Here is a 57,671-nt window from a genome sequence, read left to right on the forward strand (position 1 = left end):
CCTGTGAATCGCATTTATGAACTTTTGCCTGGAGAATCACCATTGTAATTTTTATACGTAGTTGCTTGGTCGCTTACCGAGGTACAGAGACCTCGGCTCCCTCATCCAATCCACATTAAGTGGATTGGGTTGTCCTCCGGACAACTTCATTCAGTCATGCTCGGTCACCCCCGCCAGCGAGGGACATAAGAGATACTGGGCAAAAAGTGTGACAAATCCAAATTCATCACCATTCATCTTATCATTCAATTCAAATCAATCTTTGATTTTGAAAGAAACATGATTTTTGCTACCGATTTACTCGGTATTCTTTCCAACATTTTTATATCAATTTCATAGCACATCCACCTCCTGTAGATATTAACTGAAAAGTGTACCAGTGTATTAATTGAAAAGTGTACCACTAAGCTAAAAAAAATATTCTTGACTTTTGATTATTAATTTCCATAACAGCCATATTTTTCCCGCTATATTATGGCAGTGAATGTTCAAGTGTCACAGCCTGATTCTTTTGAAATAATGGCGCTAAGAAATCTTCAACATTTTAAATGTGCAACTACTCAGACTTATCCATTTTACCATGAAACTCTTTATTTTTTACAATAGGAAGCTGGTGTTTTCGTAGTTTACAAAATTATATAACTTAAGTTTTGTAGTTATTAAGATTATTTATAAATAATCTATAATTAGGGTTTTGTAGGGTATAAATTTTACGAGATCAATGATTTTTTTGTATCATTGGCAAGCGCTTGCATTTGTTGTCGCTAGGCGTTTTTGATTTTTAATTTTTTAAATTATTACTATGAGTTTAAACAGACGTTCTTTTTTAGAAGCCGTAAGTATGTTGGCTGCTGGTACCATGCTTACCGTTCCTGCGCAAGCCTTTGGTCTCAATCGAAAGCTTAGGGTTGTATTGGTAGGTACAGGGGTTAGAGGAACCAGCTTTTGGGGAAAACGATTGGTCGATCAATATCCCAATGTATTGGAATTTGTAGGTATGGCCGACCTCAATCCAGGTCGTTTGGAGTATGCCAAAAAATATATGAATGTAAATTGTGATGTGTATACCGATTTCGATAAAATGTTGGTTGAGAAAAAACCAGATCTTGTCATTGTCACTACCAAAGATTCCACACACCATGAGTTTATCATCAAAGGTCTCGATTTTGGATGTGATGTATTGACGGAAAAACCAATGTCTACTGATGAAGACAAGTGTCAAGAGATTTTGGACGCTGAACGTCGTTCTAATAAAAAACTTATCGTAGGATTTAATTATAGATGGAGTCCTTATACAACTAAAATAAAGGAAATGTTGGCCAACAATACCATCGGAAAAATCACTTCCGTTGATTTTCATTGGTATTTGAACAACTATCATGGAGCTTCTTATTTTAGACGTTGGCATGGACTCAAACAAGCTGGTGGTACGCTTTGGGTACACAAAGCAACTCACCACTTTGATTTGTTAAACTGGTGGTTGGATTCTGATCCTTATGAGGTGTTTGCCTATGGTGCACTAGAACACTACGGTGAAAATGGACCTTTCAGAGGAGAGAATTGTAGAACCTGCGATCACAAAAAAGAATGTAAGTATTTCTACGATATTACCAAGAGTGAAAGGGATATGAGATTGTATGTGGACAATGAAAAATACGATGGTTATGTTCGCGACAATTGTGTATTCCGTCCAGAAATAAATATTTATGATAAGATGTCGGCGCAGATAAAATATGCCAACGATGTCGTAGTCAATTATTCTTTGACTACTTACTCTCCTTATGAAGGATGGAAAATTGCCTTCAATGGAGAAGGTGGTCGAATAGAAGCTTGGCAGGATGTTCCATATTTTGATAACGAGTCATTAGATCAATCAGATCTTCATGCGGCAGAAATGAATCAGAGCGGTAAAGACGAATTGGAATATTCTCCTGTGATTGTACACAAAAACTTCGAGGATCACAAGGTGATTCAAGTGGGATATGAGCGAGGTGGACACGGAGGTGGAGACAAGAGATTGCACGACAAGATTTTTGTCAATCCCGATTCTCCTGATCCATTAAAGCACACAGCTGGAGTAAGAGACGGTGCCATGTCTATATTGATAGGGATAGCAGCGCGAAGAAGTATTGAATCCGGTGAGCCGATTAAGATTGGTGAGTTGACGGATTTAGTGCCACGTAAGAATAGATTGTAATAGTATACCGAATTGTTTTTCATAAATGGCTTCGCCTATTTTTCATATTTATATGGATTCTAGGCGAGGCTTTTTTATTTATCCTTTTTTAAGGGAAGATTGTCTAATATTTATTTGGGTCGGCAAGATGACTTCTAGATGGTCAAATGATTCTTTTTGGGATTGAGCGGTAATTTCTTTTATGATCATCTCGATGGCCATTTTTCCCATCTCTATACTCGGTTGTTTGATGGATGATATGCCTGGACGCATCAAAGCCGACGACGGTTCTTCACTAAATCCTATAATGCCCAAGTCTTCTGGAACCCGATACCCCTGGTCTATGGCATGAAAGACTGCACTAATGGCCATTAGATTGTTGGCGCAAAATATGGCGTTGGGAGGATTCTTTAAGTGTAATAATGCTTCAGTAGAATCCCTGCCTTCCTCATGTGACATGATTTTGTGGTATCGGATATATTCATCGCAAATGGGAAGATTGTATTCAGTCAATGCTTTTTTATAGCCCTCTAATCTTTCTGCAAAAATATGTAGTTCTGTTGGTCCTGCCAAATGAGCTATTTTTGTATAGCCCTGTTTGATTAAATGTACAGTGCCTTGATAAGCACTCTCGGCGTCTTCGATTAGTATAGTACTTACAGGAAATGCTACTTTGGGGATCCTGTCAAAGAATAATACTGGAGTACCCAATTCCCTGGCTCTTTCAAAATGACTCATATCCTTTGAGTCTACGGCTATCGAAGTAACGATGCCGTCTACGTTTAATGCTAGTAATGTTTCTACTTTTTCTTTTTCTCGAAGATAGGAGTCTGCAGATTGACAGATGATCAGAGAAAATCCCATTTGATTAGCTGTTTCTTCCATACTGTATATGATGGAAGAGAAAAAGGCTCTGTTGATCTGGGGAATCACTACTCCTATAATGTTTGTTCGGTTGGTCATAAGACCTGAGGCCAAAATATTTTTTTTAAACCCCATTTCTTTGGCGATCTTTTGGATGCGTTTTCTAGTAGCCAAACTAATCCTCGTATCGTTATTTAATGCTCTACTTACTGTAGATAGAGCGACGCCAGCGGATTGGGCGATATCTTCCATCCTTAGATTGGATCTCTTCTTCACTCGTTCAGAAATTGTATTTTATTATAAAAATGCTTGAAAATGGTATAACTCAGTAAGCTTTCATTTAATGGTAAGATAGTTAAAATAATTTTTTAATACCAATCACATTCAGTATTTACCTTATATAGTGAGATAAATATTCCGTTTTAAGTACAAGATTAGAGATTGTATTTAATTCGAAGGTAATATCCGAAATTATTGTTGTTGAGTATTATCGGGTGATCAGATTGAAGATAGAGTTGACTTACAAAATCCAAATCCCAGTCCCTAGCTAATTGATAGTTGATTTGGTTGGAAATAAAGAATTGATCAAAATCCAAGGGAGACCAAATCAGGGATGATTGTGCAGAAAGTAGGGGAGTGAAACTGTATTGAAAACCAGTCCAGAGACTATGTCTAAAGGGAAAGAGTTGAATGGGATTAATATTATAGCCTAAAAGTTGACCTTGACCAGCATGATTGACTCCAGATTCTGTGTATAAATATCCCAACTGAGTCAATAATCCATTGTTGAAATAATAGTTAAATTCTGTACTTAGATTTAATAATTTTTCATTCCGTTCTGGCCAGTTAACAAAAGTGTTGGCTTCCCCCTTCCAACCAAGGTTGCCCAAATATCCTGACCATCCTCCTCCAATAGTCCACTGATCTCTATACTTTCCAGTTAACATTTGAAGGTCAAACGAGCCGGCATTCCACCGGTAAAGAATAGCTGCTGTCGTCGATGACCAATCTTCGTTTATTTCTAGGACGGCTTCCAATTTGGATACGGCACCAGTGTATACGGTAGCCTTTATGGCATCTACACCTTGTCTTTCTTCGTAATCGAAATCGGTATAGTCGTAATTGTTAAATAAATCGTTGGGGTTCCACAAACTGGTAAATCCCCAATTTATTCGCTGTCTTCCTATGGTAAACTCTAATTTGTTTAAGGTGATTTCAGTGTACAATCGGTCTATATTGGTATTGATGAGTACATTTTCTTGACTTAACCAGTTGTGGGATAAATCAAAATATAGTTGATTACCTTGTTCTATTGAGGTCTCGAAACTCGGATTGTTTGTTATCGTTTGGCCATAAAACACTCTGGTTCTTACGCTGGAATTGATTCTGAAATGTTTATTATTTGGAAAAAATTGAAAATTTAATCGATTGTGGATTAAGCCATCTACTGCTGTTGTGTATGGAGTAGTCGCAATACTGACGGACTGCATTTGTTTTACATACCCCGTGATCTCTAAAAGAGATTGTTTGGTACTATCGGTTTCCTGAGCCTGCAACAATCCTGCCATGCCAATACTGTATAGTAATAGTGTCAAGATGTATTTCATGGTTTAAGGTAGTTGTTTTAGAGTAGGCTGTTTGATATTTCCGTTGGTATAGGAATCCTTTTCAATATTTCCATCGACGAGATGAATGATCCTTTCGGCTCTGTCCATTACTCTGGGATCGTGAGTTGAAAATATAAATGTGGTTTGTTCTAGTTGATTTAATTCCTGCATAATGTCGAGGAGATTGTTGGCAGATTGAGAATCGAGACTGGCCGTGGGTTCATCGGCAAGAATAAAGGCTGGCTTCGAAGCCAATGCTCGTGCTACGGCGACCCTTTGTTGTTGTCCTCCTGACAACTGATTGGGACGAGAGTGCAATTTGTCGCCAAGACCGACTGCATTTAACAATTCAATGGCTCGTTTGGAGCGCTTTGCTTTACTCGTGCCTTGTAACAACATGATAAATTCGATATTCTCAATAGCCGTCAACACGGGGATTAAATTAAAAGATTGAAATACAAATCCTATGTTGTTTTTTCTAAAATCAATTAAATCGGAATCTGATAAATTGGAAATGTCCTGTCCTCCGATTAATATTTTTCCACGACTGGCGTGATCCAATCCTCCGATTATATTGAGTAGGGTAGATTTGCCCGATCCCGAGGGGCCGACTATTGCCGTGAATTCTCCCTTGTGTATATCAATGGACACATCATCCAAAGCCTGAACCGGTACATGGCTGTGATTATAGGTCTTGTGAATGCCTAAGGCTTGTATGAGGGGCTGGTCAGTTTTCATTTATAATTTATTTATAGCATCTATGGGGTTAATATTAATGACTTTTCGGGCGGGGTATAGGGCGGCAACCAATGCTGTGATAAAGACAGAAACGGCGATGATGCCATAGATGGTCAGCGACAATTGGGGGTATAATACGCTGGTCATCCCAAATTCTTCTAACCCTTTGGCCCATCGATCGAGTTGAAGACCTTTTTGCTGATAGATATATATAGTGGTCGATCCCATCAATATCCCAATGGGTAGACCAACAATTGAAATAAATATAGTCTCTAAGACAATCATCAAAAATAGTTTAGTCTTATTCATCCCTACAGCCATGAGCATTCCCAGTTCATTGTAGCGTTCGAGTACTGCCATCAGCATCGTATTAATAATGCCAAATATGAGAGCCATCATAAATATGACCAACATCACTGTAAGCCCCAAATAGATTTGAATTCCCATTAAATTGATATCTGGAGCAATTTCTTTATAATTTTTAATGGATAATGAGGTAAATCTCTCTGAGAGTTGTTGTTGAAATTCGGAAATAAATTCTACGTCTTTCATAAGGATAGCCATTTCATTGACTTCTGTGTCTTCGAATCCCGTCAATGATCGCAGTCCATCTATAGGAGTGAGAATATTCATTTCTTGGCCATCGCCTTTGGCTACATTGAGTAAACCAATGACCCGAAATTTGGCCGCGACGATATCACCATCCTTGTTTTGAAAATTTCCGATTAATTTGGAGTGAAGTTTTACCTTCATTTTGTCGGCCAGATATTCGCTGATGAGGATGGGGTATTTAATCGACGAGTCGAAGGATTTTCCCTCTGTGATCTTTGACTTGTAAGGGTTGACACTATCCTCAGCTATAGAATCGATGCCGATTATGGTCGCTCCCAAGGTGGATTGTGATGCCAACATCATACTGTTGACTATTATTCTAGGACTATAGGATTGAACTTTATTGGATTGGTTTAGAAAATCTTCCACCGGTATCCCATTGTAGCAATGGGATATTTCATTATCGCGTTCAAATTGAAGACTGTGAACTTGGATATGGGCGGTACGATTCGATATGGCATTCGATATGTAGCCGTCTACCATGCCAGAGGACAGGCCGTTGATGAATATCAAAGCCCATACACCGATGACGATGGCCGCGATCAAAACCAAAGATCGAAGTGGATTTCTCCAAATATTTCTCCATGCGATTTTTATTAACATCATATTATACTATTGTCGCATTCCTTTTACCGGATCCAATTGGGTGATCTTAATATACGGATAAAATGAAATAAAGAGAACCATAATGAAGATTATGATACTCTGTTCAAAAAATATGGTTTGATCTATACTTGCTTTTATAAGAGGCACAATGTTAAATCGCGCATAAGCTTCCGTAATTTTTTCTCCCAATTCTATTGGGAAATTATAGAGGTATATCAGTATGGGAAATGCCAAGAGACTTCCACATATTAAGCCGATAAATCCTATAGAAAGGATTTCAATAAATATCATCCAAAACAATTGATATGATTTCATACCAATGGCTTTGAGGACACAGAATTCAAAATTTCTTTCATGCAACATCATGAGAACCGTTCCCAAAATTCCAAATCCTATAAGGATGTAGAGTATGGCTAGAATAATGCGACTACTGGCTTTATCTAATAGTTGAACTTCGATAAGAGAAGGAATCATTTCTTTGTAAGTGCGCACTTCATACATGGTTGAGTCTAGGGTCTGAGACAATGCATTGGCTACCTGGGGAACGTCATCTATGCTCTTGGTGGACAATACAATGGTGGAGTAAAGATTGTCGGCTGCATAGAAGGATTGAGCATGAGATAGGGGAGTGAGAATAATTTGACTATTGAAATCGGGATTCCCAAAGTCCAATATTCCACATACAATAAACTTCCCAACGGCATTGTTACCGTGGTATCCTTGACTGATTCCCAAAATGGTGTCATTGACATTTAACTGAAAATTACTTGCAATGTTTTTGCCGATGATTACATCGTTGGATTGAGATTGTAAGTATCTTCCTTCGATTAATTGAGCCTCAATTCCACTAAATTCGTTAGCTGCTTGGGGTTCAACCCCTACGATCATTACTCCTTTAGTTCGGTCTTTTGCTGAAATTAAGGCGAAATTTTCAAGACGAGTCATCGATTTGTCCACTTGGGGAATTTGGTCTATTCTCTTGATTAGTTCGATGTTGTTTTCCAGTAGTAAATCTATGGATTGATTTTCACTATATCCCAAAGCGTGGATCTGTATGTAACCAGTATAGTTGTGCAACATACTTTCAATGGTGTGCTGCCATGTCCCCTTTTGAATAGAGGTCATGGTAATAGCAAAAAAAGCGGCAAACATAATACTTGCCGTTGCAATTAAGGTCCTCCTCCTATTTCGCAGTAAGTTTCTACCAGCCATTTTTAGGAGAAGCCCCATATCATAATTGTTTTTTCATGTTTTGAATAGTGAAATAGGCAGCAGGTATTGGTTTGTCGAATTCCCAATGTAAATATTCAATAGTAGTTGAATTATCGGCCTTATTTTCTGGGATGATTTTAAGTACGGATGGAAGTGTTCGATTCCCAAATTTACGAATTTTAGACGCTGTCAAAGTATTGATTAACATCAGATCTTCATCGTAAAATTCGGTTTTTAACTGCATAAAATCCTTTTTACTTATCCAGATGATTAGTTCACCCCAAACTACAGCTGCATTTTCCTTGGGTTTAAGTCGCAGTTTGTAACAGTCGAAATTGTCAAAACTATCCTCGCCAATTATTTCATGTCGGTAATCCAACATAAGGCTAGAATGTTTTACTAAATCGTCATTGGTAAAATCCGAACCCATCCAAGATTGTGACATCATCGATGGGGGAAGTTTGATCGTTCTCTCAATTTTGGGCTGCCAATTCCATATTTCATCATCAAGTTTGAGATAGGAAATTCCACGATCTCTGGTAGGAGCTTCTATATATATTAGCGTTTGTTCCAACCCATCTGCCCAACATTTCAATTCAAGAGTTCTATTCCATTTGGGACGTATAATGGTCATTTTCATAGAGGCAAAACTGGTCCCTGCTCTTAGTTTTTCTTCAGATTTTTGGATGATATCGGTGGCAGAAAGAGATTGAGTACTTCCAGTTATGCAACAAATAAAGGATAATATAACAAATGTTAAGATTCTCACAGGTCTTATAATTTGGAGGGGTAACCAAAAATTTTGTAATTCTAATTTTTTTGAAGATCGTTGAAACCTTCCCTGCTATTGCAGACTAAAGTAAATAATAAGGCTAAATTAGCATTAATTTAAGCAAAAATTGGCTGTGATTTGTCTTATTTTTTAATTTAACGATATATATGTGAAATATATATTTTAATCAATTAAAAGTGTGGCTTTTTTGATATTTAGTGATGCTCTTTGTGAATTGTTTCGAATTAATACTTTGTTGGGGTTTGTATATTGTACTTGATTGACATTTTGTGATATTTTATATTTGCAATCATCTATATTGTTGTTGATAGTTTTGTATAGCGTAAGGTTTTTGTTTGGATTTTATATTTTTATTTGTAAAATTATGGTTGTAATAATGTGCAATATCAATGTTTTAATTTCATTGTGTTTTACATATGTAAATATTTTCCTCGTCCACAGAGGGTAATGATTATATTCTAATCTATTAATGAATTTTTTGAATGAGGAGGAAACTGCTGTACTTGGTCTTAAAAAATATGTGAAGTAGAATGGAGATAATTAATACTGGATAAAAAACCATCATCTAGATATGTCTATATCGTGAGCTGAATATCGACGTAATAGACATTGTATAGGGAGGATTTGGCGATGTTTTGGATGATTTATTACATTGGTATTTATTGTCCTTCTTGTACGTATCAATAAAAAACGATAATATGGTTATAGCCAAACTAAAATTATGACAAAATCATCCTCATTTCAATAGCGTACAAGTGTGGAAGTGTAAAAAATAAATCCAGTGATTCACATAGTTAGAAGTTTTGTCTATATAAATCGGGATAGTTTATTTAACTGTGCCTTTGTTTAAAAATAATAGTATTCTACCTCCCATTTTGGGGAAGTAAGGTTATGTTCTAAAAGGAGGCCGTAGCCGACTGAAAGAACCTAATCTTAATTTTGTTTTCAGATATACTCCGATATCCGATCTGAGTATTTTTCTAGTATACTACGCTGGATTTCTGCCCACCCGCTAGCCTTTTTAGCCCATGACTTTTTGTTGTGCATTAGTGATAAATACAGCTGTTTGGTTAGCGTCGTCTGGAAGGCCTAAGCTGCTTTGTACTTTATTAATTTCCTCATGATTCGATGTAGAGCCTCTACGGGATTGGTGGTATCTATCATCTTTTTCATGCCTGAATTGAAATTTATATGAGACTGTTCAAAAAAGTAGACACACTTATTTGAACAGTCCCGGCGTTGTAATTTAGTTGTGTCAACCCCGTATAAAACACTTTTAAATAAGTGAATTTTTTAAAGGTTGTTTTAATTTTTCTTCTTATGAAGAAAGAATTTAATGTAAATAGTGAGCCCCTTATTTAAGTCCTTATAAATAAGTTCATTGGTTACTTCATTTTTTCTATCACAATAGTTCAGTTCCTATTTTTTCCATTATTTCACTCCAATAAGCTTTCATTTAAGCTCTCTACTCAGCATTTATAAGTCTCTGTTGGTGGATAGCTTTGGTTGTCTTTATCTGATTTCCAATAACTCTATTTTGAACGGTTAACACATTTTACAAATGAGCAGGTTTCCAATTCAAGCGAATATGGGAATTTGCTTTAAAAAGACGGATATGTCCTGAGATACCATTTTCAGATTCGTATTCCTTTTTTATTTCATGTTCATTTTTCAAATTACCCAACCAAATAATTAGTCCATTTATGGGAAACAAGAAGTCCCAACCCTTTTCACACTAAACATGAAAACTCCTCCTAATTCCAAATTGAAATCCTGTGTCTTTGCTTTTTTCGACTTGAATTTCCATTTTCTTATTCTTCAGGTTTAAATGCTATCGCGTCAATTTCAAGTAAAATCTCTGGATTTGTTAGTCCTGCTACATATAAAACCTTAATGACGGGTGGGTTTATGTTTTGTCCTAAAAATTTCTGTAAAACTTGAAATGCACCGTAAGCATTCTGCCTTTGGACAATGTGAATGTTTAATTTCACTAAGTTTTCAAAATTTACTCCACTAGCATTAAGAGCAATTTTTAGGTTTTTCATTACTTGCTCCGTTGCTGTAAAATATCATTTTTCCTACAATTTCTCCATTTTCGTTTATTCCATTTTTGAACACTGATATAAATTGTCTTTCCGTTTTCTTCAGTAGTTATGATTTGAGAAAATGCAGAATTTCTTATTAATCCATTTGGATTCAAATGTTCAATTTTCTTCTCTATTGTTCGTTATTTTTTTCGCTTGTAATGCATCTGCACCAACCCCGTTTCAAATGTTTTTGCTTTCACAAATTCGAGTAGTTGTTCAGGTCTTCCGTCTTTAAATAATCTTGTTCCATTACCTAGTAATACAGGAACGACTGAGATAATAAACTCATCAATCAAGTCATGTTTTAATAGTTCATTAATTACTTCTGCACCACCATCACAATATATGTTTTTCCCGTTTTTAGATTTTAGCTGGGCTACCAAATCTGTCAATTTACCCGTGTGAAAATTGGTTTTGCCAACGCTTGGTCTTTGGGTCCTTGTTATAACATAAACATCTCTTTGTCCGTTGTCGTAATGAGATGAGCCAATTTCTTTAAGCACATAATCATAAGTTCTTCTACCAATAATTAAAGTGTCTATAGCATCTGTAAATGCTGCATAACCATAATCCTCGCCTTCTTTTTCTACGAGTTTTAAGAAACTCAAGTCGTCATTAGGTTTTGCAATATAGCCGTCTAAACTTGTAGCAATGAAAAGTGATATCTTTCGCATCTGTCTTAAATTTTAATGTTTTTACAAAATTAATTTTAAATAGCCGTATACACTTTGTAAAAATGCGACATTTTAAAGCAGCGATGGTGGAAGTCCTGTATTTCGCTTTATTTCATTAAATAGATGTGAATGGTCATAATAACCACACTCTTATGCAATTTCTTGTAAACTGCGTTTTTTACTTGAGTTTTTAATTATGTTCAGAGTATTTTGAAAACGAATAATGTTTGAATATTCTTTTGGTGAAAGCCCTATTTGCGATTTAAACTTTCTTTCTAATTGCCGCACAGTTATATGATTTAGCTTTGAAAGTTCTGAAATGCTCAATTTTCCATTTGAAGCGTGAATAGTGTTGATTATAGAATGTAGCTGAATCGGTTTAATCCTACCAATGCACATTGCTTACTTATACTTAATTTGGGATGCTCCTTGCTTACCATCTTATGCTTTTGTGATAAGGTTTTTATCGCAAGGCTTTTTTTAAAAAATCAACTTCCACTTTTAGTTCCCCTATGGTTCGAAGTAGTCTATCTCGATCTTGGTCATCGGTTTGCTTACTCTCTTGTGACTCAAATACACCTTCTGCATTTGATACAAATTCTCGTTTCCAAGTACTTATTTGCTGAGGTGTTAAATTATACTTTTGCGCTAGTTTCGATGTCGTCATGCGCTCTGATAAGGCGTCTAATACTACCTTAGTCTTGAATTTTGATGTGAATTTCCTTCTTGTCATAATTGTAAAGTTAAGATGTTTTTTTTTATCTTAATCTACTATCTGTTTTTTGGGGATAAGATCAATGATGAGTATTGGGCAAAAAAAAAGGCAATGCCCCGCATTACCTTTTATCCTGTGCTTATTGAGATGCTATATCCCAATACCCGATACAAATATACAATTGATATGTTAAGTACGGGTTGTGCTACGATTAACTAATGGTTAATCAGCATTGTTTTCAGTTTCTAACTTTTCTTTCTCCGCTTGTACTTTCTTCAATTTTTCCGCTTGAAGTTTTTTCTTATCTTCTTCTTCCATACCTTTCTGCAACTCATCCTCTAAAGAAGCACGTGCAGTGTTAAACTCTCTAATGCCTTTTCCAATTCCCTTCATTAACTCAGGTATTTTTCTACCTCCGAATAATAATAATATAGCAAAAAATATCAATATCATTTCTGGTCCGCCGGGCAAGCTAAATAAATTTACATTACTCATCATTTTTTATATCTGTTTATATTTTACAAAAGTATTGCTATTTAATGGCAAGTTATAGAAATAGTTCAATATTTCAATGAATTAAATAATTTTATAACTACCGCCACTGTCTATTGAGGGTTTAAATCTTCGTTGGAAAGTTGACATTGTTTTGACTATGACTATAAATCAGAAGTGGAAATCGCTAGCTGAGCTAGGACGTCTTTGTTGCCAAACACCTTCTGTCCTTTTTTTACCATGATATTGGCATCTAGGGGGAGAAACACATCTACACGTGAGCCAAACCGTATAAAGCCAATTTCTTCGCCAGACTCAACTTGTTGTTCTGGTTGGATATAGGCTATTATGCGTCGGGCTACCGCCCCTGCGATCTGCCTTACTAAAATCCGTTGTCCACTTTGATGATCAATTACAATGGTTGTTCTCTCATTATCCGTCGATGATTTGGGATGCCATGCAACGAGGAATTTTCCCTTGTGGTATTTAAAATAAGAGATAATACCTGAAATAGGAGATCGATTGACGTGGACATTTAAGGGAGACATAAAGATAGATATCTGCCACATTTCTTTGTTGAGTACCTCTGATTCAAAGGTTTTTTCTATTACAACGACTTCGCCATCTGCAGGACAATTGACTTGTGCTTTGTTTGGATCGGGAATGGGTCTGTCAGGGTTTCTAAAAAAATTTAAGCAAAACCCCATCCATAATCCACTAGTGATTAAAGCCAATATCAGATAGATATTGGTGAATAGAAAAGTGGCTATGGCCAATGCGATAAAGAGAATGACAGCATATACCGTCGTATTTTTACCGGCTTTATGTATAGATAGCATATTATAGTTTTAATATCGTAATGCAAATATAATATATAGGCAGTGCAAATATAATAGAATCCATTCTGTCGAGGATACCGCCGTGACCTGGAAAAAACCGGCCACTGTCCTTAATTTTGTTTTTGCGCTTGAGTTTGGATTCAAATAAATCCCCTAAGATACCAAATATAGAGACGAGTATACCCACTGAAAACCAAATGTTGGGGGTAGGAATATGTAGAATGAAGTCGGCTACCACCCATGCTACAATTCCTGAAAATACTACTCCAGTAATAGCGCCTTCCCATGTTTTACCGGGCGAAATCTTGGGAGCTAATTTGTTTTTACCATATAGTTTGCCCCCGATGTAGGCAAAGGTATCTCCACTCCATATAATGCTAAAGAGTAAGATAAGATACAGTGGTTTTATGGGTTGTCCCATTTGAAATAAAAAAGTATAGGCCGTCCACAAGTATAAAAATGCCCCTAAGACATAGGATTGTTTTTGTAATTTGGATTGATGTAGTAGCCCACAGAATAAATAAAATAAAATAGTGGCTATAAAACTTCCGTTTATCCATATCGGTCCTAAACCCTCTAATTCTGTAAAGAAGTTGAGATGGATAAAGCTGTAAATGGCAACCACAGTAATCATAATATTTGTGGTGTTTAAAGGTATGACTAACAATCGACTCCACTCAAAAAGTGCCACAGAGAAAAACAATAGGCATACCAAACCCCAATATGGTTGATGAAGATATAGACCTCCTAGCAATAGCAGGATGTATAAAGCGGCACCGGGAATTCTTAGTAATACGTCTTTCATCATTTCGTGCAAAAGTCATAATAATTAGTGAAAATATTCCATAGAATCTAAGAATAATTATGAAATTTGCAGTTTAGACTGAGTTCAATTCTGACATAGATTGTTGGTTATCGTAGTCATTATTAGATAAGTAGAAACCTACTCAGTCCAGTAAAACCATATAAAATGAAAACAAAATTAAGTGTAAATATCAATAAGGTGGCTTTAATTCGAAATGCAAGAGGGGAGGGGCGGCCTGATCTTTTGCAATTTGCTTTGGATTGTGAGACATTTGGTGCCGACGGAATCACCGTACATCCTCGTCCCGATGAACGCCATGTGAGATATGATGACATACCAGTGCTGAAATCAGCGGTAAAAACCGAGCTTAATATTGAGGGGAATCCCAATCAGCGTTTCTTAGATATGGTTTTGAAACATCGTCCCCATCAGTGTACGCTGGTGCCCGATGCAGCAGATGCCTTAACGAGTAATCAAGGATGGGATACCATTACATATGCTGGATTTTTAACCGATGTAATTACCGATCTCAAGAAGGCTGGAATAAGAGTGTCGATTTTTATCGATGACGATGCTGCAAAAATTGAAGGAGCGGCTAAAGTAGGAGCAGATCGAATAGAGTTTTACACCGGTCCCTATGCACAAAACTTTAAGAAAGATCGGTTTCAAGCGATATCTCCTTATGTACAAGCTGCTGAAGTAGTGAGATCTTTGGGCTTAGGTATGAATGCCGGTCACGATCTCGACCTCGAAAATCTATCTTTTTTGGTTCAGCAAATACCTGATATAGATGAAGTGTCCATTGGTCATGCTTTGATTTCAGATGCATTGTACTACGGTATTCACAACACCATTCAGATGTATCAAAATCAGTTGTAGAACAACTTTTTTTGTGAGTAAATAACCCCTCATTTGATTTATTTAATAATGAAGGATACATATCACCCCTCTTTTGAGAAGGACGATGATTGTGATTGCCCCATTCTCTTTATTGGTGTTTATCGGAAAATTTAGTATTCGATATAATCTTTCTGTTGCCATTCTATCTTGTTGACCATGAAGGCCGATCTAAAACCATGGTTTTTAAACAGTTTTATTTTACCATCGCTTAATGATTTTTCACCTTGCACATGGTGTTTGGTTTATACTTATATATATGAAAACCTCAATAGGTTGCATTCTGATCAAGGTCAGGTTTAGATACTGGAATTGATGTGAAAATTACCGTTGTTTACCTGTGGTTTGAAAAAAAAACAGAGAATTTATATGTTTTAAAATGGAAATTATTTGCATGAAATTGTAAATATGTCTATGTATTTTTTTGAATATGAAAATATAATTTCGAGAAAAATGACTAAAATCTAAATTTATTCATGTTTTTACCTTGTTATTTATGTTTAATTGGTGGTGTAATTTATATACATAATTATTTATTTTAAATGATTTTTGGTAATTTGTCAATACGTGTGGTTTTAAATTGTTTTTATCTTAAATTTTATAGATATTTTTTAATATGTTTGTTTAAAATGTTTGTTTATTGTTGAAAGTATAGATTGATTTTAATTTTATATAATTTTAATTTTTTACAATCAATTTTTATTTAGTTTGTAAGTTAATTTATTTCTTTTTAAGAAGCGTAAATGTAATCAAATTCGTTATATTTAGTATTTAGACTTAAGAATTGACAATTTAATTTTCTTGTTCTTAATCTGTGTTTAATATTGATATAATGTAGAAATCTTTAGTTGTCAATTCTATTTATTGTGAATTAGTTAAAATAGAATGATATGAAAAGATTTATATTCTTTATAGTACTGATGTTGTGTTGGTCCATAATATCATTTGCACAGAATTCAGTGAGCGGAACCGTAGTAGATGAAGAAGGGGATCCACTAATTGGAGCTAATGTTTTGGTGAAAGGAGGTTCTACTGGGAGTATTACAGATTTTGATGGAAAATATGTGGTTGAAATTCCTGAAGGTACGGAAGCTCTTATTTTTAGTTATACCGGATATGAGACTCAAGAGATAAGTATCGGTGGCAGAACGGTAATCGATGTCATCCTTGTTTCTGGTCAATTATTGCAAGAAATAGTTGTTACTTCATTGGGTGTGTCCAAGGAGAAAAAACAATTGGGATATGCAGTTTCTTCTGTGGACAATGAAAGTTTGAATCGTACCAGTGATGTTTCCCCTCTCGATGGATTAAAGGGGAAGGTGGCTGGATTAGAGATTTCACAGTCCAGTGGTCAGCCTGGAGCCTCGAGAAAGGTAAGGCTAAGAGGAGTAGGATCCATCAATGGATCGGCATCCCCATTGGTAGTAATCGATGGTGTACCTCAATTTGATAGTTTTACTGGCGCAACATCAAGTCTGGATCGCCAGACCGACTTTGGCAATGCCCTCAGTGATCTCAATGCCAATGATATAGCCAATGTCACTGTGCTCAAAGGCGCAGCGGCATCTGCATTGTACGGCAATCGAGCGGCATCTGGAGTGATTATGATTACTACGAAAAGCGGTGAGTACGGACCTCAAGGACTCAATGTGGAGTTCAGTACTGGTTTTACGACATCGGAAATAGCTCGTGTCCCTTTTACTCAAAGTGAATTTGGTAATGGATGGTCAGGAGTGCGAGATCTCAATGAAAATGGATCTTGGGGCCCTCGTCTCGACGGTGTAGAAAGAGTTTGGGGTAGGGTAGTCAATGATCAACAGAGGGTGAAAACCTATGTGGCCAGACATGAAGATTCCTACCGAGCAGCCTTCGATTTTGGGCAGGAGTATCAAAACTCCCTCGCTTTCTCAGGGGGCAATGATGTGAGTCGTTTTAGAGTGAGTTTTGCCAATGTCAACTCAGATGGTATTATACCGACGTCCAGCGATTATCTCAATAGAAATACATTGGCCTTTAATGGGGGATTGAAATTGGATAATTGGGAGATTTCAAGTTCCTTTAATTATATTAATAAAAATCAGCGATTAGTGCCAGGAGGACAGGGGGATAACGGTGGTTTTGGGTATGGTTATATCAATGAATTGCAACAGATTCCCGTTGATTTTTGGATCAATGATCTCGAAGATATAGACAATCCTTTCAATAATGCAGACAATTACTACACCTCTTTTGCCTCCAATCCATATCAAGTATTGAAGCAAAACAGAACTGCTTCGTTGCAGAATAGATTGTATGGAAATGTGTCGCTGAAATACAATATTATGGATAATCTGTCTTTGACCTCTAGGATCGGTGGCGATTATTCCAATAATGCCATAAGTGCCTACGGTGCTGTAGTTACCTATACCCCAGGCAGTCCCAATTATATTCTGGGAAGTGCGACCAATCCAGGTGCTGTTAACGAACAAAGCCTAAATAGAAGGCAGTGGAATATCGATATTTTTGCCAGTTACAACGAGGATCTACACGAGAAATTAAATATGAATCTAACCGCTGGTTGGAATGCCTGGGAATATTTTGCTAAAAGTGAATCTATAACTTCTAGAAATTTAACCTTACCTGGGTTTTACAATGTCAATAATACCCCGGATCCACCTTCTGTAGCAACAGCTACGTCAATGCAACGAAGTCATGGTTTGTATGGTCAGTTGGAATTTGCATGGGATTATTGGGTATATTTAACACTTTCTGGGCGGAATGATTTCTTTTCTACCATACCTTTAGAAAACAATAGTGGATTTTATCCATCGGCGAGTTTGAGTTTGGATTTAACCGATAAAGTTTTCTCCAATGTAGGTTTTGTCGATTTCTTGAAGCTGCGTGCAGGTTTTGCTCAAGTGGCTAGCGATGCAGCTCCTTACTTGACATCGGTCGGATATGCACCTGCAATAATTCGTTCTGGAGGATTTGGTTCATTGGAATTGCCCATTGGTGGAATTACCGGTTATGAAGTAGACGATGCTCTGGCAGACAATAATCTGATTCTTGAGGTAACGGATGAAATTGAATTCGGAATTGAGTCTACATTATTTGGCAACCGATTGCGATTGGATTTGACCTATTATGATAGAACAACGAATGATCAAATCGTTACCGCTGAAATACCTCCTTCTACGGGTTATACTGCACTGACTACGAATATCGGTTCCATTTCCAACAAAGGTTATGAGTTAAATGTGGGTATTACCCCTATCCGAAATGATAACTTTGAATGGAATATCAACTGGAATTTTACTCAGAATAAAAATAAAGTCATTGACCTTGGGGATGTAAATGAAGTGACCATCTTTGGATTTGCCGGGGGAATTGATATCAGGGCGGTGGAAGGATTGACGGCTTCTGAGTTTTATGGACCTTCCGTGAAGACCAATGCTGCGGGGCAGCTTATAGTCAATGCCAATACGGGTTTTGCAGTAGAAGGTGAGGATTTTGTCAGTTATGGTTCTGCATACCCCGATTTTATTATGGGACTGACAACTGGGCTGCGATTCAAAAACTTTAACCTCGATGCTACCTTGGATTATCGAAAAGGGGGGTTGATTTTTTCTGGTATGGCTGACATCAATTATTTTGTCGGCAATGCCCTAGAAACGGCTTATAACGATAGAAATCCATTTATTGTTCCCAACTCTGTAATAGACAATGGAGATGGAACTTATACACCGAATACTACACCTATAGCCTATAACGATATATGGTCTTATTGGAATGATTTTAGTGGCAATGATGCCTTTATTACCCGTAAGACGGTGGTGGATAGAACATATTTCAAATTGAGACAAGTGACTTTGTCATACACCTTACCCCCTACATTATTTAACGGTTTGATTGAGAGTGCAAAATTGGCTATTTACGGTAGGAATCTATTGTTGTGGACGCCTAAAGAGCAATACTTTATAGATCCTGAGATTTCTTCCTTTGGCACCGGTCAAGCCGGTGAATTTGGGGAATTGTACGGTACTCCAAGTACCAGAGATTACGGTGTGAAATTGAGTCTTACTTTTTAATTTAAAATTATAAAAGATGAAATTAATATATATAATATCAATGGTAATCTTGTCAACATGTCTTCTTTCATGTGATGATTGGTTGGACATAAACAATGATCCCGATAAGGCAGTGGATATTCCGGCTAGCTTAGCCATCCCCGCGATTGAGGGGCAGATTGCTGGTTCTCTTTCTGGAGAATACTCTATTTTTGGAGGGATTTGGTCTCAGCATTGGGCTCAGCACAATAACTCTTCTCAGTATAAGTCAGAAGATAGTTACAATATTACCAGTGCGGACTATAATAATGAATGGGATTTATTGTATTCAGACGCCTTGGTAGATGCCAAAATCGCAGCAGATAAAGCCAAAATAGAAGGCAATTGGAATGTCAATTTACAAGCTGTTGCACTCCAATCCTTCACTTTTCAAGTACTAGCTGACTTGTATGATATGGTTCCCTTTAGCCAATCTTTGTCTCCTGATGATTTTTCTCAGCCTACATTTGACAGTGGAGAAGCTGTATATGCAGGCTTGATTGCAAGATTGGATGAGGCTTTGGCTCAGGATTTTGATGCAGTAACCAATACTTTAAATCCCAATGATTTCTTATTTGGAGATGGAAGCTTGGCCAATCAAATTGGTCATTGGATTGCTTTTGCCAATACTTTAAAATTGAAACTGTATCTGCGACAGATGGAAGTTAATCCCTCTCTAGCCATGACTGGTATTTCGGCCATGATCAATGCGAATGTCCCATTTTTGACGACTGCTGATGCTGCCATTTCAGATTTTGAAGATGCAGATAGTAAGAGTTTTCCTTTGTATGAAAGCGATCGAAGGCAGTTGAATACTGGTAATAACCTAAGAGCATCTTATACTTTAGTACGATTTTTAGAAGAAAATGGAGATGTCAGAGCAAGTCATTTTTTCAATCCCGCTTCCGGTGGTAGTATTGTGGGCGTACTCAACGGCAGTTTTGATGTGCCTTCTGCGGATTTGGATCCTCTAAGTCATTCTCAGGTTAAATTGTCGCCCACGCAAAATTTTTATTTTTTCAGTGTTGAAGAAGTTCATTTTATGCTGGCAGAAGCCTATTTGAGGGTGATGAACAACGCAGCAGAGGCCAAGAAATACTACGATGCCGGAGTAATTGCGGCTTTTGATCGATATAGCGAAGATGGGTCGGCCTTGGTTGCTTCTGGTGGGGCCTATGAGTTTCCAGAAGGAGGGACTTTTGATGAGCAATTCAAAGCAATAATGATGCAAAAATGGGTGGCCTATGTGTATCGGGGATACGAGTCATTTTTTGAACAGAATAGGACAGGGTATCCAGAAGTGTCGACTATTACTAGTTATCCTTGCGATATTACCTACGGAGAGGCTATCTCTGGAACTACTTCTTGCGATACAAACTATAAAATCGGTGATTATATTATTTCATATGAAACCGTATTAAATCCGGGGCAATTGCCGAGAAGATTGGTTTTTCCCGATTCAGAACTCAATGTAAATCCCAATTCACCAGCTAAGGTTGCTGTAGATGTTCCCGTATGGTGGGATGTTAATTAACTAAAAATATAAACGATGAAATATATTACTTATATGATAATAATGTTGGGATTGGTCTTCTGGGGGTGTGAGGATGATGCATCACCTTCTTTTGTAACTACCTATCCTGTGATTTCTGTTTTGGGTGATGTTGTCTTACCTGTAGAGATGGGTACTGCTTTTGTGGATCCCGGTGCTGAGGCCATGGTGGGTGATATAGCTGTAGAAGTGGAGGTGATGTCAGATGTCAATACTTCAGAGCCTGGTTATTACAGTGTTACCTATTCATCGACCAATGAAGATGGATTTTCTCGATCTGAGTCTAGAATGGTTATTGTATATGAGGTGGGAGAGGTTGCTGGTTTGTATAGTGGTATACGCACAAATACTGGTACTGGAGGTCCCATTTTGATTTCTTCTCTCGGAGGCAATAGATATAGCGTCAGTGATGCGGCTGGAGGTTATTATGTATTTGCGCGTGGAGATGGGTTTGGAAATATTGCGCCCTTTACATTGACCTTGAACGATGACAATACTTTTGTAGCCGATCCAGCTTTTAACAATGGATTTGGATTGGCGGTAGAAGTCAGTAATGGTGTTCGATCGGCCGATGGACAGACCTGGAGCTGGGATTTACTTTTTCCAGCGGTTAATTTTGGCTTTAGTATAGTATTGACTAAAATATATTAAAATTGATAGAAGATGAAAATTGAATATTACCTATATATGACCTTGGTCGTTATGATGATGTTTTCCTGCGATTTAACCGATGAATTGGATCCCGGTGGAACAGCAGTTGAGAAATTAGCTGGAGATTGGTTTGTTAAAATCTATGAAAATGAAGTGGCAGATGGAAATCTCTTGTCCAATAGTTATTATACGGTGACCACTTATAATACATCGGCCAATATACCTACGGAGTTGTACTTGGATGACCATGAGACATGGCCGTATAAAGGTGTATTAAAAGTAAATGCAGCTGCGTTGACTTTTGATGCAGCAGCAGGCGGAGCCAATTTTTATAACGATACCATTTTTGCAGAGATTTTAGGTGGTCAGGTTTGGCTAGATGCCGTGCAACCTCCTAGTGGTACAACAACGGATTCGATTCAGATTCGGTTTAAATTTTCTGACTATGATAATGAAGTGATCTATTCGGGATATCGCAGGACGGGTTTTCTTGAAGATGAGCATTAGGTATAGGTGGTAAATATTTTGAGGTTAATGGACGGATTGTTTTCCTAGAAATGGTTATTTCTTTAATCCCAATTCATGTATTAATCCATGATTGCCCTGTAACTCGTAAGGTTTTTAGCCACTGGCTTCGGTGTGGTATTTTAATTTATTTTGAGTACGTAGAGACATGACTGAATGTAACTGAATGAAGTCACCATAGTGACCAAATACCCTCAATGGGTATTTGATGAAGGCACCAATGCCTCCGCGCATTGGGTGGGAGAGGAAAGTATCCAATCGACTAAATGTGACTGAATAAAGTGCATTATCGAACATAATACGAAGTATCATTGACCGTAAATCGGTCAATGGTGAGATAACCACAGCTACCATGCTGTGGGTGGGTGAGGAAAGGTCGCAAATCGACCTTTGATGAAGATGACCGAATGTAGTTGCTCTTTAGAGCAACTCGATGGACTAAATGTCCATCGGATGAGGGAACCGGAGCCACTGCGCTCCGGGTGGGTAGGCCACTGTGCCGAGGCGTGATTGCCCTGGAATTCCTAGTTAAGATACTACTACCAGTATAGCATTACGTCTTAATTCACAATATTTAAGCCATGACTGAATGAAGTAGTCTGAAAGACTACCAAATGCCCACTGAGGGCATTTGATGAAGGAACCGAAATCACTGTGTTTCGGGTGGGTTGGCCTTGCGTCTCCCAAAACCACCAATTTAAGACTTATTATTATGTTTTTGACATCAATAATTTAACTTACTATAATGATGCGTCGTCATGCCACAGGGGGCATGACTTCACTCATCTGGCTTACCCACCCAAAGCCAGTGGCTTTGGTGCCTTCGTCATTGGTAGATTGACTACCAATGGTCCTGCGGACCCTACTCAGTTAGATTTAATCCATCGGGTTGCTCAATAGAGCAACTACATTCGTATACCTCGGCACAGTGGCTCCGGTTCCCTCATCCAATCCATATTTAATGGATTGGGTACTTCGTACTGCATTCGGTCATATTTAGGACATCGGGTTGCCTTTTGGCAACTACATTCAGTCATTCGAAATCTTTTCCGTCATTATAAAATGTAATTCGTATAAATCATAGGGTTTCTCCCTATGCTATTTTATGTCGTCCTTTCAGGACTGCTTTTAGTTTTTTTGGCGTGATTGCTTTAAAATTCAGGTGGAAAATTCCATCGTGCCGAAGCATGATTTCCCTATAATTCGTCTATAATCTTCCCTAATTCATAGTTGTTTAAAAAAAATACTGGACCGTAATTTAAAGGACGGAATGGGCTTTTTATACAGTCTTAAGGGTGGATCCTAGCTATATAAATAGAATGGATACTGTATTTGGTTAACTATTTGATATGAGTTTTTAAGAAATATTGATAAAAACCAAAAATTATTGACTTTTTATAATGTGAAAAAAGTTTGTATTTATTTGTAATAATGTGGCGCATTTTTTTGACTTAATGTCAAATAATATATTTTTTATCATTTTAAGTTCGAAATTATATTCTTTAAGTTTTGCCATTTTGACTATGGAATTAAATTTATTAACGATTAATTAATAAATTATTAATAATGTCGTAATAATTGTGAAGTTATGGCAATAAATAATGGAAGTCTTTGTATTTCCTGTAAAATGCGTTAATATGATACTTAAAGGGATAATAATTGGTCATATTGATTTTATATTCTCGAAAATATTTCTATATCTTTACCTCCTGAAATTATTTTGACCTAATAAAGAAGCATTTATCATGTCAAAATCGTTTTGATTTATATTACTGACTTAAGGATTGATAATCGCGTATATTATTATCGCCATTTGTGTACAATGATGGTGTTATTCGCGTGTATGTGATTGTTTTTCCACTTTTAAAGATTGTTTAATAAAAAAGTAAGGCATGAAAAGATTTTTATTTTTTGTGGCTCTAGCATTGTGTTGGAGCATGACCTCATTTGCCCAAACTACTGTGACAGGAACAGTAGTAGATGAAGATGGGGATCCACTGATAGGCGCCAATGTTCTTGTAAGGGGAGCGTCCATTGGTAACATTACCGACTTCGATGGTAAGTATTCCATCGAAGTACCCGCAGGTGCAGAAGAATTGCTATTTAGTTACACTGGTTTTGAATCTCAGGATATTCCAATTAATGGACGCACTATGATAGACGTAGTCTTAGTGTCTGGTCAACTCTTGGAAGAGATAGTGGTAACTTCTACTGGTTTGGAACGAAACTCGCGTAGCGTGGTTTATGCCAACCAGACGGTTAAAGCAGAGGATTTGATGTCCTCCCCCAACAAGAATGCACTAGAAGCCCTTCGAGGAAAAACTGCAGGGGTCAAAATTAACACTGGTTCTGGTTCTGTAGGTGCATCCAGCCGAATTGTAATAAGAGGGGAGAGTTCCTTGACAGGAAACAACAATGCCCTTATTGTGATCGACGGTATACCTATTGATAACTCGACCAGTAGAGGAGGAGATGGGACCTCTAGTAATGGATATGCCGATTACGGTAATCGATTTAATGATTTAAATCCCGAAGACATTGAATCCATCACAGTATTAAAAGGACCTTCTGCAACTTCTCTCTATGGATCGAGAGGTGCTTCTGGTGTTTTAGTAGTAACGACAAAGAAAGGTGGAAATGGAAAAGACGGAAAAGTGGAGGTAGGAGTGAATTCTTCCTATTCGATTCAAGAAGCTTATGTGTTGTTGCAAAGACAAGATCAGTTTGGTCAAGGGTATGATAATGCTCACTTCGATACTGGAGAGAACTAGTCTTGGGGCCCTAGGTTTGATGGAGTAGAAAGACCGTGGACCAGTCCGATTGATGCCGATGGCGACGGTGCTTTGGAAGCATTGGTAAGACCCTATAGCGCGGTTCCCAATCAAATCCAAGACTTCTTTAGACAGGGAAGTAATCTAAACAATAGTGTATATCTATCTGGTGCCAAAGGAGGATTTACATATTACGCGTCCTACTCCAATGTGGCTCAAGAAGGTACAATGGATAATACGAGTTATGATCGAAACAATTTTAATCTAAAGGCCAGTGCAAAATTGACCGATCGACTGTCTACAGATTTTGGAGTAAATTACTCAATATTAGAATTGAATACAGCTACTGAGGGCTACCGACCTTTTGAAGGTTTGAATGCTTATGCAAATGCCATTCAGGCTCCGGTTAATATTCCCTATAGTGAAATTAGAGATTATACCAGCCCTTTCCATGATTTAAATGGTTTTTACGGAAGTTATTCTATTAATCCGTATTACATCTTAAATGAATATAAATCAGAGGGTAAATTTAATAACCTATTGGCCAATGCCAGTGTGAAATATAATATCCTAGAAGGCTTGGATTTGGTAGGTAGAATTGGTCTAAACTCTGTTAGTAGAAATGTAAATGAATCAATTCCTAGATACGCCTATGCAGATCAATTGGTTTGGGGTGATGATTTTGAATTGGTTTCCAGAGGTGGTCGTCACAATTCACCGGGAGAATATTCAAACTTAGAAGGTTCTAATTTGAATATTGATGGCTCTGCCTTATTAAATTATGCTAGAAATTTAACCTCTAATGGTCGATGGACTATGGACGCAACTGTGGGGTACAATATTTTTAATCGAACCACAAGATTTGTGGAGGGAGAGACCGTTGGTGGACTTGTTGTTCCTGGTTGGTATCACCTCAGCAATAGCGTGCAATTGGCCAAGTCGACTGAAGAGAGTACAAGATATCGTTTATATGGCTTTTATGGTAACTTGTCCATAGGGTTTGACAACGCTGTGTTCTTGGAATATTCAGCTAGAAATGATAAATCTTCTACTTTGCCCGTGGACAATAATTCATTCTTCTACCAAGCTATTGGGGGTTCTATTGTAATGACGGATTTGTTGAATATGCAACCCAATAAATTTTTAGATTTTCTAAAGTTGAGAGCAAGTATAGGTACGACAGGTAAAGATGCTGGTTTGTATTTGTTGGAGTCTACATTTTTAGGAAATTCAACCTTGCAGGCTCTTAATTCTGGTCATTCATTAACCTTTCCGTTGAATGGTCAATCTGGATTTACGGTGTCTGATGTGATCGGAAATCCCGGTCTTAAGCCTGAGTTAACTACCACCTATGAATTTGGTGCAGATATCGGATTCTTTGATAGTCGATTTAATGTAGAGTATACTTATTACAGTTCCGATCATACCGATCAAATAGTAGAAATTAGTTTACCGTCTTCTTCTGGATTTACCTCTACTACTGGCAATATTGGAAAAATGACCAATAAGGGACATGAATTGTCTTTAAATATCAAGCCGATAGACGGAATGGTTAAAGACTTGTACTGGGATGTGAATTTGATATATTCAAAAAATACCAACGAAGTAGTAAAAATTTCTGAGGATACAGATGAATTGACAGTAGGAGGTCCTTATACCAATGCTGCGGTTTCTATTGTTGCCAAAGAAGGATATCCATTTGGAACTTTTAAAAGTACTACCGTTGCTACCACAGATGATGGCCGAACTATAGTAGGGGCAGATGGATTGCCTACCTTGACTTCTGATGAGTATTATTTCGATGCATATCAGCCCGACTGGACGGCAAGTGCAAGTACTAGTCTTAGCTACAAAGGTATAGGATTTAATATTTTATTTGATTATCGAAAAGGGGGCTCATTTCTTTCGACAACCAAAGATCAATTGGAATTCAACGGTACAGCTACTACTACATTGTTGAACGACAGAGAGCCTTTTGTATTCCCTAATAGTGTATTTGAAAATGAGGATGGAACCTATTCACCCAATGAGGTAGAGGTAACGGCTCAAGATATATATGCAATATCGGGTACTACCTTTGGTGGAAATAGTTTGTTGGTCGATGCTACTTATTTGAAATTGAGAGAGATTGGATTGAGTTATTCTTTACCTAAAAAGTTGTTGGCCAACTCTCCGTTGACTCATGCCAAAGTAAGCTTGTTTGTTCATAACTTAAAATTTTGGCTGCCATCAGAAAACACCTATGCTGATCCTGAAATCAATGGACCAGGATTGAGTGGTAATGCTGCCGGTGTGGAGACTACTCAGATCCCGCCTTCTAAAAGCTATGGCATCAATTTAGCATTGAAATTTTAAAATAGTAAAAAAGATAAAATATGAAATTATTATATAAATTCGGCATACTCTGTCTAGGCTTGTTGGCCTTTGCTTGTTCCGAAAGTTTAGAAGAATTAAATGTAGATCCAGACAGATCTCCTACCGCAAGACCTCAAGAAGTATTGACTTCTGCACAGGGTTATTTGTCATGGGTATTGGAATCACAGTATAATGAAAGGGCTTTCCTTTGGGCACAGTATTGGACTTGGGGTCCAGGAGTAGCCATCGGAGATGATGAGCGATATATTATGAATGGTGTATCTGCTAACAATGCTTGGGATAGAACTTATGCCAACGCCTTGACTGATCTTCAATTTCTAACCCGATCTGAGGAGCCGGTTTTTGTTGGAGTGGGTAAGATTCTTCAAGCTTATACCTATCAGGGATTGGTCGATCACTTTGGAGATGTTCCTTTTTCTGAAGCAATACTCGGGGAGATTGAGGATGGTTCGATAATTGCACCTAAGTATGATGACGCCGCTACTATCTATGCGGCTTTGATTCCAATGATTGATGAAGGTTTGGCAGAATTGGCAAAAGCTTCTAGTGGTGATATGGGAAGCGAAGATTTGATTTATGGTGGAGATATAGCTAAATGGAAAAAATTTGCTAATTCATTGAAATTGAGGATTCTCATGAGACAGTCGGTGACTGGAAATACAGCAGAAATTAGTTCAGCAGTCAAAGCATTAATCGATGAAGGGGATTTGATTTCTTCTGAAGCGGAGGCTCCATTTATGGACTTTTTAGGTCAATCCGGTGACGAGAATCCAATGTATGCCAATATGGAATCAGGAATAGGCAATTTCTATATCGCCAGTAATTCATCTTTGAATGTACTTGATTCTTTGGCTGATCCTAGATTGCCATTGTTGTATGCTGAGGCTGTAAATCACGAAGGTGAAATAATAGGAATTGATCAAGGATCCGTTGACAACGAACCTTTCACCAGTTCTAAAGATGATTATAGTCAAGGTACTAGTATTACATACGACAGTGATAATCCTGCGATATTTATGAGTCATTGGGAAGTTTGGTTCTTGAGAGCAGAAGCGGCTATTCGATTTGGTACCGCTGATGTCGCGGAAACAGCTCTTTTAAATGCAATTTCTGAACACTTTACTTACTTGGGTTTAACGTCAGATGATGCACAAGCTTATATGGCAAGTCTGGACTTCGACGCCGCTGCCAGTACAAATGAGCAAATTGAAATTCTCGCTATCCAAAAATGGATATCTATGAATGGTTTGCAGGAATCAGAAGGGTGGTTAGAGTCATTGAGATTTGATACTCCAGATAATCCTATTTTTACTTCCATTGAAACAGGTATATATAGAACACCATTGGAGTCGGTATTGAATGAAGGTGTGCATCCTTCGTCTTGGGTATATCCAGCTAAGGAGCAAAGTTTGAATAGAAATGCACCTGCCCAAAAAGATATTAGAGATAAAGTGTTCTGGGATAATTAAGAATTAAAAACATAAAAGATGAAACAAATAAAAATAATAGCATTATTGTGTTTGGCAATAGGATTTTTCTCTTGTGAGGAAGAGTCAGATATTGTTGAATCAAAAATAACCTACCTTCCCAAGTTTGAAGCAGCTGGAGAGGATTATATTGAATTGACCTGCGTGGAAGATTTTGTTGATCCCGGAACCATCGCCATTGAAGGAGGGACAGAAATCGATGTAAATACTGTAGTAAAAGGTAAGTATTTTGGAGCTTCTTCAGTTTCCACTCCGGATGAGTATGTGATTAGCTATAGTGCAGTGAATGTCGATGGCATTCCCGGGGCATATATGAGAGAGGTATTCAAAAAACCATGTGATGGTGATTTGGTGACCAATATTTCTGGTATCTATTCTTCAACCGTTACTAGGATTACTGGGGCAGTTCAAGCTGATCTCAATAATGTATATATCGTCCAATTGTCAGACAATACCTATGGATTGTCACATGGTATCGGTGGTTATTATGATTTGGGACTTGAGTATGGACCAGATTATGCGTCTTTAGGCGCGGTGATTACCGCCAATGATATAGGTTCCAATGATTTTACAGTGTCAGATGCTACCTTCCCAGTTTGGGGAAATGTAGTTCAAATTACCAATTTTAAAGTAGATGCTTCTACAGGCACGATTACCTATCACGGATCAGGGAATTTTGGAAATGGTGAATTTGATGTGGTATTGAAGAAGAAGTAATCAGGTATAATGCATAAATTGGTTTTTATAGCCTCATAGCAGTTGTAAAAATCAAATAATGAATTTACTTGCCTAATTTTTTATGGCGATTGTTTGCACTTGGCGAACAATCGCTTTTTTATTTTCTACTAACTATTTACTGCGAAATCTGTATAAAATGGTTAAAATATCAAAAATTACAATTATATTTAGTTCAATTCAGTTTTATATCCACTAGTGCGTGGCAACCTAAATATAGGGATGGGGTGTTCGATAAAGCCCGGAAACAAAATTATGGAAAGGAATGATTGCAGGGGAAATATGGGAGTGTAAATGGATAGTAAAATAATTAGGTTTTTAGATTATATAAAATATGAAAAAAGGTACTCGGACAATACCATAGTGGCCTACCGCAAGGATTTGAATCAATTCAAATCTTTTTTGGACGAGACTTTTGGAGAAATGGATTGGGCTGAGGTTAGTCATCTTAATGTCCGTAGCTGGGTTTTTCACCTCTCAGAATTATCAAGTGACAAACGAACCATTAACCGAAAAATATCTAGTCTGAGATCATTCTACAAATACCTGTTCAATAATCAAATAGTGAGTAGTCATCCACTGCAACACATCCAAAGTGTAAAAGTGGGAAAATCCCTGCCTGTAGTTGTGCCTACAGAGGCCATCGATAAATATATAAATGCACCGAGTGAAAGCTGGCAGGATCTCAGAGATCAAATGCTAATTCAGGTATTATATGAGACGGGAATGCGACGTGCAGAGGTAATGAAATTGACTTTTGATGACATTCGTTGGGATCGTCAACAGATAAGAGTACTAGGTAAGGGTAATAAATGGCGGATCATTCCCTTGAGAGTTGACTTGGTTGATAAGTTGACTAAGTATCGAGAAGAAATTCAAGCGCAATTTGATGATCTGACACCTTATATAATAGTGCGGGACAATGGTAAGCCTGCCTATCCCAAATGGATATATAATAAGGTGAAACAAATAATAGATGTCATAGCGACGACTGAAAAATCCAGTCCTCATATATTGAGGCATTCTATCGCCACACATCTTCTAGACAATGGAGCTGATGTGAGGATAATAAAGGAGTTTTTGGGACATAGCAGTATGGCTAGTACAGAAATATATACACATAATTCGATAGAGAAGCTCAAGGCGGCCTACAAGTCCTCCTTGCCCAATCTCGATCGGATCATTCTTTAACACTATAAAAAATGTTATTATGAAAGTAAGAGTAGAATCTATCCACTTTAATGCCGACAGGATCTTAGTAGATTTTATAGAGAAGAAATTGAGTAAGTTGGAACAATTTTATGACCAGATTATAGATGTGAGTGTCATTTTAAAATTGGAAAATTCTGGTCAAATCAAGGATAAAATATTAGAAGCTAAAATACATGTCCCTGGAGATACTATTTTCGCAAAAGAAACAGACAAAACCTTTGAATCGGCCACGGATAAAGCAGTTGATGTATTAAAAAGGCAGATAATCAAGTATAAAGAGCTGCAAAGAACATATTAATTATAAAAAAAAATAAAAAAAGCCACCCTGTATTTCGAAGTATAGGGTGGCTTTGTATTTTTTAAGTGGTTTTATAAGTAATTGAATAGTAATAGGGTATGAGAAATTTGAGAAATATTTTGCAAAATTTTAAAAGATGTTTTTGAGGTTTTTAAAATTGTTGTACTTTCGCAAAAGTAAAGAAGTTGAAAAAAATATATTTTTCCATTTGTAAATATAATTTTTAATATTATCTTTGCAATCGCTTTAAGAGAAAGCGGGTTAATTTGAAATTTTTTTATAATATCTAACACTATCACCTTATTCTCTTCTTGGATGAGTTTGCTGGATAATGCGTTTGAATTTATTTACTTGTAAGTGGATTTAAATGGTGTTGTTTTCTAGGAGAAGTTGTTGAGCGCATCTGTTTTTCAGGTGTGAAATTTTTGGTGTTTGTTTTTATGGTGCGACGAATTATTTGAATGTGATATTGGCATTTGTTTGTTGATTGAAGTATTTAATGAGATAATATTGTTAGCCGGCATAGCTCAGTTGGCCAGAGCAGCTGATTTGTAATCAGCGGGTCGGGGGTTCGAATCCCTCTGCCGGCTCAATGTATTGCAATTGTAAAAACACAGTCTTTTGATTCTGCCTTTGGGTATTGAGAGAGATTGAACCAAAGTTTGACTATTTCTTTTTTAGAATTGAGTTATATGGGTATATTGAGCAGAGAAAGGATAGATATGATAACGATGTCTTAAAAGTTGTGGAAGAATGGGGGCGCGCCGGAGTTGGAGAGCCGGGCCAGACTGTAAATCTGGTGACTCCGTCTGAATAGGTTCGAATCCTATCGCCCCCACTATATAGGCATCGTATATCATAATACGAAGATTAGGATATAATTAGCGGGAGTAGCTCAGTTGGTAGAGCATCAGCCTTCCAAGCTGAGGGTCGCGGGTTCGAGCCTCGTCTCCCGCTCTTTCTTTTTCTTCTTGCCAATGTAGCTCAGGGGTAGAGCACTTCCATGGTAAGGAAGGGGTCGGGGGTTCAATTCCCTTCATTGGCTCCAAGATAGTGGATGATACTTTAATCAATTAATTGTTGATACATAAAAAACAAATGTAATGGCAAAACAGAATTTTGAACGGAATAAGCCGCACTTAAACATTGGTACTATTGGTCACGTGGATCATGGTAAAACGACATTGACAGCAGCGATCACAGTTGTATTATCTGGTGATGGTCTTGCAGAGAAAATGAATTATGATGCTATCGATGCTGCTCCAGAGGAGAAAGAGCGTGGTATCACAATTAATACTGCACACGTGGAGTATGAAACTGTTAACAGACACTATGCACACGTAGATTGTCCAGGTCACGCCGATTATGTGAAAAACATGGTTACTGGTGCTGCTCAAATGGACGGAGCTATCTTGGTTGTAGCTGCTACTGATGGTCCTATGCCACAAACTAGAGAGCACATCTTGTTGGCTCGTCAGGTTGGTGTTCCTAAGATCGTTGTATTCATGAATAAAGTGGATTTAGTAGACGATGCAGAGATGTTGGAGTTGGTAGAGATGGAAGTTAGAGAACTTTTAGATCAATATGAATTTGACGGTGACAACGCAAGTGTTATCCAAGGTTCAGCGTTGAAAGCGTTGGAAGGAGAAGCTGGTGCTGTTCAAGCAATCAAAGATTTGATGGCTGCAGTAGATGCTGACATTCCTGAGCCTACTCGATTGGTAGATCAGCCTTTCTTGATGCCAGTAGAGGACGTATTCTCTATCACTGGTAGAGGAACTGTTGCTACAGGTAGAATCGAAAGAGGTGTTATCAATGTAGGTGATGGTGTTGAGATCGTAGGTATGCAGGAAGATGGTGTTAAGCCTGGAACTTCAACTGTAACTGGAGTTGAGATGTTTAGAAAAATCTTGAACAGAGGAGAAGCTGGTGATAATGCAGGTCTTTTGTTGAGAGGTATCAATAAAGAAGATATTCAGAGAGGACAGGTAATCTGTGCTCCTGGAACAGTAAAACCGCATAAACACTTCAAATGTGAAGTATATGTATTGAGTAAAGATGAGGGTGGACGTCATAAGCCATTCTTCAACGGTTACCGACCTCAGTTCTACTTTAGAACGACTGACGTAACTGGAGATATTTCTTTGCCTGATGGAGTAGAAATGGTAATGCCTGGTGACAACGTAACTTTGGAAGTTAAATTGATCAACACTATTGCCATGGACAAAGGATTGCGTTTTGCGATCAGAGAAGGTGGTAGAACCATTGGTGCTGGTCAGGTTACAGAGATTTTGGACTAGTTTATAATAGTAAACGAAATATATGTAATGTAAGTGATTAAGTGGCAATTGTTTGGTGCTTAATCATTTACATTATTTTATATAATACAGGAGAGTGGCTCAATTGGTAGAGCAGCGGTCTCCAAAACCGCAGGTTGCAGGTTCGAGTCCTGTCTCTCCTGCTTTTTTTAAACTATATTCATCAGCACTTTTATTAATTTAGATTATAGCAAATGAGTAAAATAGCAGATAGTTTTCGAGAAAGTTACCAAGAGTTAACACAAAAGGTGACTTGGCCTTCATGGCAGATGTTGATTAGTAGTACTATTTTGGTATTGATCGCAAGTATAATATTTGCTCTAATTGTATTTTTATTAGACACGGTGTCTAAGCAGGTTTTGGATCTGATCTACAGTCTATAAACCGATAAAAACTTTAGTAAAATGGCTGAAAAAAGGTGGTATTCTCTTCGTGTCATAAGCGGTAAAGAAAAAAAGATCAAGGAAAGAATTGATCTGGAAATGCAGCGTTCAAAATGGACTGATATAGTGACACAAGTGGTAGTACCTACAGAGAAAGTGTATAAAATCAGAGGAGGCAAAAAAGTAATCACGGAGAGAAATATCCTTCCTGGTTACTTGTTAGTTGAGGCCGATCCTGAAAACTTTAGTGGAGAGATCATTCAATCCATTTCAGGCATGACAAATGTCATCCATTTTTTGGGAGGAACTAATCCCATTCCTATGCGTCAATCTGAAGCCAATAGGATGCTAGGAAAAGTTGATGAATCGAATATTTCTCAAGAGGTTATGATAGAACCATTCCTAGAAGGAGAAACTGTGAAAATAGTTGATGGTCCTTTTAACGAATTTGTAGGGGATGTAATCGAAGTAAACGAAGAGAAACGAAAAGTAAAAGTAGTTGTGAAGATTTTTGGTCGAGGAACTGAAGTTGAATTAAACTTTGTACAGGTCGAAAAACAACAATAGCATAATTTTTAAAATTAATTAGAATGGCTAAGGAGATAGAAACTTTTGTAAAGTTGCAAGTAAGAGGAGGACAAGCTAATCCAGCTCCTCCAGTTGGTCCTGCATTGGGTGCAAAAGGGGTAAATATTATGGAGTTCTGCAAAAGATTTAATGCAGATACTCAAGACAAGCAGGGACAAGTACTTCCTGTTCTCATCACTGTGTTTAAAGACAAATCATTTACATTTGTAATTAAAACACCTCCTGCATCTGTACAATTGGCAGAGGCGGCAAAAATTAAAAAAGGATCTGATGAACCCAATAGAAAGAAAGTGGGATCTGTAACTTGGGATCAAGTGAAAGATATCGCTGAGGGTAAAATGCCAGATCTAAATGCTTTTTCTATTGAATCAGCTATGAAAATGGTTGCTGGTACTGCAAGAAGTATGGGGATTACCGTGAGTGGTACACCTCCGTGGGAAAACTAATTTAAGACTAAGTAGGGAGTCCGATTTTGGGCGCTATGACCTCATAATTCTATAAAATGGCAAAATTAACAAAGAAAAGAAAAGCTGCTTTAGAACTTTTAGATGTAGAAAAACAATATTCTGTATCTGAGGCTATGGAGTTGGTGAAAAAAGTTAATATCACAAAGTTTGATGCTTCTGTTGATTTACATATCCGATTGGGTGTAGATCCTCGGAAAGCAGATCAAGCTATTCGTGGTACAGTGGTATTACCTCACGGAACAGGTAAAACGAAAACCGTATTGGTGCTTTGTAATCCCGACAAGGAAGAAGAAGCTAAAAATGCTGGTGCAGACTATGTAGGTCTGGATGAATATGTACAGAAAATCAAAGATGGTTGGACAGATGTAGATGTTATTATCGCTACACCTGATGTAATGGCCAAAGTAGGTCAAATAGGTAGAATCCTAGGTCCTCGTGGTCTTATGCCCAATCCTAAATCTGGTACAGTTACACCTAATGTTGGAAATGCTATTGAAGAAGTCAAGAAAGGTAAAATTGCCTTTAGAGTTGACAAATTTGGTATCGTTCATACACCGATTGGACGTGTGTCTTTTACCGCTGATCAATTGAAGGACAATGCAAACGAATTTTTGGGAACCCTCCTAAAAATGAAGCCTTCTACAGCGAAAGGAACGTATATGAAATCAATTACTACAGCTAGTACTATGAGTCCTGGTGTAAAAGTTGATCCCAAAACCATTGCTTAATTCTAAAAGTTATTACCAATGACAAAAGCAGAAAAAACACTCTTAATAGAAGAACTTCGAAGTAAATTCGAAGGATCAGAATATTTTTACTTAACCGATTCATCTTCACTTTCAGTAGAGAAAATTAACAACCTTAGAGGTTTGTTCTACGAGAAAGGGATTGAGATGAGAGTTGTAAAAAACACTTTGGTGCGTAAAGCATTAGAAGCTTTGCCAGCTGAGAAAAAAGTAGAAGGATTGTATGACTCATTGAAAGGTCCAACCTCTATCTTGTTTACCGATGTGGCTAATGCACCCGCAAAAATTCTTAAAGAATTTAGAGAGAAAAATGATAAGCCAGTCCTTAAGGCGGCTTATATCGATACAGACGTATTTGTAGGAGACGAACAAATCGATGTATTGGCCAAGTTGAAATCCAAAGAGGATTTATTGGCAGAGGTTATTGGATTATTACAATCACCTCCAAAAACAGTTATCGCATCTCTTCAGTCTGCTGGTCAAACCCTTTCCGGTTTGTTGAAGACTTTAGAAGAAAGAAGCGAAAATTAATTGTTGATAGAGATAGGCTTCCAAGCGCAACGCTCTCAATATATTATTGAGTAATTATTAAAAAAAAATCAAAATGGCTGAATTAAAAGAATTAGCAGAACAATTAGTTAACTTAACCGTTAAAGAGGTTAGTGAATTAGCAACTATATTAAAAGATGAGTATGGTATCGAGCCTGCAGCAGCAGCTGTAGCAGTAGCTGGCCCTGCTGGTGGCGGCGACGGAGCTGGTGAAGCAGCTCAAACTGAATTCGATGTTATATTGAAATCTGCAGGATCTGCTAAATTGGCAGTAGTAAAAGAAGTAAAAAATCTATTGGGTCTAGGATTGAAAGATGCTAAAGAACTAGTAGATGGTGCGCCTTCAGCAATCAAAGAAGGTGTAGCTAAAGAAGAAGCTGAAAGCTTGAAAGCGGCTCTTGAAGCAGCTGGAGCTGAAGTGGAATTGAAGTAATTTGTAATCTTCAAGAAATAAAGAGATAAGCAGAAGATTAAATATGAAATAATATTAGGAAGACTTAACCAACCATAGGTAGGTTAGGTCTTCCTTACGTTTGTTTATTCTTTATTTCCAGTGCCGACCTTGTGTCTTGCTTCTTCGACAAGGTATATAGAAAGGACAGTTTTAAGTATTGAAGTGGTATACAATTATAATGACGTATTAAATTTTTATCCATGGCTTCCAATGACAATCAAGTACTTCCAAAGGAACGAGTTAATTTTGGAAAGATTAATTTGCTGACAGAGTCTCCCGATATGTTGGAGATTCAGTTGCAATCTTTTCAAGAATTTTTTCAGTTAGAAACAACTCCAGAAAATAGGGGGAATGAGGGTTTATTCCGCGTGTTTCAGGAAAATTTTCCAATAACTGATGCAAGAAATATTTTCGTATTAGAATTTTTAGACTATTACATCGATCCTCCGCGATATTCTATTGAAGAATGTATGCAACGTGGATTGACTTATAGCGTGCCGCTAAAAGCCAAATTGCGTTTGTCGTGTAACGATGAGGAGCATATCGATTTTGAAACCATAGTTCAAGATGTGTTTTTGGGGAATATCCCTTATATGACACCAAAAGGTACCTTTGTTATCAATGGTGCTGAACGTGTAATTGTATCTCAGTTGCACAGATCTCCAGGGGTGTTTTTCAGTCAATCATTTCACCCGAATGGAACTAAAATTTACTCAGCTCGGATCATTCCTTTTAAAGGAGCTTGGATGGAGTTTGCAACAGATATCAACTCTGTTATGTACGCTTACATCGATCGAAAGAAGAAATTCCCAGTTACTACCCTCCTAAGAGCCATTGGATTTGACTCAGATAAAAAGATCCTTAATCTATTTAATCTAGCAGAGGAAGTAGGTACAGATAAAGATACTTTGGATAGCGTTGTCGGAAGAAAACTTGCAGCGAGAGTCTTGAAGTCTTGGACAGAAGATTTCGTGGATGAGGATACCGGTGAGGTGGTAACCATCGAGAGAAATGAGATTATCATTGAACGTGATGTGATATTAGAAGAAGAACATATCGAAGCCATCCTCGAGTCAGAGGTCGAACATATTATGTTGCAAAGAAATGATATTGATGAAGATTACAGTATCATTTTTAATACGTTACAGAAAGATCCAACCAGTTCCGAAATGGAAGCGGTTACTTATATATACCGTCAACTAAGAGGTACCGATCCGCCGGATGAGGAAACAGCTCGTGGTATTATCGAGAAAATGTTCTTCTCAGACAAACGATACAACCTCGGTGAAGTGGGAAGATACAAAATCAATCGTAAATTGAATCTTCAGATCCCTATGGAAACATTGGTATTGTCTGAAGAAGATATGATTGAAATCGTTAAATACCTCGTGAGTTTGGTCAACCAAAAAGCGGAGTTAGATGATATTGATCACTTGAGCAATCGTCGTGTTAGAACGGTAGGAGAGCAATTGTATGGTCAATTTGGTGTTGGTTTGGCTCGTATGGCTAGAACCATCAGAGAGCGAATGAATGTAAGGGACAATGAGGTATTTACTCCTGTTGATTTGATCAATGCGCGTACCCTGTCTTCTGTGATAAATTCATTCTTCGGTACATCTCAACTCTCTCAGTTTTTGGATCAAACCAATCCATTGTCTGAGATTACCCATAAGAGAAGAATTTCAGCCCTAGGGCCAGGTGGTTTGTCGAGAGAGAGAGCCGGTTTTGAGGTTCGTGATGTTCACTATTCTCACTACGGTCGTTTGTGTACAATTGAAACACCAGAAGGACCAAATATTGGTTTGATATCTACCCTTTGTGTTCATGCGAAGGTCAATAAAATGGGATTCTTGGAAACGCCTTACCGTCCGGTTGAAGATGGTAAAGTGGTGTTGGCAGGAGATGCTCAATATTTGTCTGCAGAAGGGGAGGATTTCAAGAAAATTGCCCAAGCGAATTCCTTAATCGACGCGAAAGGGGATTTTGTAAATGAAAGAATTAGTTGTAGAGAACACGGTGATTTCCCTGTGCTCACACCTGATGAAATAGAATATATAGATGTTGCTCCCAACCAAATTGTAGGGGTATCGGCTTCCATGATTCCTTTCTTGGAAAATGATGATGCCAACCGTGCATTGATGGGATCGAATATGCAACGTCAAGCTGTACCTTTACTTCGTCCAGCGGCTCCTATTGTGGGTACTGGTTTGGAAGGACAGGTAGCTAGAGATTCTCGAATGATGATCAACGCAGAGGGATCTGGAGTTATCGAAAGTGTAGATGCCAATCAAATAGTAATTCGATATGACGCTACAGAACAAGATCAACTCGTATCATTCGAAAACAATATTAAGACTTACAATTTGCTCAAGTTCTTGCGTACCAACCAAGGTACTTGTGTAAATCTACGACCTATTGTTCGCAAAGGACAAAAAGTGGTTAAAGGTCAAATATTATGTGATGGTTATGCTACAGAAAAAGGAGAATTGGCATTGGGTCAGAACCTTAAAGTAGCGTTTATGCCTTGGAAAGGGTACAACTTTGAGGATGCCATCGTAATATCTGAGCGTGTAGTAAGAGACGATATTTTCACATCAGTGCATATCGAAAGTTATGAATTGGACGTAAGGGAGACCAAATTGGGCGAAGAAGAATTAACCAATGATATTCCTAACGTAAGTGAAGAGGCAACCAAAGATCTCGATGAGAATGGTATCATTAGAGTAGGGGCTTGGATAAAAGAAAGTAATATTCTAATTGGAAAAATTACTCCAAAAGGGGAAACAGATCCAACACCGGAAGAAAAACTTTTGAGAGCCATCTTTGGAGATAAAGCTGGTGATGTTAAAGATGCATCACTGAAAGCAGGTCCATCGGCCGAAGGTATTGTTATCAAAAAACAATTATTCGCGAGGGCTAAAAAAGATAAGAACAAAAAAGTTCAAGAAAAAGAATTGTTGAAAAATTTGGATGATGAGCACGCCATTGCTTTGAATGAGCTCAAGACCAGATTGATCGATAAGTTACAGTCTATCCTTCAGGAGTCTAAATCTTCAGGGGTGAAAACTGTATATAATGAAGAAGTTATCAAATCGGGAACTAAGTTTACCAAAGGTATTCTTAAAGATGTCGATTATTCTAATATCGATTATAGCAATTGGACTGAGGATGAAACCATCAACAAATTGATTGCTAGATTGCTTCACAACTACTCTATCAAAGTCAATGAAGAAGTAGGTCGATATAAGCGTGAGAAATTCAATATTTCAATTGGGGATGAACTTCCTTCTGGTGTATTGAAATTGGCAAAAGTATATATCGCTCAGAAACGAAAACTTAAAGTGGGTGATAAATTGGCCGGACGTCATGGTAATAAAGGAATTGTAGCTCGAATCGTAAGAGAAGAGGATATGCCATTCCTTAGTGATGGAACTCCAGTAGATATCGTCTTGAATCCTTTGGGTGTACCTTCAAGGATGAACTTGGGGCAGATATTTGAAACCGTTCTCGGATGGGCTGGTGAAAAACTAGATGTCAAATTTGCAACTCCGATCTTTGATGGAGCGACGGTTGAAGAAATCGATGAGTACGTAGACAAGGCTGGATTGCCAAAATTGGGTCAAGCTTATCTTTACGATGGTGCCACAGGAGATCGATTCCACCAACAGGCAACGGTTGGGGTAATCTATATGCTTAAATTGTCTCACATGGTAGATGACAAGATGCATGCTAGATCGATTGGACCATATTCATTGATCACCCAGCAACCATTAGGAGGTAAGGCTCAGTTTGGGGGACAAAGATTTGGTGAGATGGAAGTTTGGGCTTTGGAGGCATTTGGAGCATCGAATATTTTGCAGGAATTGTTGACTGTAAAATCTGATGATATCCAAGGAAGAACCAAAACCTATGAGTCTATCGTCAAAGGGGATCCTTTACCAGAACCCAACATTCCTGAGTCATTCAATGTATTGGTACACGAATTACGTGGATTAGCACTGGATGTGAAATTTGATTAACTTTTCGCTTAATTTTGAAAGATATGCCATTTAACACAAATAAAAACGAGAAACTCAATAATAGGTTTAACAGTATAACCATTAGTTTGACCTCGCCTGATGATATCTTAGAAAGATCATTTGGAGAAGTTTTGAAACCTGAGACTATTAATTACCGGACGTATAAGCCGGAAAGAGATGGTTTGTTTTGCGAAAGAATTTTTGGTCCAGTGAAGGATTACGAATGCTATTGCGGAAAGTATAAAAGGATTCGATACAAAGGCATCGTATGTGATCGATGTGGGGTAGAAGTTACTGAAAAGAAAGTACGTAGAGAGCGAATGGGCCATATCAAATTGGTCGTACCTGTCGTACATATTTGGTTTTTTAGATCTTTGCCCAATAAAATCGGTTACTTATTGGGATTGTCTTCTAAGAAACTAGAATCTATCGTATACTACGAAAGATACGTGGTGATTCAACCAGGTATTAAAGAAGAAGAAGGCGTGGCCAAAATGGATCTCTTAACTGAGGAGGAATACTTCGAGGTAATGGAAACATTACCCAAAGAAAACCAAGCCTTGGATGATGAAGATCCGCATAAATTTATCGCCAAAATGGGTGCAGATGCTGTAAAGGATTTATTGTCTCGTCTAGAGCTCGATGAACTTTCCTATGCATTGAGACACCAAGCCGCTACTGAAACATCTCAACAACGTAAATCTGAAGCGTTGAAAAGATTGCGTGTCGTGGAGGCCTTTAGAGATTCTAATAGTCGAATGGAAAATAAACCAGAATGGACTATTATTCAATATTTGCCTGTAATACCACCTGAATTGAGACCTTTGGTTCCATTGGATGGGGGTAGATTTGCATCTTCTGATTTAAATGATCTTTATCGAAGGGTAATCATCAGAAACAATAGATTGAAGAGACTTTTGGAGATCAAAGCTCCTGAAGTGATTTTGCGGAATGAGAAGAGAATGCTTCAAGAAGCAGTAGATTCATTGTTCGATAATTCAAGAAAATCCAATGCCGTGAAAGCGGAAGGTGGAAGACCACTTAAGTCATTGAGTGATATCTTGAAAGGTAAGCAAGGTCGTTTCCGTCAAAATCTATTGGGTAAAAGGGTAGATTATTCTGGTCGATCGGTTATCGTGGTAGGTCCTAATCTTAGGTTACATGAATGTGGTATTCCAAAAGGAATGGCTGCGGAATTGTTTAAACCATTTATCATTAGAAAACTTATTGAGCGAGGTATCGTTAAGACGGTTAAGTCAGCCAAGAAAATGGTCGATAAAAAATCGCCAGTAATCTGGGAGATACTCGAAAATATATTGAAAGGACACCCGATCATGCTCAATAGAGCACCGACGCTTCACAGATTGTCTATTCAGGCATTCCAACCCAAGTTGGTAGAGGGCAAAGCCATTCAGTTACACCCATTGGTTTGTGGTGCATTTAATGCGGATTTTGATGGTGACCAGATGGCGGTACACGTGCCTTTGAGCCAAGCTGCTATTTTGGAAGCCCAAGTATTGATGTTATCTGCTCACAACATGTTGAATCCACAAGATGGATCGCCAATTACCCTTCCTTCTCAGGATATGGTTTTGGGTCTTTACTACATGAGTAAAGAGTTGGATAAGGGCACTGACCTCACCAAAGTGAAAGGAGCCAACAGAACGTATTACTCATATGAGGAAGTAGGTATAGCCTTTAATGAGGGACAAGCAGAATTACATGCTCCTATTAAATTGAGAATATTCGAACCTACTGGAAACGGTACTTATGAGCGCAAGCTGATAGATACTACGGTAGGAAGAGCATTGTTCAATCAAGTAGCACCCAAAGAAGTGCCTTATATCAATGTTCTATTGACAAAGAAAAACCTAAAAACGGTTATCTCTGAGTCTATTGAAATTACGGATTTTGCCGAAACTGCCAAATTCCTGGATGCTATCAAAGATCTTGGTTTCTACTGGTCGTTCAAAGGAGGATTGTCATTTAACTTAGGTGATTTGATTACGCCTTCCCTTAAAGAAGCGACCTTGGATAATGCGCGTTCAGAAGTGGACGAGGTTTGGGAGAATTACAATATGGGTTTAATTACCAATAATGAAAGATACAATCAGATTATCGATAAGTGGACTTATGCGGATAATGTGATTACAGATAACTTAATGCGCGAATTGGCCGCTCACAAAGGTGGATTCAATTCAGTGTATATGATGCTTCACTCAGGAGCGCGGGGATCTAAGCAGCAGATTAAGCAGTTGTGTGGTATGAGGGGATTGATGGCCAAACCACGAAAATCTGGTGATACCGGAGGGGCCATTATTGAAAACCCTATTCTTTCCAATTTCCTTGGAGGATTGACCGTACAGGAATACTTTATCTCTACTCACGGTGCTCGTAAAGGTTTGGCGGATACGGCATTGAAAACGGCGGATGCGGGTTATTTGACACGTAGATTGGTCGATGTATCTCAAGATGTAGTAATCTATGAAGAGGATTGCGAAACCTTAAGAGGTATTGAAATGACTCCGCTAATTGAGAATGATAAAATCGTTCAAGCCCTATCTATTCGAATTAAAGGTAGATATACCTTGTACGATATCCACCATCCAGAAACCAATGAGTTGATATTGGAAGCTGACGAATATATTTCCGATGCTATGGCTAGAACCATTGAAGCAGCAGGTATCGAAATGGTTACCATTCGATCCGTATTGACTTGTGAGTCTACTAGAGGGGTTTGTAAGAAATGTTACGGTAAAAACCTCGCTTCGGGTAGAGCTGCCGAAACCGGAGATGCAGTAGGTATTATCGCTGCACAATCCATCGGGGAGCCGGGTACTCAGTTGACTTTACGTACCTTCCACGTAGGGGGTATTGCCTCAGTATCGCAATCGGAGTCTCAGATTGTTTCCAAATTTAACGGTTTGGTAGAATTTGATAGCGTGCGTACTGTGGAAATAAATTCAGATGGCGGTGAAAAGAAAGGTGTTGTTTTATCTCGAACTGGTGAATTGAGAATTAGAGACAAAGAATCTGGAAGATTGTTGTCTACCGCTCACTTGCCTTATGGAGCCGAAATATATATCAAAGACAAGCAAGAAATCAAGAAAGGAGACCTAGTCTGTGAGTGGGATCCATTTAATGCCTTGATTATTTCTGAATTCCCTGGTCGTCTAGAGTTTGAGTCAATCGAAGAAGGTGAAACTTATCGAGTGGAGAGAGATGAGCAGACTGGATTTGAAGAAAAAGTAATTATAGAGTCTAAGAAGAGAAAGAAAATTCCGATCATCCGTGTTATTGGAGATGATGGTGAAGAGTTGAAAGTATATAACTTACCTGTAGGTGCCTATATGTCGGTAAAAGATGGCGAGATGATTGACGTAGGTAAGATTATCGCTAAGATCCCAAGACAGTTGAGTAAGGTATCGGATATCACCGGTGGTTTGCCTCGGGTAACTGAATTGTTTGAGGCTAGAAATCCATCTAACCCTGCGGTTACTTCGGAAATAGACGGTGTGGTATCTTTCGGTAAAATCAAACGGGGTAACCGTGAAATCATCGTAGAAGCCAAAGATGGTCAACGACGAAAATATTTGATAGGATTGTCGAAACACATTTTGGTACAGGACGGTGACTTTGTAAGAGCGGGAACTCAGTTGTCTGATGGATCGATTTCTCCAGGTGATATTTTGAATATTTCTGGTCCATTTGCGGTTCAATCTTATATCCTGCAAGGAATTCAAGAAGTATATCGTTCACAGGGTATCGATATCAATAACAAGCACATTGAGGTAATTATCCGACAAATGATGAGAAGGGTAAGAATCGTCGATCAAGGTGATACGCAATTCCTAGAAGGAGAGCCTGTGGATAAGCATAGCTTCTTTAAAGAAAATGACGAAATTTTCGATAAAAAAGTCATTACCGATGCTGGTGATTCTAGTCGATTGAAAGCGGGTCAGATTGTTACATTGAGACAGGTGCGTGAAGAAAATTCAATGCTTAAGAGAAATGATCTCAAGGTTGTTGAGTTTAGAGATGCGATTGCCGCGACCTCTACACCGATACTGGAAGGTATTACAAGATCTTCATTGGGTACGCCTTCATGGATTTCAGCTGCATCATTCCAGGAAACCACTAAAGTATTGAGTACAGCTGCTATTGGTGGCGTAAGAGATACCTTGAATGGATTGAAAGAGAATGTAATTGTCGGTAAACGTATTCCTGCAGGTACTGGGGTGAAATCGTTTAGCAACATAGTAGTAAAACGAGATGAAGCTTTGATTGAGGATGAAGTTGCCGAATAGGTAAATAACTTTAATTGAACTATAAAATACAAACCTGTATTCGTTAAATCGGATACAGGTTTTTTTATGTGTATACTGATGTGTAGTTGGTATAAATGTAGTTATTATAAAAACCAAAAGCCGACTAGTAGTCTAGTCGGCTTTTGGTTTTATGGCTTGAATTCCGGTATTATAAACTAAATGTCGTACCGTCTTTACCGTCTTTTATCGTAATTCCAGAAGCGAGCAATTGGTCTCTGATTTGATCGGATAGAGCCCAATTTTTATTGGCTCGAGCTTCTTGTCTCAATTGAATTAAGATCTCTATTACATCGCCAATTTTGGAGGTGTCTTCGGCTTCTTTTTTGAGCCCCAATACATCTTCTACAAAACCGACATATGTTTCACCCAACTCTACTAAAGTCTCTGTTGTAAGCCCAGTAAGCAATTTGGGATTCTGGTCTATTTCATTGAGGATACTCGATATCTCAAATAGGACAGCCATGGTTTTTGCAGTATTGAAATCGTTGCACATTTCAATATAACACTGATTACATAAATCCTTGATCTTCTGAGTCAATTCTTCATCCACAGTCTTTCCATCAACACTGGCATCCTTCAATCGCTCTGCAATAGGTAAGGCATTTAACAACCTTTTATACCCTTTCTCTGCTGCTTGTAATGCTGTATCCGATAGATCTAATGTGCTCGAATAGTGGGCTTGTAAGAAGAAGAATCGAATAGTCATCGGATCGTATCCCTTGCTGATATGTTCACTGTTGCCATCGAACAATTGGTGTGGAGTGATGGTATTGCCATCGCTTTTGGACATTTTCTTGCCATTGAGCAACAACATATTGGAATGCATCCAATAATTTGCTGGACTGCATCCACAAGCTCCATTATTTTGAGCTATTTCATTTTCGTGATGCGGGAATTTTAAATCACTTCCCCCGCCGTGAATATCAAAGGTTTTTCCGAGATACTTGGTACTCATGGCAGAACACTCCAAATGCCAACCGGGAAATCCGACCGACCACGGCGAATTCCATCTCATGATATGACGATCATCCGCCTTCATCCAAATTGCAAAATCGGCGGGATCTTCTTTTTCATCTTGATTTTTCAATGTTCTGGTCTCCTGTAACAAATCGTCCAAGACTCGGCCAGATAGATTGCCGTAGACCGAACTATCACTGGCAAATTTTCTTGTGTTGAAATACACCGAACCGTTTTTTTCATATCCATATCCATTGTCTATAATGGCCTGAACCATCTCTATTTGTTCTGGTATATGACCAGAAGCTTGAGGTTCTATGGAAGGGGGCAGGGTATTGAATATCTCCATGACTTTGTGAAACCCATTAGTGTACTTTTGCGCTATTTCCATAGGCTCTAGTTGTTCAACCTTCGCTCTTTTGGCCATTCGGTCTTCACCATCGTCTAATAAGTGACCAACGTCGGTTATATTTCTCACATATCTAACTTGGTAACCGAGGTGGCTGAGATATCGAAAGACAACGTCAAAGCTCACAAAGGTTCGACAATTGCCTATATGGACATCACTATATACCGTCGGTCCACAAACATATAATCCAATATGAGGTGGATTGATGGCCTTAAACAATTCTTTTGACCTCGATAAACTATTGTGAATATATAGGGGGTATTTTTCGTATTTTCTCATAATTTCATTTTTCCCAATGCATTGGCTGCAAAAATAAGTCTTTGGTTTAGATTTGAGTTATAATAACGGTATATTCTTTGTGTGTGATATAACGGTGGTTTAGAATACAAACTTACCAGATTTATAAATGAGTTGTCCATCGATGTATATTTCTCCGTCTTCCTTCATATCGGTGATCATATCCCAGTGTACTGAAGAAGTATTCTTCCCTCCACATTGTTTATAGGCTTGGCCCAAGGCGAGGTGGATGCTGCCTCCTATTTTTTCGTCAAATAAGATGTTCTTGGTTATCTGCTGAATATTGTAATTGGTTCCTATGGCTGCTTCCCCAAGTCTTCGCGCACCGGGCACTTTCATAATGGCGTCCAAAAATTCACCCCCTTTCTCTGCCGACCATTCTGTGACCAACCCATCTTTGAATACCAGTCTGACGCCTTCCACTTCATGACCTCGATAGATGGCGGGGTAGGAGAAATATACTTCGCCCTGGACCGAATCGTCTACCGGTGCAGTAAAAATTTCTCCCGATGGCATATTGCTTCGACCATCAGAATTGATCCAAGTTCTTCCCTGGCATGAAAAGCTTATATCGATATTGCTTCCCTTGTATTGCACGATGGAAGCATTATTTAAGATATCTGTGGCTGCCTGTTGTTTTTTTCTAACTTCTAGCCAAGCATCTATGGGATTCTCCTGGTATAGAAGACAGGCATTGTAAACAAATTTTTTGTAATCCTCCAGCGACATCTCAGCGGCTTGTGCGGCAGCATCTGTAGGGTATTGACAGAGACTTCGATCCATACTCCCACTGGCCGTTCGTTCAAAATACAGGTTGTTGAGTTCTGCACTGGCCTTTGATCTTATTTCTAGTTTTTTGGAATCTATAGATTTGTCTTCAAATAAATTATGCGGAGCCCGAATAAATAAATATTTCTCAAAATGTTGATACCGATAGAGGGTAGTGGGGGATATATAATTGAGTTGGTGATCTTGGGCATGGTCAAAATATATTTGATTCTGGCCCTTCATCACAAAATCAACCTCCATATGACCACCTCTAGCTATCACCGCTTCGTATATATGACGCACCAATGGTTCGGCCAAGAAAGTCGTCTTGACAAACAAGCGATCATTGGTTTTTATTTCCAGACAGTAATCTACCAATAGGGCAGCATATTTTTCCAATAAAGTCATTTTACCAGTATTTGGTTTTGTAAGGATATCTTTTGTCGTATTCTTGCTCTATCATATGTTGCAAGGTGTTTCGCAAATCATCGATGTGTTCGTTGGTATGGGCAGATACAAAAACCATAGGTGTTTGGTATTGCTTTTGTAGACTTTCCTTAAACTCCTCTTCGATGTTCTTTTTCTCTTCCGGAGAAAGAAGTTCGTCGAAAGACTGATTGCGGTATAAATCCAATTTATTGAAGATCATCAACACTGGCTTTTGATCTACTCCTAGGGTGCGCAGGGTATCGATAACCGTGGCAATGTGTTCTTCGTATTTGGGATGGGATATGTCGATGACATGGAGCAAAATATCGCTTTCTCTCGCTTCATCCAATGTGGATTTAAAACTCTCTACCAAATGGTGGGGGAGTTTTCTAATAAATCCTACGGTATCCGACATCAAAAATGGCATTCTGCCAAATACTACCTTGCGAACCGTAGTATCCAGGGTTGCAAAGAGTTTGTTCTCTGCCAATACCTCGGATTTACTCAGTCGATTCATGATGGTCGATTTGCCCACGTTGGTATATCCGACCAATGCTACCCTGATAAATTCGCCTCGGTTTTTTCGTTGAGTTTCATTTTGCAACTCGATCTTGGCCAATTTGTCTTTGAGCTTCGATATTTTATCGCGGACTATCCGTCTATCTGTTTCAATCTCTTTTTCCCCAGGACCTCGCATACCAATACCCCCTTTTTGTCGCTCCAAGTGAGTCCATAAACCTCTCAGTCGAGGTAGTAGATATTGCATTTGGGCGAGTTCTACTTGAGTTTTGGCTTGAGCTGTACGGGCATGGCTGGCAAAAATATCCAAGATAAGATTAGATCGATCCAATATTTTTCGCTTCAGTACTTTTTCTAGATTCTGAGACTGGGAAGGACTTAAGTCGTCGTCAAATATGACGAGGTCTATATCATTGTCTTCAATGTATTGCCGAATCTCTTCTACTTTTCCACTTCCTATATAATATCTCTTGTCCGGTCGATCGGCTTTTTGAGTAAATCGCTGAATGGTAATGGCTCCAGCCGTACTCGCCAAAAATTCTAACTCATTTAGATAATCATTTATTATTTTTTCGTCTTCCATGCCAGTAATCAATCCAATGACTATGGCTCTTTCGTTTTCTGTTAAAAGGCCTGAAGAATTTTTCTTACCTATATTCCAATCGTTACTCACTATTTTTTGTATTTAAATTAACGGTTTTTTATCCACAACAATGGATTTTGAACCTGTTTTTTCTTCCATATTTCAAAATGGAGAACTGGGACGCCGTCGTTATTTTCTCCGACAACTCCCAAAATATCTTGTCTGCCTACCTGTTGGTTTTTAACTACATTTACCTGACTTAAATTGCTGTATACGGTGTTGTAACTGCCGTGATTTACCAAAACGACCATGTTGAAACCAGCGACAAAAACTGCTTCTATCACCCTCCCTTCAAATACATTGTAAACCTTGGATCCGGCTTCGGTCTGAATATCGATTCCATCATTTACTACTTTTATGTTTTTGAGTATGGGATGGGCTTGCTCCCCATATTTTCTCAAAATAATACCAGCATCGGTTGGCCAAGGTAATTTGCCTTTGTTTTTCTCAAAATTGCTAGAAAGTGCAGTTGTGGCAGGTGTGCTAGGCAATGCTGTATTGTTTTCCGCAATTAGTCTGGAGATCTTTGCACTCAGAGCTTTGCGCTCTTTTTCTTTTTGCGCTATGGTTTGGTTGAGTTTGGCAATATCTTTTTTTACGTCCTGAAGCATTTTATCCTTGGTTGCCATTTCCTTGGATAAATTGTTTTTTTGGCTCAACTTTTCATCCTTGGCTGCTGTCGTTCGCTGTTTTTTAACCTCCAATTGATTTTGCTTGTCCACTAAAGACTGTTGAATCTCTTGTATTTCGCTTTTTTGATTTTTCCTAAAATTCGATATTTGTCTAAAATATTGCCACCTCGCCATGGCCTGATTGAAGTTGGCTGAAGAAAGAAGCAATAAGATCTTGTTTTGAACCAAATTGGAACGATGATACTGTTGCAACATCTTGCCGTATTCTTTTTTGATCCGATCCAGCTTTTCCTTTTCTGTTTTTATTGCTCCGTTGAGATAGACTATATCATTGGAAATTTTTTTTAATTCCAGGTTGTAATTGGAAATTAGTTTTTCTCGGTTCGAAATCTGATTTTGCAGTAATTGGAATTGGTGTAATATATTGTTTGATTTTTCCTTGCTTTTTTGTAGTAATGCATTGGTGGCTTGTATTTCCTTGACAATTTGGTCTCGCTGGACATTCAATGACTCTACGTCTTGACCGTGTACTTTAAAAAGTAACGAGAGGAAGAACAGTGTACCGGCTAGGCACTTCAAAAGGTAGTTTAAGATTGTCATCGAAGCTGAAATTTTTTATTTCTAATTCAATATTAATGTTTTGTGCATTAGGAAAATTTGCAATATAATAGCGAAAGTAAGGAATATTTTTTAAATTGTTGTTATTATATTTAAGGTAACCAGATTCAATCGTCATACCTTTGCCTTCTATTAACCAAGAACTTTCTACAATGGTTTTTTCGTATAAAATATCGATAAATAACTTGGCTTCTGAAGAACTGTAGTCAAACTCATAGACATTTTGGTTTTTGAACAATTCGTACTTCTTGCCTTGGACAATAAAGGGATTGCCCAGTAAAAGATTGCGCAAGGAGAAAAATTCAAGGTCTTTACTGTATTTGTTTTGGACTTCTTTCCAACTGGCCTTCATGTATTCCTTGTTGAGGCGATTGATGACTTGGATAGAATCGTGAGTAACCAATGCTCTAAAGGCTTCAAATCCTATAAATTTGCCCAATATCCATATGCTGTCACTATTCATTCTGGTAGTCACTGTTGAACTATAACTCATCCCATCATCGGGCAGTGATATTCTCAGTTTGCCACTCATTTCTATATGGTCAATGGAGAGGAAAAAATCTTCAAAGGCTTCTGGAGAAAATTCACTTTTGGACTTTAATGATTTTGATCCACCACAACTTATGATCATTGCCATTACACAGCAACCAAATAATATTGAGTACAGTTGTTTCATAGTCTAGCTTTTATTCTAATTTGAAGAAGATGGGGGCATGCCATATTTAATGGCTTTGTCATAATATTTCTTGGCCGAGGTCGCATTGCCTGCATCGCGATATAAGTCGCTTAATAATTCAAAAACCGGATAATAAACCGAGTTTTCTGCAAGGGGCAAGAGGGTTTCAATGGCGGCATCTGGTCGATTCATTTTTTGATATACCAAGGCTAGTTGAACCTTGAATTCGGGACTGCTGGGGACTTTATTGACAGCGGATTGAATTAGTTTTAAGCTTTGTTCCAAATCCGGTTGAGACATTACACAATAACTTTCACGATAATCTATATTGGGATTTTCTCCTAATATTTTTCGCGCTTCAGCAAAAGCATTCGCTGATTTTTGACCATCGGATTGACATAAGATTTGTCCTTTTAATGCCCATATATTGGAAAGTAAAACTCTGTCCTTAGTTGCCAGTTTTTCCGCAAATTCCAATTCGAACAAGGCGTCATCATATTTTTGACTGTGGTAGGCTGCCATGGCCTTCATATAATAGACGGTGGCCTTATTGGGAAAATAGATCATGGCTTCATCAGTGGTTTTTAACAGTTCCTTCCATTTAAGGGTTTCCTTTAATGTCCAGAACAATTGTTCCCATACCATGTAATTGTCCGGATAGAGGGCTATAGTTTGTTGATAGAGGGGGATGGCCAGCAACGAATTTCCCGTATTGACCAACATATCGGCTCTAAATGCCAGAGCCTTAGCATCGTCGGGATGTGCGGTCAACAACCAAGCACTGGCTTCGCTTAAAGCTTGGAGTTCTAGACTGTCCAAATCTTCTAAATTGTTCTCTAAGAATGGCGCTAGATGAGGATATTTGCTGTTAAAGTCAATGGCTGAGTTGCTAAACATGTTCTCCAGCGTTCTGATTTTTTGAATAACAGAAGAAGTTGAATTGTCCTTGACATGTAATGCAATATTGGCGTCGGCGTCGTCGGGATCCAATGTGATTATGGATTGATAAACAGCCATGGCTTCTTCATCACGGCCTTGTTTTTTATAAAAATTGGCCAAGAGATTCAACAATAATTTATCGTTTGGATTTTCTTCTGACAATTTTTTCAATTCCACTATGGCTTCATCCTGTCTGTTCAATTGATCTAGGATCTGAATCTTTGAAAGGGCGTAGTCCCTGTGATAGCCAAATCGATCGATTAACCGATTTACGGTTTCCAATTGTTTTCCGTACTGTCCAGTTTTGTGATATAAGTACTCTAGACGATCGTAATACTCTTTTTCATTGGGAAACTGTTTAACCAAATTTTCCATGGTATTCGAAGCTTCCAGTATTTGATCGTTGTTGGCATAGGCTTCAGCACCGTGGATATAGTACCATGGATTGGTTTTTTCATTGACCAGGGCTAAAGAGAAATAATTAGCCGATTCGGTGTAGTTTTTTTGCTGTAAGTACACTTTGGCCAATAGGTAGGCAGCCACATCGTCGTTGGGATCCAATTCCAAAATTTGTTTGTATAAAACAATGGCTCCGTCGGTATCTCCAATTATTTTTTTCTTTTCTGCATCAATAAACATCGACTCTGTATCGACAGATTTTTGAGGCAATAATAGTTCTTGACTCAGACCTGTCGGTGGAAGGTAAAAGAGTGCTAAGAAAAAAATCAACAATGATGTGGCTACATGCACTAATATAAATGGTTTTAATCTACAATTGTAATTTTACAGAAGTTGGTCTTCAGTCTTTTGTTCAACGGCATAGCTCCTGTATTTATTATAACATCACCAGACGATATCCATTCTTTTGATTTCAATATATTGACTACATCTTCAATGGTACCATCGGTAGTGGTAAATTTGTCGTACTTAAAGCATTTAATTCCCCATACCAAATTGAGAATAGACAGGGTCTTGTTGTTGCCTGAAAACATAAATATAGGACAATCTGGGCGATAACTACTCACTTTAAATGCAGTATATCCCGATTCGGTAAATCCTACGATACCTTTGGCACCGATAGTTCGCGACATTCTACCCGCGGTAAAACAAACCACATCTGAATGATAGGTCTCCGATCCTTTGACTGCTTTGGGGCGTTTGCCTTTCATCATCAACAGTTTTTCCGCCTCGCTCAATATCTTAGTCATCATTTCAATCGTCATCACGGGATACTCACCAACACTGGTTTCTCCACTCAACATTACGGCGTCAGCACCATCAAATACGGCATTGGCCACATCGGTAACTTCTGCTCTGGTAGGAGATGGGTTGGAAATCATACTGTCCATCATTTGGGTGGCAACGATGACGGGGCATGAATTTTCGATACACTTGTTGATTATTTGTTTTTGAATACCAGGCAATTGCTCGAGGGGTACTTCAATACCCAAATCTCCACGGGCAACCATTATTCCATCGGTAACTTCGATTATAGAGTCGATATCGGCAACGGCTTCAGGTTTTTCAATTTTAGAGATTACGAGGGCGGGGTGGTTGGCCTTAGAAATAATTTCTTTTAGTTGAATAACGTCTTCTGGTTTGCGCACAAAGGATAGAGCGATCCAATCAACATCTTGCGTCAAAATATAATTAAGATCTCTTAAATCTTTTGGGGTAAGAGCAGGCAGAGAAGTTTTTGTATCTGGCAAATTTACCCCTTTTCTACTACTCAATTCTTTTCCGTGTTCCACTTTTAATCGAACACTATTGATGCGATTGGTATCGATTACAGAAAATATAACCTTGCCATCGTCACATAAAATTCTCTCACCGGGATTGACATCTTTCGGGAAGTCGGCATAACTAATGTGTACTCGCTCTGCATTACCTAATACTTCTTCCGTAGTAAATTCTATTTCGTCACCTCTAGTAAGCGGAATGGCATTGTTCTCGATTAATCCCACTCTGATCTTAGGGCCTTGTAAATCAGCCAATATACTAACATAGGTGCCCAGTTCTTCCTTTAATTGATGGATGGTATCAATTACTTTTTGGTGGGTTTCGTGCTCACCGTGTGAGAAATTTAAACGAAACACATCTACACCTGCCAAGATTAATTTTTTTAATTGATCATATGAGTCAATGGCTGGACCTACTGTGGCTACAATTTTTGTTTTTTGAAAAGAATTCATACACGAGATTTGTTTATTCAAGATTTAATAATCACACCTATCAGATAGGTGTCAAATGGACAAAAATAGTTAAAAATTATAATGTTGTATCTTAAAGCTCAATAAGTCTAGGTAAAATCGTCAAGAAATAAATGCAATATATAGATGAGGTAGGGGGCTGAGTAGGGAGTATTTTCAATAAAATGCCTATATTGCCGTGCTATTTGCGCACAATTGATAAAAAAAACTTGTTAATCAAGGGATTTATATATTAATTTGCGCTAAAATTGTTTCATAAAATTAGAATATCATGTCGAGCGTAGCTGAAAAAGTTAAAAAAATTATTGTTGATAAATTGGGTGTTGACGAATCAGAGGTAACACCAGAGGCTAGTTTTACAAATGACCTAGGTGCTGATTCATTGGATACAGTGGAGTTAATTATGGAATTCGAGAAAGAATTCGATATATCCATCCCTGATGAGGAGGCTGAAAATATCCAGACAGTAGGACAAGCCGTTTCATATGTTCAAAAAGAAGTTGAGAATTAATTATAATAATTAATACTTTTAGCCCTCTTATTTGTAAAAAAGTAAGAGGGCTATTTTTTTTGAATAAATTTTGATCGTAGACCTTCCCAGCTGTTTTATGTCAAATTGCGTAAATCAATAAATCGGAGGTTTTAGCAATTTTAAGTTGCTGGAATTAGTTAAGTTGAGGCTATTTGGCCTAATATTTAAAACTAAGGAATGTTTTTTTATTATATTGAGATGTGTACTTTAGTTAATAGGGTGATCTTAATTTAGTTAAATTTTTTTTAATACTTTTATTGATATTTTTAATGTTATCAGGTATTAAAGGAGTCCATTAAAAATTATTATTTAAAAAAGATAATAGACCAAGAGAAAAAAAAAGCTGATGAAAAGAGTCGTAATAACAGGAATAGGAGCCATCACTCCCATAGGTAATAATATAGAAGAATACTCGAAAGCGCTAAAAGAAGGGCGCAGTGGAGCGGATTACATTACGCATTTCGACGCCACTAAATTTAAATCTACTTTTGCTTGTGAAGTGAAAAATTTTAACGGCGACGAAATTTTTGGCCGAAAAGAGGCTCGAAAAATGGACATGTTTAGTCAGTACGGCATGGTGTCTACCGAGGAAGCCATTCAAGATAGTGGTATCGATTTGGATGCTGTAGACTTAGATCGCGTCGGTGTAATTTGGGGTTCTGGTATTGGTGGTTTAAGATCACTTGAAGAGCAAATCGAAATCAATTCTGATTACGATAAGGATCCCCGTTACAATCCTTTTATGATTCCCAAGATGATCGTAGATATCGTTCCTGGTCAAATCGCCATTCGATATGGTTTGAGAGGGATCAATTACGGTACTGTGTCGGCATGTGCATCATCAAGTCACGCCATCATCAATGCAGTGGACAATATAAGATTGGGCCGTGCTGATGTTATTATTTCGGGTGGATCGGAAGCAGCAGTTACCAGAGTAGGTATTGGAGGATTTTCAGGCATGAAGGCTTTGTCCAATCGCAATGACGATCCCAAAACCGCTTCTCGCCCCTTTGATCTTGACCGAGATGGTTTTGTGTTGGGAGAGGGTAGTGGTACCGTGATTTTGGAAGATTTAGAACACGCTCGCAAGAGAGGTGCAAAAATATATGCCGAAGTATTGGGTGGAGGTATGACCGATGATGCCTATCATATAACGGCTCCTCATCCCGATGGCCGCGGTGCTGCCAATGTGATGAGAAATGCATTGCAAGAATCTAAAGTCAATACCTCTGAAATCGATTATATCAATGTTCATGGTACATCTACTCCACTAGGAGATGTGGCCGAAGTGAAGGCGATTTTGGAAATTTTCAAGTCAGATGCCTATCGTTTAAATATATCTTCGACTAAATCTATGACAGGTCATTTATTGGGAGCTTCTGGTGCCATTGAGGCCATCGCTTGTATGATTGGTATGCAGGAAGGATTTGTTCCACCCACCATCAATCACTTTACCGATGATCCCGATATCGATGCCCAGTTGAATTTGACATTTAATGAAGCCCAGGACAGGAAGATCGAGACCGTATTGTGCAATACTTTTGGCTTTGGCGGTCATAATACTTCCTTTGTTTTGAGAAAATTCTGATTTTAAATAGGCAAGCATTGATTCAAAAAATATATAATTACTTTTGGTCTAAAGACAAATATTTTATCCGAAATATTCGGGAGCAATTGGGTTTTGTACCTAAAAATTTGTTTTTATTCAAGCAAGCCTTTATTCACAAAAGTAACCAAGATCCATCCTATCAAATCTCAAATGAACGACTTGAGTTTTTAGGTGACGCCATACTTTCAACCATTATCGCGGAGTATTTATTTAATAAATACATCTATGAAGACGAAGGGTTTTTGACCAAGATGAGGGCGAAAATTGTGCAGCGAAAGACCCTTAATAAGGTAGGGAAGGACTTGGGTTTAGATGTTTTTCTCAAGCACTACAATCAATTGAAGCTAAGTGATTCCATGCTGGGCAATGCCTTGGAGGCTTTATTGGGCGCTATTTATATAGAAAAGGGCTATAGTTATACCAAAAACTTTGTCATCGATAAGATCCTTCAAGACCATCTCGATATTCATTCTCTTGAGAAAAAGGACGAAAATTTCAAGAGTCGATTGTTGGAATGGTGCCAAAAGCATAGTAAGGAACTTGAATATGAATTGGTGGAAAAATACCGTCATCAGAAACGGGATCGATTTAAGGTTGCCGTATTGGTCGATGGAAAAATTATTGCAGAAGCTTCGGAATTCAACAAAAAGGGAGCAGAGCAATTAGCTTCCCAAAAGGCCATGAGTTCTTTGGGATTGATTAAAGTACCGGTTCAAGGATAGATAGATGATAGATCCGGCTGAATTTGTGACCAATAGTCGATTGTCATTGATGAAAGCGGGATTGGAGGTTTGGGCCGATTGGATGTCCAATATGTACGAGAAGCCCATCTTGGAACATCTCCAAACATTTGAGCAAGAGCGGTTTCAGATAGCATCGTCAATGGTGGATGCCAAGCTCGGTAAAATAGGGCAGAGGTTGCGCCTTCTAGACGCCAGTGTTGATCGTACGGATTTGGATGGTTTTTTTTATCATTGGACTTATCTTCAGCTATTGTTGAGCTTTTGGCAGCGCTACGATGATTTAAATCCTTCTTTGCAGCTGAATTTACTCTATCAATCCGGTCTGAATTTTACAAAGAAAAATCTCGCTACTGCGCCCAGATTAGAGGGGCGGTTTACGGTTCTGTATCAAGAGTTTGAAAAGGTGGAGAAGTTGCGACAGCGCGAGGTTTGGTTTCTGGATAAAGATGGGGGAAGATTTCATTTACTGCGAGATTTTGCATTTGGCAATCAACCATTTGAGCAAACATTTATAACCGGGAGAGATTATGGCGGACAATTGATTCCCTTGCCTTTCGACGGCAGTGTTCGATGTTGGAAAGAGAATTTGGCCCTTATGGCGGTTTCTTCAGAAGCATTGGATTGGTCGAAGTATGTCTGTGATTTACATAGCTTGAATGAGAAAATGCATGATGTTTTACTGCTAAATCCATTTTTGGAAGCGCTTCCTGTGGTATTGTCCTTGCAAACTGTTTATGCAGATGGTGAGTGGTATATGTTAGATCATCAGAGACAGAGGTTGTCGAAATTGGTCGGAAGTGATTTTGTAATGCAAAGTATTTTTGCTGCCTGTTATTATCAACCGACCGTTGTTGTAGGGTTATGGTCTCGGATGGGATTTCAACCTTGGGCTACTGTACAAGATGGTCAATATCAACCTGTGTTGTTGTGATGACCGAATGAAGTTGCTCAATGGAGCAACCAAATGTCCTTAATATGACTGAATATAGTGCGAAGCACCAAAGGTCGTAAATCGACCTTTGATGAAGG

Annotated in this window: 45 protein-coding genes, 5 tRNA genes and 1 pseudogene (1 of these 51 running past the window's edge); 30 read left to right on the forward strand and 21 right to left on the reverse strand. The window is 38.2% G+C overall.

The annotated features are described in order from the left end of the window. Window positions 1–802: 802 nt before the first annotated feature. A complete protein-coding gene (locus LVD51_RS12085; RefSeq protein ID WP_236971639.1) occupies window positions 803–2,197 on the forward strand; it encodes a Gfo/Idh/MocA family protein in 1,395 nt (464 codons plus the stop codon). Window positions 2,198–2,275: 78 nt separating this feature from the next. Here the strand turns inward: LVD51_RS12085 and LVD51_RS12090 are convergent, their stop codons facing one another. From LVD51_RS12090 to LVD51_RS12145, 13 genes and pseudogenes are all read right to left on the reverse strand, one after another. Next, entirely contained in the window at window positions 2,276–3,316 is a 1,041-nt protein-coding gene (locus LVD51_RS12090) for a LacI family DNA-binding transcriptional regulator (protein WP_236971640.1), read from the reverse strand. A gap of 158 nt (window positions 3,317–3,474) precedes the next feature. After that, window positions 3,475–4,647: a hypothetical protein gene (locus LVD51_RS12095; RefSeq protein WP_236971641.1), complete on the reverse strand. Its 1,173-nt coding sequence runs from the start codon at window positions 4,645–4,647 to the stop codon at window positions 3,475–3,477. A gap of 3 nt (window positions 4,648–4,650) precedes the next feature. Next, a complete protein-coding gene (locus LVD51_RS12100; RefSeq protein ID WP_236971642.1) occupies window positions 4,651–5,385 on the reverse strand; it encodes an ABC transporter ATP-binding protein in 735 nt (244 codons plus the stop codon). Beyond that, window positions 5,386–6,603, reverse strand: coding sequence for an ABC transporter permease (locus LVD51_RS12105; protein WP_236971643.1), 1,218 nt, complete (start codon window positions 6,601–6,603; stop codon window positions 5,386–5,388). Window positions 6,604–6,609: 6 nt separating this feature from the next. Continuing rightward, window positions 6,610–7,833, reverse strand: a complete 1,224-nt coding sequence (locus tag LVD51_RS12110) for an ABC transporter permease (RefSeq protein WP_236971644.1) — start codon at window positions 7,831–7,833, stop codon at window positions 6,610–6,612. A gap of 1 nt (window position 7,834) precedes the next feature. Further along, the gene (locus tag LVD51_RS12115; RefSeq protein ID WP_236971645.1) at window positions 7,835–8,584 is read right to left on the reverse strand and encodes an outer membrane lipoprotein-sorting protein; all 750 of its coding nucleotides are present in this window, start codon (window positions 8,582–8,584) and stop codon (window positions 7,835–7,837) included. 969 nt (window positions 8,585–9,553) lie between these two features. Further along, window positions 9,554–9,799, reverse strand: a pseudogene (locus tag LVD51_RS20290) (IS256 family transposase); the annotation flags it as partial. Window positions 9,800–10,419: 620 nt separating this feature from the next. After that, window positions 10,420–10,653, reverse strand: coding sequence for a RidA family protein (locus LVD51_RS12120; protein WP_236971646.1), 234 nt, complete (start codon window positions 10,651–10,653; stop codon window positions 10,420–10,422). Window positions 10,654–10,835: 182 nt separating this feature from the next. Then, on the reverse strand, window positions 10,836–11,369 hold the full coding sequence (locus LVD51_RS12125; protein ID WP_236971647.1) for a dihydrofolate reductase family protein: 534 nt from the start codon (window positions 11,367–11,369) through the stop codon (window positions 10,836–10,838). Between the two features lie 463 nt (window positions 11,370–11,832). After that, on the reverse strand, window positions 11,833–12,102 hold the full coding sequence (locus LVD51_RS12130; RefSeq protein ID WP_236971648.1) for a transposase: 270 nt from the start codon (window positions 12,100–12,102) through the stop codon (window positions 11,833–11,835). A gap of 204 nt (window positions 12,103–12,306) precedes the next feature. Next, the gene (locus LVD51_RS12135; protein WP_236971649.1) at window positions 12,307–12,582 is read right to left on the reverse strand and encodes a Sec-independent protein translocase subunit TatA/TatB; all 276 of its coding nucleotides are present in this window, start codon (window positions 12,580–12,582) and stop codon (window positions 12,307–12,309) included. Between the two features lie 158 nt (window positions 12,583–12,740). Further along, window positions 12,741–13,415 (reverse strand): phosphatidylserine decarboxylase family protein, encoded by a 675-nt coding sequence (locus tag LVD51_RS12140; protein ID WP_236971650.1) that lies wholly within the window; start codon window positions 13,413–13,415, stop codon window positions 12,741–12,743. A 1-nt stretch (window position 13,416) separates the two neighbouring features. Then, window positions 13,417–14,223 (reverse strand): phosphatidate cytidylyltransferase, encoded by an 807-nt coding sequence (locus LVD51_RS12145; protein ID WP_236971651.1) that lies wholly within the window; start codon window positions 14,221–14,223, stop codon window positions 13,417–13,419. Between the two features lie 162 nt (window positions 14,224–14,385). Between LVD51_RS12145 and LVD51_RS12150 the strand changes: the two genes are divergently transcribed. The 25 genes from LVD51_RS12150 (at window position 14,386) to rpoC (ending at window position 44,640) form a co-directional block, all read left to right on the forward strand. After that, on the forward strand, window positions 14,386–15,099 hold the full coding sequence (locus LVD51_RS12150) for a pyridoxine 5'-phosphate synthase (RefSeq protein ID WP_236971652.1): 714 nt from the start codon (window positions 14,386–14,388) through the stop codon (window positions 15,097–15,099). Between the two features lie 908 nt (window positions 15,100–16,007). Then, window positions 16,008–19,184 (forward strand): SusC/RagA family TonB-linked outer membrane protein, encoded by a 3,177-nt coding sequence (locus tag LVD51_RS12155; RefSeq protein WP_236971653.1) that lies wholly within the window; start codon window positions 16,008–16,010, stop codon window positions 19,182–19,184. A 16-nt stretch (window positions 19,185–19,200) separates the two neighbouring features. Then, the gene (locus tag LVD51_RS12160; RefSeq protein WP_236971654.1) at window positions 19,201–20,736 is read left to right on the forward strand and encodes a SusD/RagB family nutrient-binding outer membrane lipoprotein; all 1,536 of its coding nucleotides are present in this window, start codon (window positions 19,201–19,203) and stop codon (window positions 20,734–20,736) included. Window positions 20,737–20,751: 15 nt separating this feature from the next. Beyond that, a complete protein-coding gene (locus LVD51_RS12165) occupies window positions 20,752–21,405 on the forward strand; it encodes an immunoglobulin-like domain-containing protein (RefSeq protein WP_236971655.1) in 654 nt (217 codons plus the stop codon). 12 nt (window positions 21,406–21,417) lie between these two features. Further along, window positions 21,418–21,912 (forward strand): lipid-binding protein, encoded by a 495-nt coding sequence (locus tag LVD51_RS12170; protein WP_236971656.1) that lies wholly within the window; start codon window positions 21,418–21,420, stop codon window positions 21,910–21,912. 1,910 nt (window positions 21,913–23,822) lie between these two features. Next, on the forward strand, window positions 23,823–24,701 hold the full coding sequence (locus LVD51_RS12175) for a TonB-dependent receptor plug domain-containing protein (RefSeq protein ID WP_236971657.1): 879 nt from the start codon (window positions 23,823–23,825) through the stop codon (window positions 24,699–24,701). A gap of 72 nt (window positions 24,702–24,773) precedes the next feature. Further along, window positions 24,774–27,056: a TonB-dependent receptor domain-containing protein gene (locus LVD51_RS12180; RefSeq protein WP_236971658.1), complete on the forward strand. Its 2,283-nt coding sequence runs from the start codon at window positions 24,774–24,776 to the stop codon at window positions 27,054–27,056. A gap of 20 nt (window positions 27,057–27,076) precedes the next feature. Then, entirely contained in the window at window positions 27,077–28,546 is a 1,470-nt protein-coding gene (locus LVD51_RS12185) for a SusD/RagB family nutrient-binding outer membrane lipoprotein (RefSeq protein WP_236971659.1), read from the forward strand. 18 nt (window positions 28,547–28,564) lie between these two features. Then, window positions 28,565–29,281 carry a BT_2262 family domain-containing protein gene (locus LVD51_RS12190; RefSeq protein WP_236971660.1) on the forward strand — a complete coding sequence of 239 codons (717 nt, stop codon included), beginning with the start codon at window positions 28,565–28,567 and terminating at the stop codon, window positions 29,279–29,281. Between the two features lie 312 nt (window positions 29,282–29,593). Then, a complete protein-coding gene (locus tag LVD51_RS12195) occupies window positions 29,594–30,490 on the forward strand; it encodes a tyrosine-type recombinase/integrase (protein WP_236971661.1) in 897 nt (298 codons plus the stop codon). Between the two features lie 19 nt (window positions 30,491–30,509). After that, entirely contained in the window at window positions 30,510–30,809 is a 300-nt protein-coding gene (gene hpf / locus LVD51_RS12200; protein WP_236971662.1) for a ribosome hibernation-promoting factor, HPF/YfiA family, read from the forward strand. 516 nt (window positions 30,810–31,325) lie between these two features. After that, window positions 31,326–31,399 (forward strand) — tRNA-Thr (locus LVD51_RS12205). A 165-nt stretch (window positions 31,400–31,564) separates the two neighbouring features. Then, window positions 31,565–31,647 (forward strand) — tRNA-Tyr (locus LVD51_RS12210). Between the two features lie 46 nt (window positions 31,648–31,693). After that, window positions 31,694–31,766, forward strand: a tRNA-Gly gene (locus LVD51_RS12215). 16 nt (window positions 31,767–31,782) lie between these two features. Next, window positions 31,783–31,857: transfer RNA gene (locus tag LVD51_RS12220), tRNA-Thr, on the forward strand. A 55-nt stretch (window positions 31,858–31,912) separates the two neighbouring features. Further along, on the forward strand, window positions 31,913–33,109 hold the full coding sequence (gene tuf / locus LVD51_RS12225; RefSeq protein ID WP_236971663.1) for an elongation factor Tu: 1,197 nt from the start codon (window positions 31,913–31,915) through the stop codon (window positions 33,107–33,109). An 88-nt stretch (window positions 33,110–33,197) separates the two neighbouring features. Then, a tRNA-Trp gene (locus LVD51_RS12230) sits at window positions 33,198–33,270 on the forward strand. A gap of 51 nt (window positions 33,271–33,321) precedes the next feature. Continuing rightward, window positions 33,322–33,510: a preprotein translocase subunit SecE gene (gene secE, locus LVD51_RS12235; RefSeq protein ID WP_236971664.1), complete on the forward strand. Its 189-nt coding sequence runs from the start codon at window positions 33,322–33,324 to the stop codon at window positions 33,508–33,510. Between the two features lie 21 nt (window positions 33,511–33,531). Further along, window positions 33,532–34,077, forward strand: coding sequence for a transcription termination/antitermination protein NusG (gene nusG / locus LVD51_RS12240; RefSeq protein ID WP_236971665.1), 546 nt, complete (start codon window positions 33,532–33,534; stop codon window positions 34,075–34,077). 23 nt (window positions 34,078–34,100) lie between these two features. Next, the gene (gene rplK, locus LVD51_RS12245; protein ID WP_236971666.1) at window positions 34,101–34,544 is read left to right on the forward strand and encodes a 50S ribosomal protein L11; all 444 of its coding nucleotides are present in this window, start codon (window positions 34,101–34,103) and stop codon (window positions 34,542–34,544) included. Window positions 34,545–34,600: 56 nt separating this feature from the next. Then, window positions 34,601–35,293 (forward strand): 50S ribosomal protein L1, encoded by a 693-nt coding sequence (gene rplA, locus LVD51_RS12250; protein ID WP_236971667.1) that lies wholly within the window; start codon window positions 34,601–34,603, stop codon window positions 35,291–35,293. An 18-nt stretch (window positions 35,294–35,311) separates the two neighbouring features. After that, entirely contained in the window at window positions 35,312–35,842 is a 531-nt protein-coding gene (gene rplJ / locus LVD51_RS12255) for a 50S ribosomal protein L10 (protein WP_236971668.1), read from the forward strand. 73 nt (window positions 35,843–35,915) lie between these two features. Next, window positions 35,916–36,293: a 50S ribosomal protein L7/L12 gene (gene rplL, locus LVD51_RS12260; protein WP_236971669.1), complete on the forward strand. Its 378-nt coding sequence runs from the start codon at window positions 35,916–35,918 to the stop codon at window positions 36,291–36,293. 221 nt (window positions 36,294–36,514) lie between these two features. Further along, window positions 36,515–40,333, forward strand: coding sequence for a DNA-directed RNA polymerase subunit beta (gene rpoB, locus LVD51_RS12265; protein WP_236971670.1), 3,819 nt, complete (start codon window positions 36,515–36,517; stop codon window positions 40,331–40,333). A gap of 23 nt (window positions 40,334–40,356) precedes the next feature. Continuing rightward, window positions 40,357–44,640: a DNA-directed RNA polymerase subunit beta' gene (gene rpoC, locus LVD51_RS12270; protein WP_236971671.1), complete on the forward strand. Its 4,284-nt coding sequence runs from the start codon at window positions 40,357–40,359 to the stop codon at window positions 44,638–44,640. Window positions 44,641–44,809: 169 nt separating this feature from the next. Here the strand turns inward: rpoC and cysS are convergent, their stop codons facing one another. The 7 genes from cysS to pyk all read right to left on the reverse strand — a co-directional run bounded on the left by cysS (window position 44,810) and on the right by pyk (window position 53,740). Continuing rightward, entirely contained in the window at window positions 44,810–46,306 is a 1,497-nt protein-coding gene (gene cysS / locus LVD51_RS12275; protein WP_236971672.1) for a cysteine--tRNA ligase, read from the reverse strand. A 99-nt stretch (window positions 46,307–46,405) separates the two neighbouring features. Next, the gene (locus LVD51_RS12280) at window positions 46,406–47,500 is read right to left on the reverse strand and encodes an aminopeptidase (protein WP_236971673.1); all 1,095 of its coding nucleotides are present in this window, start codon (window positions 47,498–47,500) and stop codon (window positions 46,406–46,408) included. Window position 47,501: 1 nt separating this feature from the next. Continuing rightward, window positions 47,502–48,713, reverse strand: a complete 1,212-nt coding sequence (gene hflX, locus LVD51_RS12285; protein WP_236971674.1) for a GTPase HflX — start codon at window positions 48,711–48,713, stop codon at window positions 47,502–47,504. A gap of 17 nt (window positions 48,714–48,730) precedes the next feature. Further along, window positions 48,731–49,894, reverse strand: coding sequence for a murein hydrolase activator EnvC family protein (locus LVD51_RS12290; RefSeq protein WP_236971675.1), 1,164 nt, complete (start codon window positions 49,892–49,894; stop codon window positions 48,731–48,733). Then, window positions 49,848–50,609 carry a DUF4292 domain-containing protein gene (locus tag LVD51_RS12295; RefSeq protein ID WP_236971676.1) on the reverse strand — a complete coding sequence of 254 codons (762 nt, stop codon included), beginning with the start codon at window positions 50,607–50,609 and terminating at the stop codon, window positions 49,848–49,850. Before LVD51_RS12295 ends, LVD51_RS12290 begins: the two co-directional genes overlap by 47 nt. 15 nt (window positions 50,610–50,624) lie before the next feature. Then, window positions 50,625–52,298 (reverse strand): tetratricopeptide repeat protein, encoded by a 1,674-nt coding sequence (locus LVD51_RS12300; RefSeq protein ID WP_236971677.1) that lies wholly within the window; start codon window positions 52,296–52,298, stop codon window positions 50,625–50,627. Between the two features lie 14 nt (window positions 52,299–52,312). Next, on the reverse strand, window positions 52,313–53,740 hold the full coding sequence (gene pyk / locus LVD51_RS12305; protein WP_236971678.1) for a pyruvate kinase: 1,428 nt from the start codon (window positions 53,738–53,740) through the stop codon (window positions 52,313–52,315). A gap of 289 nt (window positions 53,741–54,029) precedes the next feature. Here pyk and LVD51_RS12310 point away from each other — a divergent pair, with 289 nt between their 5' ends. The 4 genes from LVD51_RS12310 to LVD51_RS12325 all read left to right on the forward strand — a co-directional run bounded on the left by LVD51_RS12310 (window position 54,030) and on the right by LVD51_RS12325 (window position 57,573). Next, window positions 54,030–54,269 carry an acyl carrier protein gene (locus tag LVD51_RS12310; RefSeq protein WP_236971679.1) on the forward strand — a complete coding sequence of 80 codons (240 nt, stop codon included), beginning with the start codon at window positions 54,030–54,032 and terminating at the stop codon, window positions 54,267–54,269. Window positions 54,270–54,636: 367 nt separating this feature from the next. Then, window positions 54,637–55,878, forward strand: a complete 1,242-nt coding sequence (fabF, locus tag LVD51_RS12315) for a beta-ketoacyl-ACP synthase II (RefSeq protein WP_236971680.1) — start codon at window positions 54,637–54,639, stop codon at window positions 55,876–55,878. A gap of 17 nt (window positions 55,879–55,895) precedes the next feature. Next, window positions 55,896–56,621: a ribonuclease III gene (rnc, locus tag LVD51_RS12320; protein ID WP_236971681.1), complete on the forward strand. Its 726-nt coding sequence runs from the start codon at window positions 55,896–55,898 to the stop codon at window positions 56,619–56,621. A 4-nt stretch (window positions 56,622–56,625) separates the two neighbouring features. After that, window positions 56,626–57,573, forward strand: coding sequence for a hypothetical protein (locus tag LVD51_RS12325; protein WP_236971682.1), 948 nt, complete (start codon window positions 56,626–56,628; stop codon window positions 57,571–57,573). A gap of 17 nt (window positions 57,574–57,590) precedes the next feature. Here the strand turns inward: LVD51_RS12325 and LVD51_RS12330 are convergent, their stop codons facing one another. Next, window positions 57,591–57,671, reverse strand: partial view of a hypothetical protein gene (locus LVD51_RS12330; protein ID WP_236971683.1) — the final stretch only. Its footprint extends 429 nt past the window's final position; only the last 81 of its 510 coding nucleotides appear in the window; its start codon lies beyond the right edge, outside the window; it ends in the stop codon at window positions 57,591–57,593.

The organism is Membranihabitans marinus (assembly GCF_021729155.1).
GTDB classification, from domain to species: domain Bacteria; phylum Bacteroidota; class Bacteroidia; order Chitinophagales; family Saprospiraceae; genus Membranihabitans; species Membranihabitans marinus.

Bases quoted from the DNA above. Each gene is read 5' to 3' on its own strand.
- LVD51_RS12165 (WP_236971655.1), top strand. From the start codon at position 20,752: ATGAAATATATTACTTATATGATAATAATGTTGGGATTGGTCTTCTGG.
- LVD51_RS12155 (WP_236971653.1), top strand. From the start codon at position 16,008: ATGAAAAGATTTATATTCTTTATAGTACTGATGTTGTGTTGGTCCATA.
- LVD51_RS12160 (WP_236971654.1), top strand. From the start codon at position 19,201: ATGAAATTAATATATATAATATCAATGGTAATCTTGTCAACATGTCTT.
- LVD51_RS12310 (WP_236971679.1), top strand. From the start codon at position 54,030: ATGTCGAGCGTAGCTGAAAAAGTTAAAAAAATTATTGTTGATAAATTG.
- rplA (WP_236971667.1), top strand. From the start codon at position 34,601: ATGGCAAAATTAACAAAGAAAAGAAAAGCTGCTTTAGAACTTTTAGAT.
- tuf (WP_236971663.1), top strand. From the start codon at position 31,913: ATGGCAAAACAGAATTTTGAACGGAATAAGCCGCACTTAAACATTGGT.
- LVD51_RS12085 (WP_236971639.1), top strand. From the start codon at position 803: ATGAGTTTAAACAGACGTTCTTTTTTAGAAGCCGTAAGTATGTTGGCT.
- rplJ (WP_236971668.1), top strand. From the start codon at position 35,312: ATGACAAAAGCAGAAAAAACACTCTTAATAGAAGAACTTCGAAGTAAA.
- LVD51_RS12175 (WP_236971657.1), top strand. From the start codon at position 23,823: ATGAAAAGATTTTTATTTTTTGTGGCTCTAGCATTGTGTTGGAGCATG.
- rpoC (WP_236971671.1), top strand. From the start codon at position 40,357: ATGCCATTTAACACAAATAAAAACGAGAAACTCAATAATAGGTTTAAC.
- hpf (WP_236971662.1), top strand. From the start codon at position 30,510: ATGAAAGTAAGAGTAGAATCTATCCACTTTAATGCCGACAGGATCTTA.
- LVD51_RS12125 (WP_236971647.1), bottom strand. From the start codon at position 11,369: ATGCGAAAGATATCACTTTTCATTGCTACAAGTTTAGACGGCTATATT.
- LVD51_RS12185 (WP_236971659.1), top strand. From the start codon at position 27,077: ATGAAATTATTATATAAATTCGGCATACTCTGTCTAGGCTTGTTGGCC.
- rplK (WP_236971666.1), top strand. From the start codon at position 34,101: ATGGCTAAGGAGATAGAAACTTTTGTAAAGTTGCAAGTAAGAGGAGGA.
- LVD51_RS12110 (WP_236971644.1), bottom strand. From the start codon at position 7,833: ATGGGGCTTCTCCTAAAAATGGCTGGTAGAAACTTACTGCGAAATAGG.
- LVD51_RS12295 (WP_236971676.1), bottom strand. From the start codon at position 50,609: ATGAAACAACTGTACTCAATATTATTTGGTTGCTGTGTAATGGCAATG.
- LVD51_RS12130 (WP_236971648.1), bottom strand. From the start codon at position 12,102: ATGACAAGAAGGAAATTCACATCAAAATTCAAGACTAAGGTAGTATTA.
- LVD51_RS12195 (WP_236971661.1), top strand. From the start codon at position 29,594: ATGGATAGTAAAATAATTAGGTTTTTAGATTATATAAAATATGAAAAA.
- cysS (WP_236971672.1), bottom strand. From the start codon at position 46,306: ATGAGAAAATACGAAAAATACCCCCTATATATTCACAATAGTTTATCG.
- LVD51_RS12095 (WP_236971641.1), bottom strand. From the start codon at position 4,647: ATGAAATACATCTTGACACTATTACTATACAGTATTGGCATGGCAGGA.
- fabF (WP_236971680.1), top strand. From the start codon at position 54,637: ATGAAAAGAGTCGTAATAACAGGAATAGGAGCCATCACTCCCATAGGT.
- LVD51_RS12100 (WP_236971642.1), bottom strand. From the start codon at position 5,385: ATGAAAACTGACCAGCCCCTCATACAAGCCTTAGGCATTCACAAGACC.
- LVD51_RS12150 (WP_236971652.1), top strand. From the start codon at position 14,386: ATGAAAACAAAATTAAGTGTAAATATCAATAAGGTGGCTTTAATTCGA.
- LVD51_RS12145 (WP_236971651.1), bottom strand. From the start codon at position 14,223: ATGATGAAAGACGTATTACTAAGAATTCCCGGTGCCGCTTTATACATC.
- LVD51_RS12140 (WP_236971650.1), bottom strand. From the start codon at position 13,415: ATGCTATCTATACATAAAGCCGGTAAAAATACGACGGTATATGCTGTC.
- nusG (WP_236971665.1), top strand. From the start codon at position 33,532: ATGGCTGAAAAAAGGTGGTATTCTCTTCGTGTCATAAGCGGTAAAGAA.
- LVD51_RS12325 (WP_236971682.1), top strand. From the start codon at position 56,626: ATGATAGATCCGGCTGAATTTGTGACCAATAGTCGATTGTCATTGATG.
- rplL (WP_236971669.1), top strand. From the start codon at position 35,916: ATGGCTGAATTAAAAGAATTAGCAGAACAATTAGTTAACTTAACCGTT.
- LVD51_RS12135 (WP_236971649.1), bottom strand. From the start codon at position 12,582: ATGATGAGTAATGTAAATTTATTTAGCTTGCCCGGCGGACCAGAAATG.
- LVD51_RS12105 (WP_236971643.1), bottom strand. From the start codon at position 6,603: ATGATGTTAATAAAAATCGCATGGAGAAATATTTGGAGAAATCCACTT.
- rpoB (WP_236971670.1), top strand. From the start codon at position 36,515: ATGGCTTCCAATGACAATCAAGTACTTCCAAAGGAACGAGTTAATTTT.
- pyk (WP_236971678.1), bottom strand. From the start codon at position 53,740: ATGAATTCTTTTCAAAAAACAAAAATTGTAGCCACAGTAGGTCCAGCC.
- LVD51_RS12280 (WP_236971673.1), bottom strand. From the start codon at position 47,500: ATGACTTTATTGGAAAAATATGCTGCCCTATTGGTAGATTACTGTCTG.
- LVD51_RS12190 (WP_236971660.1), top strand. From the start codon at position 28,565: ATGAAACAAATAAAAATAATAGCATTATTGTGTTTGGCAATAGGATTT.
- secE (WP_236971664.1), top strand. From the start codon at position 33,322: ATGAGTAAAATAGCAGATAGTTTTCGAGAAAGTTACCAAGAGTTAACA.
- LVD51_RS12120 (WP_236971646.1), bottom strand. From the start codon at position 10,653: ATGAAAAACCTAAAAATTGCTCTTAATGCTAGTGGAGTAAATTTTGAA.
- LVD51_RS12170 (WP_236971656.1), top strand. From the start codon at position 21,418: ATGAAAATTGAATATTACCTATATATGACCTTGGTCGTTATGATGATG.